Genomic DNA, 57136 nt, shown 5'->3' on the forward strand with positions numbered 1-57136 from the left:
GCTGATCTCCACCGTCAGCGTCTCCGCGCCCTGCCCGGTGCGCACGCCGGTGACGGGCATGGCATCGCGGTAATCGAGACCCATCGCCATGCGCACATAGCGGTCGTCGGGGCAATTGTTGTTGGCCGCGTCGAAGCCCACCCAGCCGAGCCCGTCGACGTGCGCCTCGGCCCAGGCGTGGCTCGCGCTCTGCTGCGCGCGGTCATCCATCAGCAGATAGCCCGAGATGTAGCGCGCCGGCACGCCGATGCGCCGCGCCGCCGCGATAAAGGCGTGGGCGTGGTCCTGGCATACGCCTTCGCCGTCGCGCAGGGTGCTCTCGGCGTCGGTTCCCACACCGGTGCTGCCGGGTTTATAGGCGATCAGGCCATGCACTTCATTCATCAGACGGTGCAGCGAATCGAGTTGTCCGCTGCTCGCGCGCACGCTGTCCGCGAGGGCCTGGATGCGCTCGCCTGGCCGCGTGAGCGGAGTCTCTCGCTCGTAGATCCACGCGGGAGCGAGGTCGCTGGTGAAGCCGTAGACGCCGGACATATCCACGGTATCCACCGTCCCCGCTGCGACGATGACGATCTCGTGCCGGTTGCGCTCGTGACGCACGAGGTCGGCGCGATTGCCGAAGCCGTCGGTCCAGCTGACGGCAGGCTCGACGCCGTCGACCGTCACGCGCCATTCGAGCACGTTCTGCCCGGGGCCGGACTGGGGACGCAGCCGCAGGCGCTGCAAGGCATAAGGAACCGGCTGATCGTACCGATAGTGGGACGTGTGGCGAATGGCGATACGCATGGCCGTACTCAATCGAAGTTGTAAGTCTCGGCGATTTCAAAGCCAAGCCGGTTGTTCTGCGCGATAAAGCCGGTGAGAAACTCGTGCAGGCCGCGCGAGAAAATCTGCTTGACCGAATTGTCGCGCAAGGTGGCGAGCGTGGTGTCCGCGGTGTCGTGGCAGTCGCGCGTCACACCGTAATCCTGCGCCAGATAGCGCAGATTTTCGACGATGTTCAGATAGCAGAAATGCAGCGAGCGCGGCATGCGTCCGTTGAGAATCAGGTAGTCGGCAATGTTGACGGGTTTGTACTGCACGTCGTAGACCCAGCGGTAGGAACGGTGCGCGTCGACTGAACGCAGGATCGATTCCCATTGGTAGTTGTCGAGCGTCGTGCCGACATACGACAGCGCCGGCAGCAGCAGATGGTATTTGACGTCGAGAATGCGCGCCGTGTTGTCGGCCCGTTCGATGAAGGTGCCGATGCGCGAGAAATTGAAAATCTCGTTGCGCAGCATGGTGCCGTGAAACGCGCCGCGAATCTGCGCGGACTCGCGCTTGATGCGATCGAGCACCGCCGGCAGGTCGCTCGCCGGCACCGGCGCGGCGAGCACGCGGCGAATCCCCATCCATGCTTCGTTGACGCTCTCCCACGTCTCGCGGGTCAGCGCCGTGCGCACCATGCGTGCATTCGAGCGCGCCGCCTCGAAGCAGGACAGCACGCTCGATGCGTTGTGTGTATCGCGCAGCAGATAGTCGGGGACGGTGTCGGCCGTGCAGATATCGTGCTGCTGTTTGAAGCCCTGCTCCGTGCCGGAGGTCACCACCACCGACGACCACGTCGCCGGGGCATCGGTGCTTCGTGTCAGCGCCATGCGCAGTCCCGCATCGACCACCCGTGCGATGTTTTCCGCGCGCTCGATATAGCGGTGCATCCAGTAGAGCCCGCTTGCTGTGCGTCCAAGAAGCATGTGCTGTCCTAATCCAGTTGCTGTCTGTTGCCCTGTTATTTACGCGCCGCGTGGCCGCGTGGCTGCGTAGCTGCGAAGGCGGCGGCTTGCCTCAGTCGGCCAGCACCCATGTGTCCTTGGTGCCGCCGCCCTGGCTCGAATTGACCACCAGCGAGCCCTCCTTTAGCGCCACCCGCGTCAGGCCACCCGGCGTAATGCGGATCTGGTCCGACACCAGCACGAAGGGCCGCAGGTCGACGTGACGCGGCGCGAGGCCCTGCTCGGTGAGAATCGGCGTGGTCGAAAGCGCCAGCGTGGGCTGGGCGATGTAGTTGCCGGGCCGCGCGCGCAGCTTGAGGGCGAAATCCTCGCGCTCTTTCTTCGAGGCGGCAGGTCCGACCAGCATGCCGTAGCCGCCGGAGCCGTGCACTTCCTTCACCACCAGTTCTTCGAGATGCTCCAGCACGTATTTCAGGCTGCTTGCCTCGGAACAGCGCCATGTGGGCACGTTTTCCAGAATCGACTTGCGGCCGGTGTAGAACTCGACGATCTCGGGCATGTATGAATAGATCGCCTTGTCGTCGGCAATGCCGGTGCCCGGCGCATTGGCAATCGTGATGTTGCCCGCGCGGTAGACGTCCATGATGCCAGGCACGCCCAGCACCGAATCGGGGCGGAACGTCAGCGGGTCGAGGTAGGCGTCGTCCAGACGCCGGTACAGCACGTCGATGGCGCGAAAACCTTCGGTGGTGCGCATCGCCACGTGGCCGTCCACGACCTGCAGGTCGCTGCCTTCGACCAGATGCACGCCCATCTGGTCGGCCAGAAACGCATGCTCGTAGTAAGCGGAATTATGGATGCCGGGCGTCAGCACCGCGATGGTCGGGTTGTCGTGATTGCCGCCCGGCGGGCACACCGCCGCCAGCGACTGGCGCAGCAACTCGGGATACGCCTCGACCGGCCGCACCTTGACCTGCTGGAACAGTTCCGGGAACAGCTTCATCATCGTCTCGCGGTTCTCCAGCATGTAGGAGACCCCGGACGGAGTGCGCGCGTTGTCTTCGAGCACGTAGAACTGGTTTTCTGCAGTCCGTACGATATCGACGCCGATGATGTGCGTATAGACATTGCCCGGCGGCCGGAAGCCGATCATCTCCGGCAGAAAGGCCTCGTTCTGCGCGATCAGTTCCTTCGGGATACGGCCGGCCCGCACGATTTCCTGACGGTGATAGATATCGTCGAGGAAGGCATTGAGCGCCATCACGCGCTGCTCGATGCCTTGCGACAGGCGCGTCCATTCCGGGCCGGAAATGATGCGCGGAATGATGTCGAACGGAATCAGGCGCTCGGCGGCCTCCTGCTCGCCGTACACGGCGAAGGTGATGCCGGTTCTGCGGAACACGCTCTCCGCGTCCTGCGCCTTTTGCGCGAGATTCGCCGGATGCTGGGTATCGAGCCATTGCTTGAGCAGTTCATACGGCGCGCGCACTCCTTTGTCGGAGCTGAGCATCTCATCGAATGGCGTCACTTCGGTTCTCCGTCGTTGTTGCGGTCTTGCCGGTCCTGCTGTGATTGCAGTGGTTGCTTTCATGGTTATTGCAGGCTGCCTGTCGCAGCCGCCCACGTGCCATTAGGATAGTCGAAAGCCCTCGCCCCCCGCACGCCGATCAAAAATACCGGACCTGCAAGATAACCGCCCGGCGGCGCCTGACGAGTATTCCTGACAAGAATTGACATTCGCCGCGACCTCGACCCATTCAGCATGTGCCGCGCGCGTTGCGCGGAGGATGGCGGCTTGGTGTTTACCCTGTTGCCGGCGCGGGCCGAATGGAGGAAATGCCCGAGGCGCCGACAGGGCCACGCTGTATCATTCCGGTGCGCCGAGCGTCGACGCCCGCCAGGCGGGCGACGATGCGCCGGCGCACAAGCAAAGGAAGCCCATGGTAAAGAAAACACGCCGGCGCGTGCTCATGGCCGGCGTACTCGCAGCGTCCGGCCTGGCCGTTTCGAAATTCGCTCAAGCCATACCGAATGGCAAGCTGACGATCGCCCTCGTGCTGAAGTCGCTCGCGGATCCGTTCTCGATCGCGATGTCGAGCGCCGCGCAGAATTATCAGAAGCACTTCGCCTCGCAGTTCGATCTGGATGTGCTCGGCACCGCCAACGAGACCGACGCGGCCGCGCAGATCCGCATGGTCGAAGAGCTGACCGCCGCCCGCATCAGCGCCATCGTGCTGGCGCCGACCGATTCGAAGGCGCTGGTGCCGGCGGTGATCCGCGCGATCAATGCGGGCGTGATCGTGATCGCCATCGACAACCTGCTCGACGAAACCGACCTCGAAGCCGCTCACCTCGCCGTGCCGTTCGTCGGCCCCGACAACCGCAAGGGCGCCGCCATGGTGGCCAATTACCTCGCCACGCGGCTGACACGCGGCGACGAAGTGGGGATCATCGAAGGCCTCACGCGCGACCGCAACGCCCGGCAGCGCACCGAAGGCTTCCGCAGCGCGATGGAGGCGGCGGGCATGAAGGTGGTCGCGCTCGCGCCGGGCGACTGGGTGTACAGCAAAGGCAAGGCCGCTGCCACGATGATGCTGGCGCAGCATCCGCGCATTCGCGCCCTGCTGTGCGGCAACGACAACATGGCCTCGGGCGCGGTGGATGCGGTGCGCAACGCGCATCGCACCGGCAGCGTGTTGATCACCGGCTATAACAACGACCCGGACATCAAGCCCTTGCTCGATACCGGCCGGATTCTCGCCACGGTGGATCAGTTCGCGGCGCGCCAGGCGGTGTTCGGCGTCGACGTGGCGCTGAAGGCGCTGACGGAATCGACCCGCGAGCAGGACCTGTCGCCGTTCATCGAAACGCCTCTGCAACTGGTGACAAGCGGCGTGCGCTGAGGCGGGCGGCGGGCCTGGCCGCATCCCCACATGCGCGGCTTGCCGTTTGATTTTTCATTGAGTGACGACGCCACGACTTCACGTCGTGGCCGCTTGCGCCACGCCCTCGCCCACGCCGCCCGGTTCTTTCACCAGCAGACGGCGCAACTGCGCGGTCTGGTTGACCGCGTCGGCCTCAGCCAGCGACAGATGCCGGCGCGGCAGCGCCACGTAGTTCGCGTCGTGCGGAGTGCCGCGCAAATGCGCGTCGATCTCGCGGCTCACCGCCGCGATCCATTCGATCAACGCATTGTCGGCCCGCGCCTGGTTCGCCGCGAAGCGCATGCGGGTGGCGGTGCCGGCCACGCGCCGCAGCAACGCCAGCGCGGTAACGGCGGCGCGGTCGGCGAGCGAGCTCTCCAGTTTCTCCAGACGCAGGCGGTTGAACGCCTCTTCCGCATTGTTGCTGGCAAGGCCGGCGGCGCGCCGCAACCGCTCCACTTCGATATCCTCGCCACCGGCATGTTCGAGCGCGCCTACGAGGTAGTCGAAATTGGCCTGTACGGCGTCGGCGAGGCGCATCCGAAAATCGATCGGCTCGCGGCTCGGCCACAGCACAAAGGTGGCGAGCAGGGCAATCGAACAGCCCAGCACGTTATTGCCGAGCCGGGCGAGCGCGAAGATCAGTTCGCTCGCGCCGGGCGTGGCGAAGTCGGCCACCAGCACGAAAGTGGGCGTGAGAAACAGCACGAAGAGGCTGTAGCTCACCGGACGCAGCGCCATGGTCGCGCAGACGAGCGGAAACACGATCAGCGAAATGGCGATGGGCGAATGAACCGCGAAGCCGATCGCCGCCGCCAGCAGGCCGCCGGCGATGCTGCCCGCCGCGCGCTCGATGCTGCGCGGCCAGGTGGCCGCAATCGACGGCTGCAGGATCAGCAGGATCGCCATGGTGGCCCAGTAGCCGAACGGCAGATGCAGCGCCCGCACGATCATGAAGCCCGCCGTGACGGCCACGCCGACCCGCGCCGCATGCCGCAAGCCGATGGACTGCAGCGACGCGTTGGCCTTGAGCGTCACCGAGGCGCGCGCCAGGTTGTCGGCGGCGGCCCGCAGCCAGCCGGCCTCGCGGCGCGGCGTTGGTTCGAAGGCGAGCCCGCCCGCAGCACGCAGCCTTAACGCGAGCGGTTCGCCAAGCGCCGCTTCCAGCGAGCCGGCCAGCTTTTGCAAACGGCGTTGCAGCGCGGCCAGCGCGGTCCAGCGGTCTTCGACGACGGGCTTGTCGTTCGGCTCGCTGACCACGCGACCGATCCGCAGCATCACCTCGGCCAGCGCGGACAACAGGCGCGCCGCCCGCCGCGGTTCATGCAGCGTGTGATGACCGCGCTCGCAGGCATCCGTCACGGCGATCAGGTAGGCGAACAGCCGCTCGGTATCCGCCAACGCCAGCACGAGGTATTCATAGGTTTCACGCTGACCGGCGCGTGAATTCGGCACCTTGGCCAGCGCCTTGCGCGCCGTTTCGAGGGCGGCGCGCGCCTGCCCTCGATAAGTCGCGGCGTGGCGGGCCCACTGGCCGAAGTCGGCGGTGTCACGGCGCAGCAGACGGGCGCTGTCGAGCGCGATATCCGCGAGCCGGCCATAGACCGCGCGCAAGGCGTCGCGGCTCGGCCCGAACGGATGAATGCGCCACACGGTCAGGCTCAGGACCACCGCGAACAGGCAACCCGAAAGATAGATGGCGAGGAACGGCAAGCCTTCGGTGAGACTGTGCATCGGCTTGTCGACCATCACCACGCAGGCGGTGGCGGCCAGAATCCCCACCTGCGAGGCGGCCGAGCCCCAGACCCGCGCCAACGCGCCCGCAGTGGCAAACAGCAGGATCGCAGCGGTCGCGGCCAGCGTGCCCGCGCCGGAAACCAGGGCGGTGAGGCCGCCGCAAAGCGTCGACAGCAGCGCGAAGCTCACCATGGAGGCGAAGCGCATGCGGTTGGAGCCGGCCGCATCGGCAAGACAAGTCCAGAACGCGCCGATCGACGCCCATGCGAACAGTGGGTCGTGCAGCAGATAGCCCAGCAGCAGCATCGACGTGGCCGCGCAAGCGGCGCGCAGCCCTTCCGACAGATTGGTCTCGTCCATCGCGAACGACACCATCCACACCGGCCGCCGGCGCGAGACGAAATCGGCCAGCGCGTGCAAGGTGTTCAGGCGGCGATTGGCGGCGTGCTTTGCCCTGCGTTGGAAATGACCAAACATTGAGCCTTGGGAATGGGAGGGGCCTAAACCCGCGCTAAACCGAACCCTTCCGGCCGGTTTCGCGCGTCACCTTGACAAGAATCAACATGATACGGGTAAACCCTCCCATGCCAATATGAGTTCGCTGCATGACGAGGATGCCTTTTTCCCATTGGCGAGGCAAATGCGCATGCCGGGCAAGACGCGTCAACGCCGCCCGGACTCGTCAGGAGCGAATGGGTGACGCTATGGGTCGCGCTATTGGCGGCGTTATGGGTGGCGCGGGCGGCGTTATGCGCGGCGCCATTGCGCGAGCAAGGCGGGCAATTGCTGCATGTCTTCGAACACCGCCGCGACGCCCACCGCGCGCAGGCCATCCGGTGTGCCGTGGCCGAGCCCGGACGGACTGTAGCCAAACACGGTAGCGCCGGCCGCCACACCGGCGGTTGCGCCGGTCACCGTGTCTTCCACCACGGCGCAACGTTTCGGGTCCACGCCCAACGCCGCTGCGGCAGTGAGGTACACATCGGGATGCGGCTTGTTGCGCGGCAATTCGTGGCCGCTAAAGATACGGCCCGCGAAATATTCGAGCACGCCGGTTTTCTTCAGTTGCATCTCGATCTTGTAGCGATCCGCGCCCGAGGCGACGGCAATGCGGCCATCGAGCGCATCGTGGAGCGTGCGCACTACCGCCGCCGCACCGTCGATGCCGGCCAGCTCGCTTTCGAGCGCCATGTTGCGGCGCTCGCGGAATTGCGTGAGCCATTCATCCGTGATGGCGACACCCGTATTCGCCTCGATGAGCGCCGCTTCGTCCCGCACCATTTTGCCGACGAATAGCCGCGTGCATTCTTCGGCGCCGATCTTCCAGCCTAGCTCGCCCAGCATCTGCGCGAGCACGCGGTTGGTGATGAATTCGGAGTCGACGAGCACGCCGTCGCAATCGAAAAGTACGGCGTCGAAGGGGAAGGAAGGCATTCTGGCGATAGGCTGGAGGGTCTCGAAGGGCTAAAGGATACTGTAGGTTCGGCCTGCGTGGGTGCCGGCGCGGCGGCCAGTGCATGTATCGACGCCTTCGCTCAACGATCCCCCTCGCGCACCGAGGACGCATGCCGGCACAACGCCCGCACTTCCAGCTTCATATACGGAAACAGCGGCAATTGGCTCAACACCTCGTGCAGATGCGCCGGGCTTTCGACGTCGAAGATGCTGATATTCGCGTAGTGTCCCGCGATACGCCAGAGATGCCGCCATACCCCCTCTTCCTGCAGCTTCTGCGAGAGCGCCTTCTCGTCGGCCTTGAGCCGCGCGGCGTGCTCGGCGTCCATCTCGGGCGGCAGATTGACCGTCATTTCGACGTGAAACAGCATGCTTGCCTCCTGGTTGTGTTCGAAGCCCCGGCGACGCCGCAAAGCGTGCAACTAAGGCTGTGGCGGATATTGATTAGCAGTACGTGGTTTATGCCTCGGCGCGCACGCGGTCCACTTCCGCGCCCGGCAGATTGTCGCGATCCCTGAACAGCGTGAAGTCGAAGTCGATCAGCGCGAAATTCCCGTCCACGCCATACGGTTTGCCCTGCGCGCCCTCGGCCTGCTTGACCACCGGTACGAGGCCCTCGCGCGTAGCGAACGCGAAGTCATCCCACAGGTACGGATCGCCGTCGATGTTGATTTGCGTGGTCAGCTTGCGAAAACCCGGCGCCGAAATAAAGAAGTGAATATGCGCCGGACGATGCCCATGACGGCCAAGCTGATCGAGCAGGCGTTGCGTCTGCCCTTGCGGCGGCACGCTGTAACCCACCGGCACCACGCTGCGGAAACTGTAATGGCCATCGGCGCCGGTGCGAATCGAGCGGCGCAGATTGAAGGCCGCTTGCGACGGGTCGAAGTACGAATAGTTGCCCAGATGATTCGCGTGCCACACTTCGACCAGCGCGTTCGCAAGCGGCTTGCCGTCCTCGCCGAGCACACGGCCGCGCATCACCAAGGTCTCGCCGGGGTCCGAGCCGTCGTCGAGTCGCGCGTGGCCTTCGGCGAGCGGCGCGCCCGCTACATACAGCGGTCCTTCGATGGTGCGCGGCGTACCGCCTTCGATACCGGCTCGCGCCTCCGCTTCATCCAGACGCAGATCGAGGAAATGTTCGAAGCCAAGACCCGCGGCCAACAAACCGAGCTCGCCGCTCTTGCCCGCTTCGCCGAGATAATTCAGCGCGGTCCAGAATTCGTCCGGTTGCACGTCGAGTTCTTCGATCGTGTAAAACAGATCGCGCACGATGCGGTTGACGATTTACTTGGTGCGCGGGTTACCTTCGTGGGTGGCGCTGGCGTTGATCTTCTGTAGCAGCGCGTCGATGGCTTGCCTGTTCATGAGGGTATCTCCCTCAGTCAATCTTATGGATAGCTAATGATCTAAAGCCTTAGCTCGTGATGATGCTTGCACCTTGGGTCGAATCGCGCCGAAGGCGCTCGATCTTGTTCCAGTCCAGCGTGATGCCCAGACCTGGCCCCTGCGGCAGTTGCAAGGAAAACTGCTCGTAGCGCAGCGGTTCGGTGAGAATCTCTTCGGTCAGCAGCAGCGGACCGAAGAGTTCGGTGCCCCACTTCAGCGCACTAAAGGTGCTAAAGAGTTGCGCCGAGGCGATCGTGCCCACCGCGCCTTCGAGCATCGTGCCGCCATACAGGTCGATATTTGCCGCAGCGGCGATGGCCGCCACCTGCGCGGCGCCGCTCAGTCCGCCCGACTGGGCGATCTTCACCGCGAACACGTCGGCGGCCTGTGCGCCGGCAAGCGCAAAGGCGTCGGCCGGACCGTGCAGCGCTTCGTCGGCCATGATCGGCACCTGCGCCAGTTTCGTCAGGCGCTCGAGCCCCGCATGATTTTCGGCGGCAATCGGCTGCTCGATCAGCGTGACGCCGGCCTCGGCGAGGCGCCGCGCCGCCCAGATCGCTTCGGATTCGCTCCACGCCTGATTCACGTCCACCCGCACTTCGCCGCGCCCTTCAAGGGCTTTTCCAATCGCGGCCACATGCGCCACATCGGCGGCGACGGAACGTGCGCCGATCTTCAGCTTGAATACGCGGTGACGCTTCGCTTCAAAGACGCGCTCGGCCTCGTCGATATCGCGCTGCGTGTCGCCGCTCGCGAGAGTCCACGCTATCGCGCACGCGGCCGCCTAACAATTCGGATAGCGGCACGCCGAGACGCTGCGCCTGAGCATCGAACAAGGCCGTTTCAAGGGCGGATTTGGCAAAACGATTGCCCTGAAACAGCCCACGCAGCTTCGCCATGGCAGCGCCCGGACGGGCTGCGTTCATTCCCACCAGCATGGGGGCAAAGTAAGTGTCGATATTGACCTTGATGCTTTCCGGACTTTCCTCGCCATACGCCAGGCCACCGATGGTGGTGCCCTCGCCCACGCCGACGATACCGTCGGCGCAGCGAATCCGCACCAGCACGAGAGTCTGGCAGTTCATGGTGGCGACCGAGAGCCGATGTGGGCGAATCGTCGGGACGTCGACCAGGATCGTCTCCACGCGCTCGATCTTCACGGGTGTTGCTATCATGCCAGGACTCCTCGACTGCTTTGCTGTGGACACCATCTTAGGAACAAAGCCGCGCCGCAGTCCAACACCGATTCCGACTACTTTCATACCTTAGGGGTATGCATGGAAATTCGCCAACTTCGCTACTTCATTGCCGTGGCGGAAGAAATGAACATCACGCGTGCTGCCGATCGCCTGAATATGACGCAGCCGCCGCTTAGCCGGCAGATCCAGCAGATCGAGGAAAACGTGGGGCTCGCCCTGTTCGCGCGCGGCTCGCGGCCATTGCGTCTGACCGAGGCGGGCCGCATCTTCTATACGCAGGCAAAACGGCTGGTCGGCGAGGCCGACGAACTCGCTCCGCTCACGCGGCGTCTCGCGCAACTGGCCGAGCGAATCGTGATCGGCTTCGTACCGTCGACGTTATATGGCGCCCTGCCCGCCGTGATCCGCGCGTTCCGCGAGGCGGCGCCGCAGATCGAACTGTCGCTCATCGAGATGTTCACTATCGAGCAACTGGGCGCCCTCAAAGGTGGACGCATCGACGTGGGTTTTGGGCGTTTGCGTTTCGACGATGTGCAACTGGCGCGCGAGGTACTCGTCGAAGAACGGATGATTGCCGCGCTACCGCAAGGGCATCGGCTGGCACGGCAAAAGAAGGCATTGACACTGGCCGCGCTGGCGCAGGAAACCTTGATCGTTTATCCGAGCACGCCGCGGCCGAGCTATGCGGACCAGCAGCTATCGGCCATGCACGATCATGCGCTGGAACCGAAAGCGATTCATGAAGTGAGGGAATTGCAGACCGCATTGGGTCTGGTGGCGGCGCAGGTGGGCGTATGTCTCGTGCCGGAGAGCGTGGAAGGCTTGCGCGCGCACGGCGTGGTGTACCGGCCAATTCCGGCGGCACATGCGGTGTCGCCGATCATCATGAGCCGGCGCCTGCAGGACGAATCGCCGGCGACCACGTTACTGTGTTCGCTGGCGCGTAAGCTGTTCCGCGACGGTTAATGCAAGGCACCGCATACGGCCGCGCCGACATCTCTTCGGTGTAAGCGAGTCCGTGTTTGCAGACGAAATCGAGTTGGCCGTAGGCGTATTCTGAAACCAGAATACCGCTTAACCCACGAACTGTTGCAACTGTCCGATGCTGTCCTTCAATTCACTCTCCAGTTGAGCGAACAACTCGGCGGCAGGCAAATGCCTGGCAAGCGCCGCGGCCTGGCCCGCCCACTGCGCGCCGTAACCAAACTCGCCTTTGGTTTTGCCGGCGGCGTGAAGCGCTTTGCCCGCATCATAGGCAATCGGATAAACCGGCGCTTGCGGCGCACCTGCCTTTTCGCCCAACTCCGTGAAGCGGTTCACCATGCTGCGGGCGACGCGGCCGGAAATGGCCCGCGTCAATGTGGTCCGACGTGCCGCCTCGCCCAGTAATGCGCGCCGGTAGCCTTCGTCGATCGAAGTTTCCGGGCATGCAACAAAGGCCGTTCCCAATAGCGCGGCCTGAGCGCCGAGCGCCAGCGCCGCGGCAATTCCCGCGCCATCCATAATGCCGCCCGCGGCAATCACCGGCAGATCGAATTGCCTGACCAATAGACGCGTCAGGGCAAACGTGCCCAGATGATCGTCGGCTGCATCCGACTCGAAGATACCGCGATGGCCGCCTGCCTCGATACCCTGCGCAACGATTGCATCGACACCCGCCGCCGCGACCTGCTGCGCTTCATGCAGATTCGTTGCGGACGCAAGCAGTTTGATGCCGGCCTTCTTCAACTCCGCGATGACTTCAGCGGGCGGCAAGCCAAAATGGAAACTCACCACCGCCGGCTTCTCTTCGACGAAAACCGCCAGCATGGCCGGGTCTTCCACGAAGCTCGTATAGATCTCCGACAACGTGGCCGGCGGCGCGGCGCCAAACTGCTCGAACTGCGGCGCGAGCCACGTCAGCCATTGGCGCTCCACGGCGGCATCCGCAGCAGCCGGGCGGTGACAGAAGACGTTGACGTTGAACGGCTTCGAGGTCAGCGCCTGCGTTTCCTTGATGACCTTGCGGGCGCCGGCGGCGTTCATCGCCCCGACACCCAGCGCTCCAAGGCCGCCAGCGTTCGATACGGCCGCCGCCAACGCTGGCGTGCTCACACCGGCCATGGGCGCCTGGAAGATCGGCTTCTCGACGTTCAGCAGACGCAGCAGTGCCCGATGGTCTGTCTGGTGAGTCATGTCTATTCCTTTATCAAGTTGGGTTGCTCGCCCATGTCCTGACATATTGAACCAGTTCCTCGTAAGCGCCACTACGATACGCCGCACGCGCAACCAGAAACGTGTCGATCATCGCGATGGGCCGCGTCACGACATCGAGCGGAGCGCGCTGCAAATCCAGTACGGATTTCGGACACAGCGCGAAACAGGACCCCGCCGCCACGCTCGCGAGAATGGCATGGTACGAGGCCAGCTCGAGCGTATTCCAGCCGCGATGCTGCGAATCCGCGTGGCCGAGCCAGCCTTCGAGCACGCCGCGATACGCACAGCCGCCGGGAAACACCGCCGCCGTCGTCAGTGTGATATCGCGCGGCCGTTTGACCGGCGCGTGATTGGGCGGCAGGACCAGCAGCATTTCTTCGGTGTACGCACGAGTTGCCTGCAAGCCACGCGCCGCGAATGGATTGATGGATTCGACGGCGCCCTGAAAGACAGCCTCGGCGACAAACGCGCAGTCGAGGCGATCGCCCAGCACGTCCTCCATCAGCGAACGCGACGTGCCGATCGAAATATCCATGGCGATTTGCGGCCATCTGCTGTGATACGCCGAAAGCAGCCCGGGCAGACGGGCCGCCGCCGTGCTTTCCATCGCGCCGATGCGCAGCCGGTCGGCGGCCTGATCGGGCTTCATGGCCTGGCGCGCTTCCTCTGCCAACGACAGCAGGCGCTGCGCATACCCAAGCATCTGCTGCCCTTTCGGCGTGAGCGTCATACGCCGGCCGCTACGCGAAAACAGCTGGACGTCCAGTTCCTCTTCGAGATGCCTGACCCGCGTGGTGACGTTCGACTGCACCCGCGCCAGATGCCGGGCCGCCCGCGTAACGCTCTTCTGCGTCGCTACGGCGTGGAATATTTCCAGCGTTGAAAACTCCATTGCGGCCTCGTTCAGATTCTCGCCAGGGGATTGACCTTGCACTCATACTCACCTTGGGAGAACGAACGGTCAATCGACTGCCAGGCAAAAGATTCTTTACCCGATGGAAAGGCAAATTCGCCTATTTCGCCTGTTTCTTCGGGTCACAATTGTTGGTCCGCGCAGGGTATTCGAACTTGTCGCCATTGAGCTGGATTACGCAGTTAGCGAAGCCACGCGCGAGGTCATACGTGAGCGACAGCGCGGCCCAGTCGGCATAAATCCCACGACCGGGCATCATCCCTAGCCGATGCCCGGTCGATCAACTACGATCAAGGAGCGCATCATGCCCATCGTCACCATTCAGGTAACCCGCGAAGGCACCCGACCCGGCGCCGACTCGGTCACCGCGCAAGAGAAAGCGCAGCTCATCAAGGGCGTGAGTCATCTGCTGCTCGACGTGCTGAACAAGCCGCTGGAGGCGACATTCGTGATCATTCAGGAAGTGGAAACGGAAAACTGGGGCTGGGGTGGTCTGCCCACCGACGAGTATCGCAAGCAAAAAGGCTGGAAATAGGGGCGTTCGCGGACACAGGTTCTGCGGCGCCATGGTTGAGTGATAAACGGAGAAAACCACAATGGACGGCAAACCTCTTACGCGCGGTATCGACCATCTCGGTCTCGCGGTTCGCGACCTGAACGTCACACGGGACTTTTTTATCCAGTGCCTTGGCTGGAATCTGGTGGGCGAACGTCCCGCCTACCCTGCGGCTTTTGTGTCGGACGGCCATATCATGCTGACACTGTGGCAGGTGACGAATCAGGATCGGCTCGTGGAATTCGACCGCAAGTCCAACGTCGGCCTGCATCATCTCGCGTTGCGTGTAGGCAGCGAAGCAGCGCTCAAGGAGATTTTTGCGCGCGTCACGGCATGGCCGGGCGTCACGGTCGACTTCGCGCCCGAGAACCTGGGCGAAGGACCGAAACAGCACGCGATGGTGTTCGAGCCCGGCGGCATCCGGCTCGAGTTCGATTTCGACCCGCGCATTTAAGCGTCAATCGTCACGAGCACCATCAGCACCAGCCGCATCATCAGCACCGCCCGCGATAAATCGTGCGCGCCATGCCTGTCGTGGCGCGCGACCCCTGAGTTATCGCCTGCGGTGATACCCCTATCGTCACAAACCGTGCGTCTTTGCGCGCCAACGTTGCTAAAGTGACTGGCAACGCGGCGCGATTCTGACTGCGCGGTTTGGGTCAGCCCTATCCCCAATCAAGCGCCGAGAGTCTCCTACCCTGCACCCTGTTTTTCCAGCGAGATCGATGATGGACCAGCTTTACATGTTGCGGGCCTTCGTTGCGGCAACCCAGCATAAGAGTTTCAGCAAGGCAGCCACGTCGCTTGGCGTGACGACGGGGTCCATCTCCAAGGCCATTGCCAAACTCGAAGCGGCGATCCAGACACGGGTACTGCATCGGACCACCCGCTCGGTCACGCTTACCGAAGAGGCGCAAGCCTACTATCTGAGCTGCTGCCGGCTGCTTGCAGAGCTTGACGAGGCCAACCGGCGCATTACCGAGGAACGCGAAGTCGATAGCGGCAGGCTGCGTCTGGTGGTTCATCCGATGCTGGTGAGCGATACGTTTTCGCAGTTGGTGTCGAGCTACAATGCGATTGCGCCGAATGTGAACCTGACGGTGTCGGTGCAGGAAAACGTGGTGAATCTCTATGACGGCCACTATGACATTGCGATCGTGCCGCCGCATCTGGTCGAACAGTCGGCGGTGATTCGCCGGACCTTGTCGAAGTCGTCGAAAGTGCTGGCGGCTTCGCCCGCCTATCTCGCCCGATACGGTGTTCCCGTGCACGCAGCAGACCTGTCCGCACATTTTCTGCTGGTCGATCCACGCCTGCGTCAGCAGGACAGCAATTTTATCGATCTGTTCGAGGATGGCCTGCCGGTGAGAGTCTTGCCGATGGCGTCGATGGATGGCAATGAGGCCCTGTTGCGCGCCGCCGCGCTGACCGGCACCGGCATTGCGGCGCTGCCCGAGGCGATGATCCATCGGGACCTGGCAAACGGCCAACTGGTGCACGTCTTGCAGGGCTGTTCGACCTCGGAGAGCGATGTCGAAGTCTGTCTGTTTTATTCGCACCGCGAACTGTTGCCGGCGCGGTTTCGGACCTTCGTCGACTTTTGCACGACGTTTTTCCGCGGCGAACGTCTTGAGCGGCAAGCGGTTGCGAAACCGGCTGCCAATGCCGAACGGCTTGAGCGGCGCGCTTAAGCCGCCACCATCAACGGGTCCTGCTCGGAACGCGCGATTTCGATAAACGCCTGCATCGCACTCGATACATACGCATCGTGCCGACGCACAAACAGTGTTTCGACATGCGCCTTTTCCGGTGCAAGCGCGTGAATCGCCACGACGTCCTGCTGCGCCGCGTTCGCCACCACGCCACGCGGCAGCAGCGTCACACCAATGCCCGCCGCCACGCACGCGATAATTGCATCCAGCGACCCGAATTCCAGCGGCGTGGCCGTGACAATGCCCATTTCGGCAAGCAGGGTTTCGAGCCGCTGACGATACGAGCAGCCCAACCGGAACACGATGGTCTTGAGATTAGGAATGGTGTTGAGGGCTTCGAGCGAGCGCATCGTGCGCGGCGTCACCAGCACCAGCTCTTCGCTAAAGATGGTCTCGGTGTGCAGGTCCGGATGATCTACCGGGCCGGCCACGAACGCGCCGTCCAGACGGCACTCCGCCACGTCCGCGGTGAGACTGGCGCTGGTGCCCGTGGAGAGCGACAAACGCACCTGCGGATAGGTCCGCGCGAAATGGCTCAGGATGGGCGACAGGCGCAGCGCCGCCGTGGTTTCGAGCGTGCCGAGTATCAATGCGCCGTTAGGCGGACCGTCGTCCTGCGCCGCGAGTTTGGCGTCGGACACCAGTTTTGCAATGCGCGCCGCGTAAGGCAGCATGCGCTGCCCGGCCGGCGTCAGGCTGACGCCGCGCACATGGCGGTGAAACAGCGCAACGCCAACCTCTCTTTCCAGCGCGCGAATCCGCGCCGTGACATTCGACTGCACCGTATGCAATTCGGCGGCCGCCTTGTTCATGCTGCCATGGCGGGCGACAGCTTCGAGTACCTTTAGATCGGCGACGTCCATGCTTTGCACCTATCGAAATGATCCGCACTTTCACGACGGCCAGTCTACCGCGGCGTCGTTATTCCCGCTCTTGCACGGCCTTGATCAGGTTGTTGCGCAGCGTGGCGATCGACTTCTGCACCTTGCTGAACTCCTGGCGGGTCAGCCCGCACGCATCCACGAGGTCCATATTGAGGCCCTTTTCGCGCAAACGGCGGCCGGCTTTGGTAAGGCTCACCAGCACCTGGCGTTCGTCCGAAGGATCGCGCTGCCGGTACAGATAGCCCATTGCCTCGAGTTTCTTGAGGATGGGCGTGAGCGTGTTCGACTCGAGAAACAGCTTTTCGCCGAGGCTGCCGACCGTCTGGTTGTCTTCCTCCCACAACGCAATGATCGTAATGTATTGCGTGTAAGTGAGCCCCAGTTCGTCGAGGATGGGCTTGTAGGCCTTGCCGAAGGCAAGATTCGCGGAATAAACCGCGAAGCAGAGAAAGTCGGCCAGCTTCGGGGCGGCGGTGTCGGGCTTTTCGATCGTGCTCATCTGCGTCCTTTTCTTCAGCCAGGCTGCTGCGTCATGGAGCCACGATTATATATCGGATGCGATTAACTCGCAAAAGCTGTATTTTTCGCAAAGCCCGGCTAATGGAGCATGGTTGCGTCGGCTGCGGAATCTGGGGCATGTAAGCTCAGGCAAAGGGACGCATCTCAACGCCCGGCGTCCCTCACCCAGCGGTCGTATGCAGCGCAGGCCAGCAACAACGCGCCGGTGACGAAAAACACGTAACGCATGCCGAAATGCACGCCGATCGCGCCACCGATAAGCGGCCCCGTTACCTGTCCCGCGTATTGAGCGGACTGCAGATAGCCCAGCATCTTGCCGGACTCGTGCTCACGCACCGCCTGGCGCACGAGTTTGGCAATCGCCGGCAGCAGGCCGGCGAGAGTCATGCCCATCAGTCCGCGTAGCGCGGCCAGTTGCCACCACTCGGTCACGAAGGCCTGTGGGATCATGACAATGCCAGTCGCCACCAGGCAACCGATGATAACGTTCCAGCCGCCGATGCGATCCGCCAACGCCCCGAGCCGGGCCGCCATTACCATGCTGCCGAACGCGGAACATGCCATCACGATGCCGGCCACGGTGGCGAGGCGGTTGTGCGCCACGCCCAACTGGCCGATATACACCGTGATGATCGGCTCGATCGACATGTTGGACAGCAGCACCATCATGGCGGTAACCAGCAACGCGCCGAGGACCGCGTAATTGCGCTTGCCATGCTGCACGCCGGCGCCAGGCTGCTTCGATTTATTCTGCGGTCGATATGTAAAGTCTTCGCGTACCAACGTAACGGTCAACAACGCCGCCACAGCGATCATCCCGCCTGCGGCAAAAAATGCGCCACGAATGCCGATCAGATTCGGCAGCAAGCCACCAATCAGCGGGCCGATCAGATTACCGGCGAGCACACCCGTCGACAGCACGCCCAAGGCCCAGCCGGCACGTTCAGGCGGCGCCTGGGTCCCGATCATCACAATCGATGCGGACGCGTAGCCGCCAATCAGGCCGGCGGCGAAACGCAACGCCACCAGCTCGTAGACGTTGTGTGCCAGACCGATGGTGGACATCACCACCGCCATGCCGACCGCGGCACGAATCAGCATGGGCTTGCGTCCATAGCGATCGGCGAGCTGTCCCCAGATGGGCGCCGTGACGGCCGTGCCCAGAAACGTCACGCCGAACGCGACGCCCGACCACTGCACGATGGCCGAGGTCGAACTCACGCCAAGCTGCTGCACGTAGAGCGGAAGAAACGGCAACAGCATGCTCAAACTCACCAGCGTGGTGAACGAGCCGAACACGCAGATAATCAGGTTCCTGCGCCAATACGGTTCGTTGCGGGCCGAGTAGGTAATTTTCTCCGCGCCAGGCGCCGGTTGCGCGAGTCCGTCAGTAGTGTTTGTCATTGCAGTGACTGAATCCCAGGATGGTTGGCCGGATAGCGTGCTTGCGGACTCACCCTCGCCAGCAATTGCATTAACTCCGCAATCGGATGTTGCTCCAGGGTCGACACGAGTTCGATGATCTCGCCGCGCAGCGCCTCGTCTGCATAGGGCTCGCTTAGCCAGTGGAATTTCTCGACCGTGCGCTCCCACGTGAACGGGTTATCGAGGCCGCCTTCGAAGCCGACGTGCTCTTTCGAAACACTCCGGCCGTTCTTGCAGCGGATCGTCACGCGAGTGTTCAGGGCCTGCGGATACTGCGCGCTGAATACCGGGTCCGGCCGCACAGTGACGCGCTTGAGAAGCGCCTGCGTGTCGGCCGCCTGGACGCGCGCCGCTTCTAGCTGAGCCGGCCCTACCATGTCGTCGAGCAACGCCGCTGCAATCAGATACTTCAGGTTGTAGTCGGCCTGTTCCTTGGTTTGTGGATCGTCTTTCGCACCGAAAGCGCCGCCGCCCGCGATGTCGTAGCCCGTCTGGAAGATATCGCACACGACCTCTTCGACATCTCCGGCCTGGATGCCGTTGCGGCGCTTCAGATCGAGCGTAGCCTCAAGCACCGGCTGGCCGTGAATCAACGCGCAGTGCTTCTTCATGACCGTCTCATGGATCACTTCCAGCCGGTGATCGTCCCAATCTACTTCGAGCGGCTGATCGAACATGCGTACCAACCCGTTAGGCCCTTCGAACAGACGCAGTGGTCCCGTGAAACCGCGTTTTGCCAGCGACGCCGCATAGACCGCCCGCATGCCGGTGATGCCCGGCGAAAAGCCTTTCCATTGCGATACCGGCTCCGAGTGGACACAGGTCAACGAAATGTTGTCGGCCGCTGCAATTGCCAGCGCATGAGCAATCTGTTCGGAATCCAAATCAAATAATTTACCGGACGCCGCTGCCGATGAAATCGCCAGTTGAATGGCGTGATTAAAGCCCTTCGCCATCACCGGAACGATTGCGGTGATGCGGCAGCCGATCTCATACGCCACCGCAAGCGCAAGCATGAAGGCTTCGCCGCTTGCCGCCGCGTGCTCGGCGGCGGCGAGGACGGTGCCGAAGTTGTCGCTGGGATGACACAGGCCGCCTGGCGACATATAGCTGTCGAGCAGATCGACATAACGAACAAGGCTGGTGTTGTACAGCGCGGCCTGATCCGGCGACGAGGTGCCGCCGCCAATCAGCGTGCATGAACCTGACCGGCCGTATTCGTCGAACTGCTCGCGCAGCAGTTCGAACGGCTTGCCCGGCAACGCGCCGATTGCGCAGCCGAGGCTATCGAGAATGTTGCGTTTGAACACCCTCCGCGACTGCGGCGTGAGATGACTGGCATGCGCATCAAAGGCAAACTGGCCGATGCGTTGTGCAGTGGTGGGCGAGTTCATGGGCGAGAGTCTCTCGGTAAGAAGACAATGATGCAAACTCGCATCCTTCCGCCGTGTTATCAAGCGACGCAAAAGCATAGGGGTATCTGGCTTAAAGATACCCCGCGTCCCGCCTCGTTGAGCGCGCGTCGCCCTCCTCGCCCGTCAACACACTTTTTACCCGCAGACAACAATGAATGTGTCCGCCATTCGCGATTCCAGCTCGCAGATGGGGCCGCCGGCAAGCGTCAGCCGTTCGGCTTAGCCTCGATGGCGAGATCATCCGCGCTGGGCGCGCCATCGGCCCGATGATTGGCCGCTGCCGTAAAGCATTGTTTCCTCGCCGGAAAAAATTATGCGAAAAAGCAGTTAGCGGTAAAAGATCGCGACCGCTCGGGGCGCGGAAAACGTTTGCTTCGTCGCACGTGACGTAAAAAAAAGCGCGGCCCGCAGGCCGCGCAATAACAAAGATGAAAAGCCGCCAAGCAAAGCGGCGATAAGCAGTCTAAGGCCAAATATCGCGCTCGTTTCAGTGCGGATTGACAATTGAGTCTTGCCCGATTCAAAGAGAATCTTGTTCTCGCCGGCTCAACGCAGTTCGCCTGCCCATCAAGCCGCCGCGACTTCGCCTGGCCTCATCCTCAATCCGCCGATTCCGTTGACTTGTTCCCGGTACGCAAGACTGTTTGTCCTTCGCGGGTATTCGTACTCTGCGGCAAAGCGCCTAGATTGATCACCTGTCGGAATCAAGATCCGATCAGCAACACAACTCATTCAATGGAATTGTTTAGGAGGTTTAAGTGAACACATCGCAGAAGGTTGTCGTTGTAACCGGCGCATCGCAAGGCATTGGCGCAGAAGTCGCAAAAGCGTTCCGCAAGCTGGACTATCGCGTGGTTGCCACTGCGCGCAGCATCAAGCCGTCGGAGGATCCCAACTTCGTGACCGTGGCTGGTGACATTGCCGACCCGGAAACCGCCCGGCGGGTAATCAAGGAAGCCGTGACGCGCTTTGGCCGCGTCGATACGCTCGTCAACAACGCCGGCGTGTTCGTCGCCAAGCCCTTTACCGCCTATACCGCGGAAGACTATGCCTCGGTCATGGGCGTCAACGTCCATGGTTTCTTCTACATTACGCAGCTCGCCGTTGCGGAAATGGAAAAGCAGTCTGGCGGCCACATCGTCAGTGTGAGTACCACGCTGACCGACCATGCCATCGATGGCGTGCCGTCAGTGCTCGCTTCGCTCACGAAGGGCGGTCTGAACTCGGCGACGAAATCACTCGCAATCGAATACGCAAAACGCGGCATTCGCGCCAATGCGGTGTCACCTGGCATCATCAAGTCGCCGATGCATGCTGTGGAAACTCATGCCGCGCTTGGCGGGCTTCATCCGATGGGCCACATGGGCGAGATGGCCGATATCGTCAATGCAATTCTGTATCTGGATTCCGCGCCGTTCGTGACCGGCGAGATTCTGCATGTCGATGGTGGTCAGAGCGCAGGACACTAAGCATTCCCAGGTAATTTTCTGGAACGAGGGACGCCGCGCGGCGGCGTCCCTTTCGTGCTTGCTACACACGACAATCACGATGACAGGTGTCGAGAAACTTACTCCACGCCCTCGACGATACGGAAGTCCCGCTCCACTGCGTCGCCCAACACGTCGAGCGCCGCCTTATATGCCGCGCTGTCGAATGCGGCAACGGCTTGCGCGAGACTGTCGAATTCGACGAGAACCGTCCGTTCCGCGACACCGCCGCCGTGCGTGGTCGTAGCGATCCCGCGAACCAGCACGCGGCCGCCGCCCTCACGTATCGCCACTGTGGCGAGCTTCGAATATTCGGCGACCTGCTCCGGTTTAAATATCTTGCGATACGCTGAGACCCAATAGCCTTTTGCCATCATCCTCTCCTTTTACGTTGGCATGACATGCCCCCTAAACCTCCTAACCACACGGAGCCGTCAAACTGACCGGCTAACCGTGTCGCTTAAGGCGGGGCATGACAGGAATCATACGGCATGAGGCGCCGTGCCTCTCGTCACCTGAATGACTTGCCGAAGATTCAACGGCGACGCGATCCGTCCATGAGGACGGTCCGCCCGCGGTTTGACCACTGCCAAGACAACGATATCGTGGCATGTCAATGCCCGCGTGGTACGAACCACGTCATCGCGCGCTCGGAGTTCTACGACGAATGATCCGTTTTCATAGGGCCAACGGCAGCGTGCATGCGGGCGGCCTCCAGCACTGTCACTCACCCTGCAGTTCGGCTATCCTGCGCGCGAGCGCCGGTTTTTTCCGCATCCTCGCGGCTCTAACGGGTGCGGCAGAGCAGGCCTATGCTTCGCATTCCGAATGAATGAGAATGTGGATTCATGACGCTGGAACAAGCTTGAACGACCCGCAACAAATCGAAGCACGCGCGGGGAATCCGCGCTGTGGCGCATCTGCGTCGCGGACGAAGAAAACAGCGCCTGCGTTGTATTGCAGGCATAAAAAAACCCGCACAGCCTAGCGACTGTGCGGGTTGTATCTTTGGTCGGGGCGAGAGGATTTGAACCTCCGACCACCTGCACCCCATGCAGGTACGCTACCAGGCTGCGCTACGCCCCGAACAGCTAAAAATTATAACAGACACTTCAATCGATTAGAACCGCCCGTTACCAACAAAACCTGAAAAGACCGCTTACGCCCGCACTGGTCGATCACGTCAGCAGTGCCGGAACGCTACCGGCTCAGCAGATCAATCACATGCAGCAATTCCTTGCGCAACTGATCGACATCCACTGCGGCCGCGCTTTTGGCCGCCGCCTCGACCACGTCACCTTCCTCGACAATCTCATCCGCCGCCGGTGCCCCATGCACTGCGCCATGCGAATCGAGCCGGTTGCGCGCGCCGTTGATCGTGAAGCCCTGCTCGTACAGCAACTCGCGAATCCGCCGGATCAACAGCACTTCATGATGCTGGTAATAGCGACGGTTGCCGCGCCGCTTCACCGGCCTCAACTGCGTGAACTCCTGCTCCCAATACCGCAACACATGCGGTTTAACGCCGCACAGTTCGCTCACTTCACCAATGGTGAAGTAGCGCTTCGCCGGAATCGGAGGCAAGACGACTTTTTCGATCGTCGCTGTCATCGTCAGTTAGCCGTCGTGGTGGGTTGCGCAGGAACGCGCTGTCGATCAGCGCGCGAAGCTCGCCTCGGCGCCGGTCTCGACCAGCGCCTTCAGCTTTTGACTTGCATGGAACGTCACAACGCGGCGAGCGGCAATCGGAATGGCCTCGCCGGTCTTCGGATTACGGCCAGGACGCTGAGGCTTGTCGCGCAACTGGAAGTTACCGAAGCCCGACAGCTTCACGCTATCGCCGCTCTCCAGCGCGTCGCGAATCACCTCGAAGAACGCCTCGACCATGTCCTTGGCTTCCCGCTTGTTGAGTCCGACATTGTCGAACAGCAACTCGGCAAGCTCGGCCTTGGTAAGCGTGGGCGTTTCCGCTGACGCGTTTGCGGGTGATGTCGGAATATCGCGAATCATGGCGCTACGCTGCGCCGTAAGAAGGGCTTCGAAATCACTCGAGTTCATTTCATTCATATCTATCAAATGGCGCGCCAACCAGGAACCGGAGAATGCGAAAACTACCGCTTAATGAGTATTCGCGGGTTATCCGCGCAACCGTGCGCCATATACTCGAGCCAGACGATCCACCAGGGTTTGAATGGCCAGATCGACCGTCTCGTCCTGAAGGGTCCCGCCAGTATCTTGCAAGGTCACACGGAACGCAAGGCTTTTCTCGTGAGCTGCCAACCCACCGGAAGTGTTTGATTTTGGACGGAATTCGTCGAAAAGCGCAACCCTTCTGATGGTCTTGCAGGCGTCTTCGGAAAGCGCCTTTTGCATCTCGTCGAGCAGTGCCTGAACCTCGATTTTCTGGTCCACGACCACCGCGATATCACGCCGCACCGGCGGAAACTTCGACACTTCCGAAGGCACCGGCAATGTACGCTGAATTAATGCATCCGCTTCGATTTCAAACAGAATCGGCGCATGCGGCAAATCATATTTCTGCATCCAGCGCGGATGCAATTCACCAATCCAGCCCACTGCGCGGCCATTCAACTCAATACGCGCACTGCGTCCCGGATGCAGAGCCGGATGTTCCGCTTTCACGAAGCGCGCCACCGCGGGCGCGAGCAACGCTTCCAGATCGCCCTTGACGTCGAAGAAGTCCACGGCGCGCGTGGCCGCGCTCCATTGCTCTTCCTGCGCCGGACCATAGGCGAGCGCGCCGAACATCTTCGGCTGCGAGAAGCCTTCGACCTGCAGCTCACCGGCCTTGATCGCCGGGTCGTGCAGGAACACACGACCCACTTCGAACACGCGCACGCGATCCGCCGCGCGACGGCTCAGATTCGTGCGCAGCACTTCGATCAGGCTGCCAAACAGCGTGGTGCGCATCACCGAAAGCTGACTGGCGATCGGGTTCAGGAGACGCACCGGCTTGTCGTTGCCGGCGAAATCCTGCTCCCATTGCGCGTCGACGAAACTGAAATTGACCGTTTCCGCGTAGTCGCGCGCGGCAAGCGCGTGACGGATATCGTGCTGGGTGCGCCGCGTCTCGTTGGTCGCGCGCATTTCGCTCGTGGCCACGGGCGGACGCGCCGGAATCTTTTCGAAGCCGTAGATGCGCGCGACTTCTTCGATCAGGTCTTCCTCGATTTCGATGTCGAAGCGATACGACGGCGGTGTCACGGAGAACACGTCATCGCCTTCGCGCTCGAATGTGAGGCCAAGGCGCGTGAAGATCTGCGCGATCTCATCCGCACCGATTGCCACGCCGATGATCCGGTTCGCCCGTGCGACGCGCATTTTCACCGGCGCGCGCTGCGGCAGGTTGACAACCTGATCGTCGACCGGACCCGCCTCACCGCCGCAGATGTCGAGGATCAGCTGCGTGATGCGCTCGATATGTTCGACGGTGGTCGCATAGTCGACGCCGCGCTCGAAGCGATGGCCCGCGTCGGTCGAGAAGTTGTACTTGCGCGAGCGGCCACGAATGCTGTCCGGCCACCAGAAGGCAGCTTCCAGATAGATGTTGGCGGTATCCAGCGTCACGGCCGTGCTGTCGCCGCCCATGATGCCCGCGAGACTTTCGATATGCCGCTCGTCCGCGATCACGCCGACTGTCTCATCCAGTTCAACGGTGTTGCCGTTGAGCAGCTTGAGCGTCTCGCCCTTGCGGCCCCAGCGCACATCCATGCCGCCGTGGATCTTGTCGAGATCGAACACGTGCGAGGGGCGGCCGAGTTCAAGCATCACGTAGTTCGAGATGTCGACCAGCGCCGAGATGCTGCGCTGTCCCGAGCGTTCCAGACGCTCGACCATCCACTGCGGCGACTTCGCGCGCGCGTTCACGCCGCGAATCACGCGGCCCGAGAAACGGCCGCACAGATCCGGCGCCGAGATCTTGACCGGCAGCGTTTCATTCAGGGTGACCGCAGCCGGCTTGATGTCGAGCGCGCGCAGCGGTGCGCCCGTAATCGCCGAGGTTTCGCGCGCCACGCCGAACACCGAGAGGCAGTCGGCCTTGTTCGGCGTCAGCTTGATTTCAAAGACGGTGTCGTCGAGATTGAGCGTCTCGCGGATGTCCTGGCCGATCGGCGTATCTTCCGGCAGGATCAGCAGGCCGCTATGATCTTCCGAGAGCTTCAGTTCGCGAGCCGAGCACAGCATGCCCTGGCTTTCCACGCCGCGCAGCTTCGAGAGCTTGATGGCGAACGGCGCGCCGCCCTCTTCAGCCGGCGGCAGCTCGGCGCCCACCAGCGCGACCGGCACCTTGATGCCCGGCGCCACATTCGGCGCGCCACACACGATGTTGAGCGTTGCGCCCGTGCCGGCGTCCACCTGACACACGTTGAGCTTATCCGCGTCCGGATGCTTGACGACTTCGAGCACCCGGCCGACAACGATCTTCTTGGTGGGCGGCGCAGCAGGCTGCAGGCCTTCGACCTCGAGACCCGCCATCGTCAGCGCGTGCGACAGCTCGTCCGTCGTCATCTGCGGGTCGACAAAGCTTCTTAGCCAGGATTCCGGGAATTGCATGGTTCTGTGTACGTTCTGATCAGGTTAGTCCACGTCCGGCTGGGGCCTTGTGTTCCGTTATCCTCGCCGGGATAACGGGCGCCCTGCCGGTGGCACTGCTCGCGGCGCGCACCTGCCTGCGTCTGTGCAGATATTCTCCGCATCTGGCAGGCGTGCGCGGCTCGATGCGTTAAGCGAATTGCCGCAGGAAGCGCAGGTCGTTCTCGAAAAACAGGCGCAGGTCCTGCACCCCGTAGCGCAACATCGTCAGCCGTTCGAGGCCGCTACCAAAGGCAAAGCCGATGTAACGCTCCGGGTCGAGGCCCATGTTGCGGATCACCGTGGGGTGAACCTGGCCGGAACCCGAAATTTCGAGCCACTTGCCGGCGTTCTTGCCCGTTTCGAACAGCATGTCGATCTCGGCCGACGGTTCGGTGAACGGAAAGTACGACGGACGGAAGCGCACGAGGATGTCGTCGCGCTCGAAGAATTTCTTGAGGAAGTCGGTGTAGACGCCCTTCAGGTCGGCGAAGCTGATGTTCTCGTCGATCCACAGGCCTTCGACCTGATTGAACATGGGCGAGTGCGTCGCGTCGCTGTCCACGCGGTAGGTGCGGCCCGGCACGATCACCTTGATGGGCGGCGTGTTGGTGCGCGCGTAACGCACCTGCATCGGGCTCGTGTGCGTGCGCAGCAGCAGTTGACGGCCGTCGGCATCCTTGCCGTCAACGTAGAAGGTGTCCTGCATGGAACGCGCCGGATGATTTTCCGGGCTGTTCAAGGCAGTGAAGTTGTACCAGTCGGTTTCGATTTCGGGGCCGTCGGCCACGTCGAAGCCGATACTGCCGAAAATCTTTTCGACGCGTTCCCACGTGCGCATGACCGGATGCAGGCTGCCTGCACCCAGGCCGCGGCCGGGCAAGGTGACGTCAATGGCTTCAGCGGCGAGGCGCTGGTTCAGAAGCGCGTCGGCAAGCGCCTGACGGCGGGCCGTCAAGGCGGCTTCCACCTGCTGCTTGACGACGTTGATCCGCGCGCCTTCCGTCTTGCGCGTTTCGGGATCGAGTTTGCCAAGGCCCTTCAACAGCTCGGTCAGCGCACCCGATTTGCCGAGAAAGCGGGCTTTCTCGTTCTCGAGGGTGGTGACGTCGTTGGCTTGCCCGAAGGCTTTTTGCGCGTCAGCGACAATCTGGTCCAGATCCATTGATCCCATCATTTCAACGTCAGTGTTCAATCGATGCAAAACTGGTTCGACCAACAAAAAAGGGGCTCGGTGAGGAGCCCCGTTTTTGTTGCAGCGTCACCGAGACTACCGGATCTTCGCTGCAACGAACCACGCAGTTTAATTGCCCAAAGCGCAATCAGGCTGCAACGGCGGCTTTCACCTGCTGAACGATCGCAGCAAAAGCAGCCTTGTCGAACACAGCCATGTCGGCCAGCACCTTGCGGTCCAGTTCGATCGAAGCCTTCTTCAGGCCGTTGATGAACACGCTGTACGTCATGTCGTGCTGACGCACCGCCGCGTTGATACGCGTGATCCACAATGCACGGAACACACGCTTCTTGTTGCGGCGATCGCGGTAGGCGTATTGGCCTGCGCGCATGACCGCCTGCTTGGCGATGCGATAGACGTTATTGCGACGGCCGCGGTAACCCTTGGCCAGCTTGATGATCTTCTTGTGACGGGCCCGTGCGGTAACCCCACGTTTGACTCTAGGCATAGTTAGCTCCTGTGAGTTTTAGTTAAGGGTTAAGCGAACGGCAGCATTGCGCGCACGGAGTTCATATCTGACTCATGAACCGACGTGGAGCCGCGCAGATGGCGTTTGTTCTTGGTGGTCTTCTTGGTAAGAATGTGGCGCTTGAAGGCTTGACCGCGCTTGACGGTACCGCCCGGACGCACCACGAAGCGCTTTGCAGCACTCTTCTTGGTCTTCATCTTCGGCATGACAACTCCATTATTTGATGGACATGGGTGTGCGGTCGGCCTGATGGCCATTACCCGCCCTTCGAAACCCATTCCACTTGGTATGCAGCCGGCCGGTACTGATGGCCGCCGCTTTTCAGAAACCGCACCCGTTTACATGGACGCGGTTCCGAAACCTGCTGTCTTCGCCATGCGCTCATCAACACACGCATCGCGAAGTACATCTCAATCTTTTCGGGCCTTTTCTGGCCGCCAGCGCGCACCTCACGGCGCGCGGCCTGACGATCGGCCTCAACAACCCAACCTGCCCTTGCAACCAGGCGATCGGCTTACTTCTTTTTCTTCGGAGCGAGCACCATGATCATCTGGCGCCCTTCCATCTTCGGCATTTGCTCGACCTGACCGACTTCGTCGAGGTCGGTGCGCAGGCGTTCCAGCATGCGCATACCAATTTCCTGGTGGGCCATTTCGCGGCCACGGAAACGCAACGTGATTTTCGTCTTGTCACCGTCGTCGAGGAAGCGGATGAGGTTGCGCAGCTTGACGTTGTAATCGCCGTCGTCAGTGCCCGGGCGGAATTTGACTTCCTTGACCTGGACAATCTTCTGCTTGAGCTTCGCCTCGTGCTGCTTCTTCGCTTCCGAGTACTTGAACTTGCCGTAATCCATCAAGCGGCAAACCGGCGGCACCGCCTGTGGAGCAATTTCGACCAGATCCACATCTTGCTGTTCCGACATGCGGAAAGCATCGGCAAGTTTCACGATGCCGAGGGGTTCATTCTCGACTCCGACCAGACGCACCTCGGGTGCAGTGATTTCACCGTTGATGCGGTGCGCAGACTTATCAGTAGCGATGTTACGTTTCCTCTAAAAATTAAAAAAACGAGCCGCGCTGCCAGGTGGTTTACCTGAACGACTGCACGTCCTGGCGCAGACGCTCAATGAAGGCGCTGAGGGGCATTACACCCAGATCAACACCGCCACGGGCACGCACGGCTACCGTTTGGGCATCACGCTCTTTATCGCCGACCACAAGGAGGTACGGCACCTTTTCCAGCGTGTGCTCGCGTATTTTATAGCTAATCTTCTCGTTGCGCAAATCGGCCTCTACTCTAACCCCTTGTTTTTGCAACGATTGGGCCAGAGACTGGGCATATTCGGCCTGACTTTCCGCGATATTCATCACAACCGCCTGCATCGGCGCCAGCCAGGAAGGCATTGCACCAGCATGGTGCTCGATCAGAATACCCAGGAACCGCTCCATTGATCCGACGATTGCCCGGTGCAACATAATCGGACGGCGGCGGCTGTTGTCTTCCGCGACGTATTCCGCGCCGAGGCGCTCCGGCAGCACCATATCGAGCTGCAGGGTGCCGCATTGCCACGACCGGCCCAGCGCGTCCTTGATGTGGTACTCGACCTTCGGGCCGTAAAAGGCGCCCTCGCCCGGCAACTCCTCCCACGTCACGCCGCAGGCCGTCAGCGCGTCGCGCAGGCCCTGCTCGGCACGATCCCACGTCTCGTCGGTGCCGGCACGCGCGTCCGGGCGTAGCGACAGCTTGATCTCGACGTTATCGAAGCCGAAGTCCTTGTAGACGCTCATCGCCAGCGTGTTGAAGGCGATCGATTCGCTGATGAACTGGTCTTCGGTACAGAAAATGTGCGCGTCGTCTTGCACGAAACCGCGCACGCGCATCAAACCGTGCAAGGCACCCGACGACTCATTGCGGTGGCACGAGCCGAACTCCGCATAGCGCAGCGGCAGATCGCGATACGACCGCAGGCCATGATTGAAGACCTGCACGTGACCCGGGCAGTTCATCGGCTTGATGGCGTAATCGCGCTTTTCCGATTCCGTCGTGAACATGTTTTCACGATAGTTCTGCCAGTGGCCCGACGCTTCCCACAGCGAGCGGTCCATGATCATCGGCGTCTTGATCTCGAGATAGCCGGCATCGTTCACGCGGCGGCGCAGGTACTGCTCGACCTGCTGCCACAGCGTCCAGCCACGCGGATGCCAGAACACCATGCCCGGCGATTCGTCCTGCATGTGAAACAGGTCGAGCTGCTTGCCGAGCTTGCGGTGATCACGCTTTTCCGCCTCTTCGAGCATGTGCAGATACGCTTCCTGATCTTCCTTCTTCGTCCAGGCCGTACCGTAAATGCGCTGCAACTGTTCGTTCTTCGAATCGCCGCGCCAGTAAGCGCCGGCCACCTTCATCAGCTTGAAAACCTTCAGCTTGCCAGTGGACGGCACGTGCGGGCCGCGGCACAGATCCGTGAAGCCGCCATGCGAGTACAGCTTGATTTCGTCGGTAGACGGAATCGACTCGATGATCTCGGCCTTGTACTTTTCGCCGATGCTCTTGAAGTAGTCCACCGCTTCGTCGCGCGACACCACGCGACGCGACACCGGCTCATCTTTCTTCGCGAGGTCCTGCATGCGCTTTTCGATCTTCTCGAGATCTTCCGGCGTGAAGGGACGGTTGTAGGCGAAGTCGTAGTAGAAACCGTTCTCGATCACCGGGCCGATCGTGACCTGCGCTTCCGGATACAGGTCTTTCACGGCGTAGGCGAGCAGGTGCGCCGCGGAGTGGCGAATGATGTCGAGGCCGTCGGCGTCTTTTTCCGTGACGATCGCGAGCGACACGTCGTGATCGATCAACGCGGACGTATCGACCAGCTCACCGTCGATCTTGCCGCCAAGCGCGGCTTTCGCGAGACCAGGGCCGATCGACGCGGCCACTTCGGCAACCGTGACCGGGTGCTCGTACTGTCGAACCGAACCATCAGGCAAACGTATCGAAACCATTGCGTTCTCCGTGGTGCCGACCGGCGGTGGCACATACAACCATCAAAGCCAAAAAAAATGCGGCCCCGCTTTCGAGGGGCCGCATTCACATTTCCTGCAAACTACACTGGCGAAAGTGGTCCTCGACTAGCGTCGCTCCGAAGTTGTTTCGGTCAACGTTCGCGGTGTCATAACCGTATTCGCCTTTCGCGCCAAGGCGCTTACTGCAGCTTGCGAAACCCCGGCAAAGCGGAATTTCTCTTTCGTTGGTAGGCTCGATTGGACTCGAACCAACGACCCCCACCATGTCAAGGTGGTGCTCTAACCAGCTGAGCTACGAGCCTGAAGAAACGAGATTATATGGAGCCCCACATCGCTTGGCAAGTACTTTTGTACACCGACGCTGAAAATCCCCGCCGCCCTTTATCGACATGCGACTGCGGGCCGACGTCACACCTGAATTCAGATTTTGCGCCCCGCCCGTAATACGCCCGTGACTTCACCGAGCAACGCGCAGGCACGCTGAATCTGCGCGGCGCTCGACACTTCGACGGTGAACTGCATGAACGCGGCGTTACGGCGCGTCTGCGTCTTCACACCGATCACATTCATCTTCTCGCGCGCGAACACTTCGGAGATATCGCGCAGCAAGCCCTGGCGATCGGTGGCGTCGATCGTCAGGTCAACCGGGTACACCGAGCGTCCATGGCCGCTCATCACGTCGGCGGACCATGCGGTTTCCAGCACGCGCTCAGGCGCGCGCTCGGCCATACGCAAAAAGGTCGGGCAATCGCTGCGGTGAATCGACATGCCCTTGCCGCGCGTGACGAATCCGCTGATGGCATCGGGCGGCGCCGGCCGGCAACAGCGCGCGAGCTGCGTGAGCAGCGCGTCGACCCCGACCACCAGCACGCCCGTCGACGCGCCATGCGCGACACTCGAGCCGCTGCTGCGCTTCTCGAACTGCTCCGGCGCTTCCACCACCGGCTCGGGCGGCGGCGCATCCTGCAACGCCTGCTCGACCTGACGCAAGCTGAACTCTTCCTTGCCGACTACCGAGAACAGATCGTCAGTGGTCTTGAAGCCGAGCTTCGCCGCGAGCTGGTCCAGATTCACCGAGGTCTTGCCTTCGCGCTGCAAGGTCTTTTCGACCATCGCCCGGCCCGTGGCGATGTTCTCCTGCAACTCGACCGCGTTGAACCACGCGCGCACCTTTTGCCGTGCGCGCGGACTATGCAGATAGCCAAGCTGCGGATTGAGCCAGTCACGCGAAGGGCCGCCTTCCTTCACCGAGACGATCTCGACTGTCTGGCCGTTCTGCAACTGCGTGTTGAGCGGCACCATCGCGCCATCCACGCGCGCGCCGCGACAACGATGCCCCAGCTCGCTATGCAGGTGATACGCGAAGTCAACCGGGGTCGCGCCTTGCGGCAACGGGATCACACGCGCCTGCGGCGTCAGCACGTAAATGTGGTCGTCGTCGAAGGTGGCCTGGCGCAGTTGCTCCCAGGGTTGCGCGGCGCGCTTTTCGCCGTGCTCGCCTTCGGACACGTCGTCCTTCCATGCGAGCAACTGACGCAACCAGGCAATCTTCTCGTCGTACTTCTCGCTCGCGGTGACCTGGCCGCCATAACCGCGCGTGCCGGCCTCCTTGTAGCGCCAGTGGGCCGCCACGCCATACTCCGCGAACTGATGCATCTCCTGGGTGCGGATCTGCACTTCGAAGGCGCGGCCATCGTCGCCGATCACCACCGTATGCAGCGATTTATAGCCGTTCGGCTTGGGCCGCGAGATGTAGTCGTCGAACTCCTTCGGCACCGGCTGCCACAGGTTGTGCACGATGCCGAGCACTGTGTAGCAATCCTTGATATCCGGCACGATCACGCGAAATGCGCGCACGTCGTACAGTTCGGCGAAGTCCAGTTCCTTGCCGCGCATCTTGCGCCAGATGCTGTAGATATGCTTTGGCCGCCCGCTGACTTCCGCGCGAATATTCGCCGCGGACAGTTCCTGCTGCAGCCGCGCGATAGCCCCCGCGACATAGGTCTCGCGCTCGACGCGCTTCTCGTCGAGCAGCTTGGCGATGCGCTTGTAGGTGGCCGGTTCTTCGAAGCGCAACGCGAGATCTTCGAGCTCCCACTTCAGTTGCCAGATACCGAGACGGTTCGCGAGCGGCGCGTAGATATCGAGCGTCTCGCGCGCCACGTCCGGCGAAGGCGTGACTTTCGCCGCCGCGTAATAACGCATGGATTGCAGCCGCGAGGCGAGCCGGATCAGCACGACGCGGATGTCCTGCGCGAATGCCAGCAACATCTTGCGCAGCGCTTCGACCTGCGCGCGGCGCGCCGCCTGGGCGTCGCGCCCGGCTTCGGGAATCGCATTCTGCGCAGCCCGCAAACTCACGGTGCCAAGCCGCAGCAATTTGCGCACGTCGCTGACGAGCTGTGCGACCTCTTCGCCGAAATTATCCGCAATCACCTGCTCGGGGTCTTGCAGATGCGGTGTCAGCGCAAACAAGGCCGCCGCCAGCACCGCCGCCGGGTCGACATTGAGCGTGCGCATGATCGCCGCCGTCCCCGCTGCGTGATCCGCCAGCAACTCGCCCGAGGACAGACGCACCTCGCCCGCGTGCTCCCGCACGAACGCCATTGCCTCTTCGAAAGAAGGCAGCGGGACGGGCGTAGTCGTAACGGTATCGGTATTCATGGTGCGGCGGGCCGCCGGGCCAGACGGATCAACTGGGATTCAGCAACGGGGTGGGACGCGGACTTAGCTACGCTGCGCAGCCACGACCACGATTTCGACGAGGCACTTCGGGTTCGCGAGCTTCGCTTCGACCGTCGCGCGCGGCGGCGTAGCGCCCTGCGCAACCCATTCGTCCCACACGGCATTCATGCCGGGGAAATGGATCATGTCGGCGATGTAGATTTGCACCGACAACAGCAGCGACTTGTCGCTGTCCACTTCCGCCAGCAGGCGGTCGATATGGCCGAGCACTTCACGCGTCTGACCGGTGATGTCCTGATCCGCGTCCTCGGCAATCTGACCGGCGAGATACACGGTGCCGTTATGCACGGCGATTTCGGAGAGCCGCTTGCCGACGTGGTGACGAATGACTGCCATGACGATTCCTGATGATGGTGAAAGTTGATCGAAAATCCATTGCGCATCGCGCCCCGATCCGATGAAAGGGATGCGCCGCACAGCCTCACATTATGACGCCTCGCCGGCCGCGCCGATGAAGAAGCGGCGTGCAATCCCGATCTGCTCGTCGCTCACAAACGCAGGCGCATGACCCACGCCGGGAATTTCCACACTCGACACCGCGTTGCCCAGCGCCACCATCTTTTCAACCGTCTCGCGCGACAGCAAGTCGGATTGCGCGCCGCGCACCACCAGCACCGGCGATTGCATCGCCTTCAGTGCGCCCCACAGCGCGACCTCACCGGCGGCGGCCTGTTCTTCCGTCGTCGCGGCAAACGGCACGGCAATGCGCGGGTCATAACGGAAATACCAGGCTCCGTCGCGCTCATGCAGAAGCGGCGTGTTGATCTCGCGCCATTCCTCCGATGTCAGCGGGCCGAACGATTGCGCCAGCATGGCGGCGTAATCGACACCCTGCTGCAAAGTTTCGAACTGCACCGGCTTGCCGAGATATTCGCCGATCCGACTCACGGCGACGAGTTCGAGATGCGGCCCGATATCGTTCAGCAGCATCTTCCGGATCGGCGAATCCGGCAGGCCGCCAAGCCCTAGTCCGATCAGACCGCCCATCGACGTGCCGAACCAGTCCACCTTTTCCACGTCGAGCCGCGCGATCAGCGTGACCATATCCGCCACATACTGCGGCACCGTATAGAAGTTGGGGACGTTCAACCAGGATGAAAGACCGCGGCCGGCCACATCCGGGCAGATCACCCGGTAGGTGTCCGCAAAATTCGCCGCCAGTCGGTCGAAATCGCGCCCCGAACGCGTCAGGCCATGCACGCACAACAGCACGCGCGGATTGGCCGGATCGCCCCATTCGGTGTAGGCAATGCGATGCAGACCGCCCGGGCTCGCACACTGCACGAAACGTTGACGTGGCGTGGCCGTGCCGGCGGCAGGACGCAAAGCGGGAGACGTGACGGTCATCGGATTTTCCTTGGCATGCGCGAAAGAGTGATGACGATTGTAAACCGCTTTACCGCGCTGCAAAGATTGGCCAGATGGCATAGGCCAATGCACCGATAGACAAAACCCGCCGCAAAAAAACAAAGCGGGCGAAGACCCGATCAGTCCCGCCCGCTTCGTCATCTACGCCTTCAGCCATTCAGCGCCAAATATCGGACCGCGCCGCCTCGCTCAAATGCGCATCACAGCACCACCGTCCAATCAGTTCACCGCGCTCACATCCAGCGGCGCGCCGGTCTTGGCCTTGATCTCATCCACCGTGACGCCCGGCGCCAGTTCGGTCAGTTTCAGGCCATCCGCCGTCACTTCGATCACACCGAGATCCGTGATGATCTGATCCACCACGCCCACGCCCGTCAGCGGCAAGGTGCATTCTCCGAGAATCTTGTGCTGGTCGCCCTTTGCGACGTGCTCCATCAGCACCACGACGCGCTTGACGCCCGCCACCAGATCCATCGCGCCGCCCATGCCCTTGATCATCTTGCCGGGGATCATCCAGTTGGCCAGATCGCCGTTCTTGCTGATCTGCATTGCGCCGAGGATGGCCAGGTTGATATGGCCGCCGCGAATCATCGCGAACGAGTCGGCCGAGGAGAAAATCGACGAACCCGGCAACGTGGTCACCGTCTGCTTGCCGGCGTTGATGAGATCCGCGTCGACTTCCTCTTCGGTCGGCGACGGGCCGATGCCGAGCAGGCCGTTTTCCGACTGCAGCCACACTTCGACACCCGCCGGCACATGGTTCGCCACCAGCGTCGGCAAGCCGATGCCGAGGTTCACGTAGAAGCCGTCCTGCAATTCCTTCGCCGCGCGCGCGGCCATTTCGTCACGAGTCCATGCCATGATTACGCTCCTTTCGCGCGGACAATGCGTTGTTCGATGCGTTTCTCCGGATGCGCATTGAGCACGATGCGCTGCACGAAGATGCCCGGCGTATGGATGGCGTCCGGATCGAGCTCGCCCACTTCCACGATTTCCTCGACTTCCGCCACGGTGATCTTGCCCGCCATCGCGCACATCGGATTGAAGTTGCGCGCGGTGCGGCGATAGATCAGGTTGCCCGACTTGTCGGCCTTCCACGCCTTGACGAGCGCCACATCCGCCGTCAGCGAATGTTCCAGCACGTAATGGTTCTCGCCGAACTGGCGGGTTTCCTTGCCCTCGGCGATCAGCGTGCCGTAGCCGGTGTTGGTGAAGAACGCGGGGATGCCCGAGCCGCCCGCGCGCAGCTTCTCGGCGAGCGTGCCTTGCGGCGTGAATTCGAGCTCGAGTTCGCCGGCCAGATACTGGCGCTCGAACTCCTTGTTTTCGCCCACATACGACGAGATCATCTTCTTGACCTGGCGTGTTTCGAGCAGCAGGCCGAGGCCGAAACCGTCGACGCCCGCGTTGTTGCTGATGCAGGTGATGCCTTTGACGCCCGAATCGCGCAGCGCCGCGATCAGCGCCTCGGGGATGCCGCACAGGCCAAAGCCGCCGACGGCGAACGTCTGGCCGTCCTTGACGATGTCCTTGAGCGCGGTAGCCGCGTCTGGATAGACCTTGTTCATCAGTGTGTCCCTTCCTTTATGGAAATCCGCAATCCGGTACGCCGGCCGCCGGATCGGTGCGATACGGTGCAATATGGGGCGACGCGCGGCAGCGCCCGACGCGGCCTGAACCCAGTACCTCATTCTAGCGATGCGCGGCCGGCCGTGTGTCGAGATCGGACCGTATGTTCGTGCTGCCGTCGCCCGCGGCCTCGCAATCCTGCGATTTGCCCGAAAGGGTACGATGCCCGCGCCATACGGCACAATACGCAAAAATACATAAGTGATTGTCCGCTTTCGCACCTTCCATGCCCGCACTGGACTACCAAACCGCCTTCCATCTCGCGCCCATCGGCCTCGTGCTGTCGCGCGAACGCTTTATCGAGGACTGCAACGACCAGTTGGCGTCGATCTTCGGCTGTCCGCGCGAGTCGCTGCTCGGACAGTCGTTTCAGGTGCTGTATCCGTCGGCGGACGAATTCGAGCGGATCGGCGAGCGCATTCCTCCCATCATGACCGCGCAAGGCAGCTACGCCGACGACCGCATCATGCGGCGCGCCAACGGGGAGCTGTTCTGGTGCCACGTGACGGGCCGCTCGCTCGAACGCGCGGCGCCGCATGCCGCGGGCGTCTGGACTTTCGAGGACCTGAGCGCAACGCGCCGGGTCGCCATCGAACTGACGCCGCGCGAGCGGGAAATTGCCGCGCAACTCGTGACGGGCAAAACCAGCAAGCAGATCGGCCGGATTCTGGCCATCAGTTCGCGCACGGTGGACGTCTACCGCGCGCGGCTGATGCGCAAGTACGACACAGGCAATGCGACCGAGCTGCTGCAGCGGCTGCTCGGGCATTGACGGATGGTTTTTCTGGACGGGGACGGCGAGCGCCGCCCTGCATGAAACCGGAGCAACCGCAGAGGTCCAACTCCGGCCAACCGCTTCAGGCGGCCCTGACAAGCACCGCGTTTTCGATGGTCGAGCGCAGCAGATCTGGAATCGGCACCGACTTGCCGGCTGCGTAATCGATCCACACGCAACGGGCCGACCCGCGCGCATAGAGGCTCGAAGGATCGTCGGCGCGCGTCAGTTCGAAAGCAGTGTCGAAGCTGCTGCGGCCCGGCGCGCCGACCGACATCCGGCCGATCACATCGCCCGGATAATGGAGCTGCTTGAGAAAATCCATCGACGCATTGACGATCACAGGTCCCTGCCCTTGGGCATTGCCGCCGGCAATGCCGAGCTGCTCGAACCAGGAAATCCGCACCTGTTCCATGTATCGAAAATAGACCGTGTTGTTCACATGGCCGAATGCATCCATGTCGCCCCAACGGATCGCCATGGACATCTCAAAAACGGGGTGATATTCGCTCATCGTACTTCTTCAACAGGTTGAAACAGGAATGGCCGTGGGCCTGAATTCTTGAACTCAGGACAGCCCGAAGCCGTCGTCGGCGGCGATGATCGCGCCGTTGATGAACTGCGATTCGTCGGCGGCGAGCAGCAGCAGCAAGCCGTCCAGATCTTCCGGCTGGCCGACGCGATGGCGCGGCAGCATGGAAACCAGCTTTTGCCCCTGGTCCGTCGACCAGTGATGGTGATTGATCTCAGTGTCGATGTAGCCTGGGCAGATCGCGTTCACATTGATGCCGTGGCGCCCCCATTCCTGCGCCATCGCTTTCGTCATATGAACCACGGCGGCCTTGCTCATCGAGTAAAGCCCGATCTGCGGCAGCACGCGCAAGCCGGCCACGGAGGCAATATTGATGATCCGGTACGACGGCTTTTGACCGCCGTTGCCGCGCATGATCATGCGTTTGGCGACTTCCTGCGCCACAAAAAAGGCGCCGCGAGTGTTGGTGTCGAAGACGTATTCGAAGTCGGCCGGCGTGACTTCCGAGAGCTTTTGCGTGGTCGATACGCCCGAGTTATTCACGAGAATATCGATCGTGCCGGCTTCCGTCTCGGCATGCGCCACCGCCGATTTGATGCTCTGGTAATCCGTGACGTCCAGAGAAACGACGTGTGCCGCGCCGCCGGATGCCTCGATTTCGGCCCGCAATTCCTTCAGGCGTTCGGTGCGGCGGCTAGCCAGCACAACCTTCGCGCCGGCCTGCGACAGCACCTGAGCGAAGCGCTTGCCGAGCCCGCTCGAGGCGCCCGTGATCAGCGCGACCTTGCCTTCCAGATTGATCGAACGGCCCATTGTCGTTACCTTGTTCGGTTGGGTTAGAGGCGCGGCGAGGCCGCGAAGGCTCAGGGATCCCCGAGTTTTACCCGGGCGATACCGTAGCATATAAATAGAACGATCGTGCTAATCTTTGTACATTGGGTTGCGGCGCCGGAGTCGTTCGCCCACAATACGAACCCGAAAAAAGCATTCTAACGGTAAGAGGAGCATCAATGACCCCCGCAAGTCTCATTGAGCAGTACGGCCCGCGCGAGTCGATGGAATACGACGTGGTGGTGGTCGGCGGCGGCCCCGCCGGCCTGTCCGCGGCGATCCGCCTGAAGCAGCTGGCAGCGGAACAAGGCGTCGAAATCGGCGTCTGCGTACTGGAAAAGGGCTCGGAGATCGGGGCGCACATCCTCTCCGGCGCGGTCATGGACCCCCGCGCGCTTAACGAACTGATCCCGGACTGGAAGGAAAAAGGCGCGCCGCTGACCGTGGACGTGACCGAAGACCGCTTCCTGTTCCTCTCGGAAACGGGCGCGAAGAGCGTGCCGAACTGGGCGCTGCCGGATAACTTCAAGAATCACGGCAATTACGTGGTCAGCCTCGCCAACGTGACGCGCTGGCTCGGCCAGCAGGCCGAGGCGCTCGGCGTGGAAATTTTCCCGGGCTTCCCGGCCGCCGAAATCCTCTATAACGACGACGGCTCGGTGAAGGGCGTCGCCACCGGCAATCTGGGCATCGGCAAGGACGGCCAGCCTACCGAGAATTTCCAGCTCGGCATGGAACTGCACGCCAAATACACGCTGTTCTGCGAAGGCGCGCGCGGACATCTCGGCCGCCAGCTCAACGACAAATTCAAGCTGCGCGACGGCGTCGACCCGCAGGTCTACGGCATCGGCATCAAGGAACTGTGGGAGATCGATCCCGCGAAGCACAAGCCGGGTCTGGTGATCCACACGGCCGGCTGGCCGCTGGAGAACGACACCTACGGCGGCTCGTTCCTCTACCACATGGACAACAACCAGGTGATGGTCGGCTTCGTGGTGGGCCTCGGCTATACCAATCCGTACCTGTCGCCGTTCGAGGAATTCCAGCGCTACAAGACGCATCCGTCGATCCGCGCCTTCCTCGAAGGCGGCAAGCGCGTGTCGTATGGCGCACGTGCGATTACCGCCGGCGGCCTGATGTCGCTGCCGAAGCTGGTGTTCCCGGGCGGCGCGCTGGTCGGCGACGACGCGGGCTTCCTGAACGCGTCGCGCATCAAGGGCTCGCACGCGGCAATCAAGACCGGCATGCTGGCCGCCGACGCCGCCTTCGCCGCCGTGCAGGCAGGACGCCAGGCCGACGAACTCACGGCGTATCCCGAAGCCTTCAAGACCTCGTGGCTGCATGCCGAGTTGTATCGCGCGCGCAACTTCAAGCAGTGGATGAGCAAGGGCCTGTACCTCGGCACGCTGATGGTGGGCCTCGAACAGAAGCTGCTAGGCGGCAACGTGCCGTGGACGCTGCATCACCAGCATTCGGATCACGAGATGTTGAAGCCGGCCTCGCAGTGCAAGCCGATCGTGTATCCGAAGCCGGACGGCAAGCTGACCTTCGACCGGTTGTCTTCCGTGTTCATCTCGAACACCAATCACGAAGAAAACCAGCCGGCTCACCTGACGTTAAAGGACGCAAGCGTGCCGGTGGACGTCAACCTGCACACCTACGCCGGCCCGGAAGCGCGCTACTGCCCGGCGGCCGTGTACGAGTTCGTGAAGAACGACGACGGCAACGAACGTCTGGTCATCAACGCGCAGAACTGCGTGCACTGCAAGACCTGCGATATCAAGGATCCGACGCAGAATATCGTGTGGGTCACGCCTGAGGGCGGCGGCGGCCCGAACTATCCGAATATGTGACGCGGCGTAAAGCGCATGGCGGGCCGTGCGCTCAGCGCCTGCTCAGTGCCGGACTCATAGCTTGATTAACGCCCGGCCAGCGTCACCAGTCTCTCGCGCACGCCCGCCAGCACCGGCGCCCACTCGCCGAGCGAAGGCTGGCGAAACAGTTCGACCGAGTCGTACCAGGGCGTGCGTTCCATCTCGCTTCCCCAAAACCACGCCGATACATGGTCGATCATCAGACAGGTCGGCACGCCGAGCGCACCGGCCAGATGCGCCGGGCCGCTGTCGATCGTCACCACCAGATCGAGGTTCACCAGCAACGCCGCCACATCCTCGAAGCCGGCCGCGAAATGCGGGGTGGGATCCACAATCGCGACGCCGTGCGCACGCCATTGCTCGACGCTGGCCGAGCGCCCCGGCGATAGCGCGAAATAGGTGACGCCCGGCACGGTCAGGAGCGGTTCAAGCTGGTCGACCGGCACCGAACGACGCATATCCCGAATGTGCTGCGGATTGCCGTTCCACACCAGGCCGACTTTCGGCCCGCTGCCGGCCGGCGCCATCTGCGCGACTCGCGCGCGCCACGCATCGGCGCGCGCCGGATCGGCCGTCAGATACTCGTGGCCCCAGCCTGCCGTGTCGAAAACGCCGAGTCGCAAGGGCAGGCTCAACAGGCCGCAATGAAAATCAGGCCGTGTTTCGAGACCGGTTTCGAGCGCCACATCGGTCGGGAGCATCCGCTCGAACAATTGCCGCAACGGTCCGTCGTGACCGAAGATCACGCGGCCGCCCTCGCGCCGCGCCCGCTCGGCAAGCAGCGGCAGAAAGCGCACCGCCCACAGGCAATCGCCGTTACCTTGCTCGCCGTAGACCACCAGCGTCTTGCCCGCCAGCGACTCGCCCTGCCAGTAGCGGCTGATCGCCGCGAGCGCAAGATGTGCCTCGTTCAGATCGTTGCCGAACGCGGTGCGTGATTCGTAATTCGCCCAGCCGTCCGCGAAGCGCCCAGAACGGATTTCCAGTTCCGACAGATCGAACATGACAAGGGCGTTGTTCGGCGAGAGTTCGAGCACGCGCCGCAGCAGTGTTTCGGCTTCGGCAAAGCGCGCCTGTTCCTTGACGCACAGCGCGAGCTTGTGCAGCGCGACCGGGTTGCCGGGCACCACCCGCACGGCTTCGCGCAAAAGGCGCTCGGCTGTGTCGAAGTCGTTGCCCTGCTGGACAGCCGCAGCGCGCCAGACGAGTGCGTTGGCGTCGCCGGTGTTGCGCTCCAGCAGCAAAGCGGTGGCCGAATCGACCAGCGGCCAGTCGCGCAGGGCGAACGCGGTCTGAGCGATCGCATGCAGCAGCCCCGGATCGCAGGATGGGTCGAGCCGATATGCCTGCACCAACGCGCCAAGTGCTTCACGCTGCTGATCGCGGTTACGCCCGGCTGCCTGCTGCAGCAAGGTCTGGCCGAACGCGAGCCAGTCGGCGGCGCTGGCCTGCGGCGTGGCGACTCGCGCGCGCAACTGCGCGAGCGTCTCGGCGGCGAGGGTATTCGGGTCGCTCATGACGGTCGTTTTAACTGATTTCGACTAACGCCAAACATGCAAAAACCCGCGCAGGATGCGGCTTAAGGCGCGCTCGCCGCGATCTTCGGCGTGCTGACGGCCACATCGCCGCATTGCGCGCGATGGCGCAGCGCGTGGTCGATCAGCACCAGCGCCAGCATCGACTCGGCGATCGGTGTCGCGCGGATGCCCACGCACGGATCGTGACGCCCGAAGGTTTCGACGATGGCCGGCTGGCCCGCCTTGTCGATGGAGCGGCGCGGCGTGCGAATACTCGAGGTGGGTTTGATGGCGATCGACACCGTGATGTCCTGCCCCGTCGAAATGCCGCCGAGCACACCGCCCGCGTGATTGCCGACAAAACCTTGCGGCGTCAGCTCGTCGCCATGCACCGAGCCGCGTTGTGCGACGCTCGCGAAGCCCGCGCCGATTTCGATGCCCTTCACCGCATTGATGCCCATCATGGCGTGCGCGATGTCTGCGTCCAGCCGGTCGAACAGCGGCTCGCCGAGGCCAACCGGCACGCCCGAAGCCACTACGTTGATACGTGCGCCGATCGAATCGCCGTCCTTGCGCAGCGCGTCCATATAGGTTTCGAGCTGCGGCACAACCTCGGCATTGGGCGCGAAGAACGGGTTTTCACGCACGTGCGACCAGTCGACGAACGGCACCTCGATCTCGCCGAGCGCCGCCATATAGCCGCGAATCTCCGTGCCGAAGTGCTCACGCAGCCACTTCTTGGCCACCGCGCCCGCCGCCACGGTGGGCGCCGTCAGACGCGCCGACGAACGGCCGCCGCCGCGATAGTCGCGAATACCGTATTTCTGCCAGTAGGTGTAGTCGGCGTGGCCGGGGCGGAAGGTTTCGGCGATGTTGCCGTAGTCCTTGCTGCGCTGGTCCGTATTACGGATCAGCAGCGCAATCGGCGCACCGGTCGTCACGCCTTCGAACACGCCCGAGAGAATCTCCACCTTGTCTTCTTCCTGACGCTGCGTGACGTGGCGCGAAGTACCCGGCTTGCGGCGATCCAGTTCGAACTGGATATCGGCTTCGACCAGCGCCATGCCCGGCGGGCAGCCGTCGATCACGCAGCCGATCGCGGGACCATGCGACTCGCCGAAGGTCGTGACAGTGAAAAGCGTACCAAGCGTATTGCCGGACATGAGCGTCGTCCAAAGAGATGCGGGGAAGACGCTATTATGCCAGCCCGCCTGGCGGCGAGGGCCGCGCCACGCGGACGTTGGCCGAACGGACAAGGCGCGGCGGCCCGCCCGAACCGCCCCGGCCGCAAAAGCGCCCACCCGACGCCCGTGTGCCGTCACGCCCGCCTGGCGGCGGCTATTTGCGCGCCCCGCGCAGTTCCGTCACGATCTGCTGCAGCCCTTCCGGCGTCACCTGAGCCGGGTCGAGCGGCTCGCCGACGGCCAGCGTCAGCCGGCTCATCACGCCCTTTTGCACCGGCCGCGGCCAGCGGGCGTCGGCCGCGCGCGAAAACACGCTGCCCCACAGCCCGCGCAAGGCCATCGGCACCACGGGCGCCGGCGTGCGGCGAATGATCTCGGTCACGCCATGGCGGAACGGGTTCAGTTCACCGGTTTTGGTCAGCTTGCCTTCGGGGAAAATACACACCAGATCGCCCTCGGCGAGCGCCCGCGCGCAGGTCTCGTAAGCGCGCGTCAGCATTTGCGGGTCTTCGTGGGACGACGCAATCGGAATCGCCTTGGCGTGACGGAACACCCAGCCGGCAAACGGCGTCCTGAAAATATGGTGATCCATCACGAAGCGGATCGGCCGCGGACTCTCGGCCATGATCACGATGGCGTCCACGTAGCTCACGTGGTTGCACACCAGCACCGCCGCGCCCGCTTCGGGAATGCGTTCGGCGTGCACCAGCCGGATCCGGTAGAAGGTATGCACCAGCACCCACGCGATAAAGCGCAGCAGGAACTCCGGCACCAGCGAGTAGATGTAGGTGGCGACCACAATATTGAGCAACGCGGTGACGAGGAACAGGCCCGGAATGCTGACGCCCGCCGAAGTCAGCGCCATGGCCATCAGCGCCGAGACGATCATGAACAGCGAATTGAGGATGTTGTTCGCGGCGATGACGCGCGCCCGATGGCTCGGCTGGCTGCGGCTCTGGATCAATGCATAGAGCGGCACGCTGTAGAAACCGCCGAACATGGCGAGCAGAAACAGATCGGCCAGCACGCGCCAATTGGCCGGTATCGCGATAAATTCGCCGACCCTCAGCAGATGCCCCGCCGATGGCATCGCGTGGCTCGCGAAGAACAGGTCGATACCGAACACGCTCATGCCGATCGAACCCAGCGGCACAAGGCCGATCTCGATGCGCCGCTTCGACAGCCGCTCGCACAGCATCGAACCGAGCCCGATGCCGATCGAAAACGTGCCGAGCAGCACGGTCACGACGTCGGGACTGGCGGACAGCACGTCCTTGGAAAAATTGAAAAACGACGACAGAAAGGTCGCACCGACAAACCACAGCCACGAGATGCCCAGAAGACTCAGAAACACCGTGCGGTTTTCGCGGGCAATCTTCAGATTGCGCCACGTTTCGCTAAACGGGTTCCAGTTGATCTTGAGATCGGCCTGCGGGGCGGGCGTCGTGGGCACCCACGCGGACACCGCACGTCCCACCAGCGCGATTGCCACGCACGCGCACGCCAGCACCACCGCGCCATGTTCGACAAACCCGGCCGCTTCCCCGCCGATAATGGTCCCCACCAGAATGGCGACGAACGTGCCCATTTCGACCATGCCGTTGCCGCCCACCAGCTCGGTTTTGGCGAGGTGCTGCGGCAGGTACGAGTACTTCACCGGACCGAACAGGGTGGAATGCACACCCATCAGAAACGTGCACAGATACAGCAGCGGCGCGCTATGCAGCCAGAAGCCCGCGCCGCCGATCAGCATCACGCCGATTTCGAACGTCTTGACGAAGCGCGTCAGCATCGCCTTGTCGTATTTGTCCGCAATCTGGCCCGAGGTCGCGGAAAACAGCACGAATGGCAGGATAAAAATCGCGGAGATCAGAAACGCCGCCGTCTTCGCGTCGACGCCCGAAAAAAGCGCGGTCTGATACGTGACAAGCGACGTGAAGCCGATCTTGAAGACGTTGTCGTTCATCGCGCCGAGAAACTGGGTCCAGAAAAACGGCGCAAAACGCCGCTCGCCCAGCAGACGAAACTGGGATTCGTGGGCTTCGGCACTGCGGGCGGCACGACGGGCGGCAGGTAACGGACGATCGCTCATGGAGGTCGAAGAAGAATGCGGATACAAAAAAGGCGCACGCTCTCGCGTACGCCCCTGGATCAATACCTCAGGCTTGTGGCAACTTGATGGCCGGAGCCGCTAACGCTGGCCGGCACCGGACGATTCCAGCCAGCGGCATCGTGGAAAGCCACGTCACGCCCCGCCCGTTGGCCGAGCCGCTTTTGCGGCCAGCCCGGACGGGCCGACTAGCGCGCCTGTTGCGGTTCCTGCTCTTCCGGCCAATCGCGGATATAGGCCTTGAGCATGCGGTTTTCGAAACCCTGCTCTTCGACCACTGCCTTGGCGACGTCGTAAAACGAGATCACACCCATCAGGGTGCGGCTTTCCATGACCGGCAGATAGCGCACGTGATGCTCGAGCATCATGCGACGCACCTCGTTCACGTCCGTTTCCGGCGTGCAGGTAAGCGGGTGATCGTCCATGACTTTGCGGATCGTGGCCGTGCCCACGCTGCCGTGGTGTTTGCTGAGCGTGAGAATGATTTCACGGAACGTCAGCATGCCGACCAGATCGCCGTACTCCATGACCACCAGCGAGCCGATATCATGCTCTGCCATGGCATTGACTGCGTCGAGCAGCGGCGTATCCGGCGTGACGGTAAAAAGGGTGTTGCCCTTGACCTTGAGAATGTCGCTGACTCGCATGATTGTCTCCTTTGTCGACCAGAGTGAGCGCCGGGCGCCAACTCCAGACCCATGCACGATAGTTGCAAAAGCCGTTAATACATGACTGATTTTCGATCCTAGCGGAAAGGCCCGTAAAAGGAAAGCGGGCCGCCCACCGACGCAATACAGACGCGGCAGGCCGCCGCATGGGGAAAACCGGGCTTGAAACCAGCCGCCCCGGTGATACGATGCCCCCACTTTCACCCTTCGCGGAGCCGCCCGTGGCCCCGCCGTCCAGGATGTCCGCCAACCGTTTCGATACGCTTGCGCTGCATGCAGGCGCAGCCCCCGATCCCGCCACCGGCGCACGCGCCACGCCGATCTACCAGACCACCTCGTTCTCGTTTCGCGACACCGATCACGCAGCCGCCCTGTTCAACATGGAACGCGCCGGTCACGTGTATTCGCGCACCTCGAACCCGACCGTCGCCGTCTTCGAGGAGCGTGTCGCCGCGCTGGAAAACGGCGCGGGCGCAATCGGCACGGCCAGCGGCCAGGCCGCGCTGCATCTGGCGATCGCCACGCTGATGGGCGCCAATTCTCACATCGTCGCCTCGGGCGCTCTGTATGGCGGCTCGCACAATCTGCTGAACTACACACTGCGCCGCTTCGGCATCGAAACCACCTTCGTCAGGCCCGGCGATCTGGACGGCTGGCGCGCTGCGCTGCGCCCGAACACCCGGCTCCTGTTCGGCGAGACACTCGGCAATCCGGGCCTCGACGTGCTGGATATCGCCGCCGTCGCCGGGATCGCGCATGGCCACCGCGTGCCGCTGCTGGTCGATTCCACTTTCACCACGCCCTATCTGCTCAAGCCCTTTGAGCACGGCGCCGACTTCGTGTACCACTCGGCGACCAAGTTCCTCGGCGGTCACGGCACGACCATCGGCGGCGTGCTGGTCGACGGCGGCACCTTCGACTTTGAGGCCTCAGGGCGCTTTCCCGAATTCACCGAACCTTACGAGGGTTTCCACGGTATGGTGTTCGCCGAAGAAAGCACGGTCGCGCCGTTCCTGCTGCGCGCCCGCCGCGAAGGCCTGCGCGATTTCGGCGCGTGCCTGCATCCGCAAGCCGCCTGGCAACTGCTGCAGGGCATCGAGACGCTGCCGCTGCGCATGGACCGCCACGTCTCGAACACGCGCAAAGTGGTCGAATTTCTCGCGGCCCATGCGGCGGTCGAATCCGTCGCCTATCCGGAACTGCCCTCGCACCCGGATCACGCGCTGGCGAAACGCCTGCTGCCGCGCGGCGCCGGCGCCGTGTTCAGCTTCAATCTGCGCGGCGACCGCGCCGCCGGACGGCGCTTCATCGAGGCGCTCGCACTGTTCTCGCATCTGGCGAACGTCGGCGACGCCCGTTCGCTCGTGATCCACCCCGCCTCCACCACGCACTTCCGCATGGATGCCGCCGCGCTCGCCGCCGCCGGCATCGCGGAAGGCACGATCCGCCTGTCCATCGGCCTCGAAGACCCGGACGATCTGATCGACGACCTCAAGCGCGCGCTGAAGGCCGCGCAAAAGACCACGGGCGGCGGCAGCGCCCCTAAACCCAAGGCCGAGGCCGGCAATTCCAGCCAGGGCGGCACGCCCGGGGAGCCGGCATGATCCTGAGCCTCCAGAACAAGCCCACCTACGTCTACACCGGCGGCAAGCCGTTCGATGCCGGCCTGCCGACCGCTGTCTTCATCCACGGCGCGGAGCACGACCATAGCGTCTGGGCGCTGCAAACCCGCTACTTCGCGCATCACGGTTTCGGCGTGCTGGCGGTCGACCTGCCCGGCCACCATCGCAGCGCCGGCCCGGCACTCGACCGGATCGGCGCCATGGCCGACTGGCTGGCCGACCTGCTGGACGCCACCGGCGTGGCGCAGGCCTGCGTGATCGGCCATAGCATGGGCTCACTCGTCGCGCTCGATTTCGCCGCGCGCTACCCACAGCGCGCAAGTGCGCTGGCGCTGCTCGCCACCGCCGTACCCATGGCCGTCTCCGACGCCCTGCTGGACGCCGCGCTTAACCGCGAGCCGCAAGCCATTGCGATGGTCAACCAGTGGTCGCATTCGACGCTGGCCGCCAAGCCTTCCTGCCCAGGGCCGGGCTTCTGGCTGCACGGCATGAACCAGCGGCTGATGGAGCGCGTTTCCACCACCGGCGAACCCGGCCTGTTCCACACCGACTTCGCAGCCTGCAACGCTTACGCAGACGGCCTCGTGCGCGCCGCCGAGATCCGCTGCCCGGTGCGGCTGATCGTCGGAAAGCGCGACGCCATGACGCCGCCGCGCGCCGCGCAAGCGCTTGCCCAGGCACTCGCGCAGGCCAGCCCACACGTGGACACGATCACGCTCGATTCCGGCCATGCGCTGATGACAGAGCAGCCGGACGCGACGCTCGACGCGCTATTCGGCTTCGCCTCGGGCGTGGTGCAATCTGCGCGATCCGCCTCGCCTGCGTCACTTCCCTAGCCGCAACGATAACGGCGTTTGCGAGCGCGCGCCATTGGCCGAATGGCCAGGTTGCGCGCATCGGACGATGGCCGCACAATGGCTCAAGCCTGCCCGGTTCCAGGCGCACATTGCGTTGCCGGGCCGTTGTGCCGTCTGACCGGGCATGGCGGGGGAAAGGCTTAAAGAAAGCAGCGAAACGGAGGCCGTGATGGCTCAAACCGCTCATACCGATCACTTCGCGAGCTTCGCGGAGTTCTATCCCTTCTACCTCGCGGAGCATCGCAATGTGGTCTCACGGCGGCTGCATTTTGTCGGCTCGCTCGGCGTGATCGGCTGTCTGGCCATGGCGCTCGCCACCGGCGACTGGCTCTGGCTGCCAGCCGCGCTTGTCAGCGGTTATGGGTGCGCGTGGATCGGGCATTTCTTCTTCGAGAAGAACCGCCCCGCCACCTTCCGGCATCCCATCTATAGCCTGATGGGCGACTGGGTAATGTTCAAGGACATCTGCACGGGAAAGATTTCGCTGTAGCGGATCGGCCGGCGGTCATTCAAGCCGTCTGATGCGGCATCGCCGAATTGCGCTCTTCGGCTTGCGCCGCCCGCGCGGCACGCGCCGAAGCGCGCGCGGCGAGCAGCGTGGCCAGCGAGACGTTCAGCTTGTCGTTCTGGAGCGCCGCCAGCAAGCTCGCGCCGTCGACCCGGGTCGATTCCAGATTGAGCTGATATTCGAGTTCCGCGCGATCGATCACAAACAGATCAAAGAGCCGTGCCACCGTCACCTGGGCCGGATTCGCCAGCAGCAGAAAATGCGGACGTTTGCCGTCCTCGTTCAGGCGCGCAATCCACTCGATCTCCTCCAGTTTCTCCAGCAGGTAGGTGGTCGTATCCATGTCGCGGCGAAGCATGCGCGCGAGATCCTGCAGCGTATAGCCGCGCTTGCCCGCGTCGCGCGCTTCGGAGAGCCGCGCGAGCATTTCGAGTGAATCGAACAGGTCGCTGCCCGCAAACTGCGGCCGGTGAAACTGGCCAATGCGGATTGCCGGCAGCGCCGAGGCCACCATCGCGCCGGCCAGCGCGATGAACCAGCTCAGGTACATCCATAGCAGGAACATCGGCACGGTGGCGAAGGCGCCATACACGGCCGTATAGGTCGGCACCCGCCGGATGTAATAGCCGAAGCCGCGCTTGGCGAGTTCGAACGCAATGGCGGCGCCCAAACCGCCCACCACCGCGTCGCGCCACTCCACCCGGCAGTTGGGCAGATAGACGTAAAGCATCGTGAAGGCGAGCGCCGTGAGCGGCAGTACCGCGCCCGTCAGCGCCCAATCGATGACGGGCGTAATGTGCTGCGCGGCGCTAAACGCCATCGAACGCGTGAACAGATAGGAGGACAGCGACAGGCTGACGCCAATCAAAATAGGTCCGAGCGTGATGATTGCCCAGTAGACCAGCACGCGCTGCGCCAGCGGACGCGGCTTGCGCACGCGCCAGATCACGTTGAAGGCGGATTCGATCGTCATCATGGTCATCACCGAGGTGACGAACAGCACGATCATGCCCATCGTCGTCAGGCCCTTGGCCTTCGAGGCGAACTGGTTCAGGTACTTGAAGATCTGGTCGTTGATCTGCGCGGGCATCAGATGGTCGGCGAGAAAACCCTGCAACGACATCTGAAACGAACCGAAGATCGGGAATGCGGTGAACAGCGCGAACGCCACCGTCGCCAGCGGCACGAGCGACAGCATGGTGGTGAACGTCAGACTGCCGGCCACCTGCGGAATGCGATCTTCGCTGCTGCGCTTCGCGGCGAATTGCGCGAGGCGTTTGAGCGTATCGAGGTCGAAACGCATTCTGGACAACAAACCCCACCTCCTTCGCCTGCATGAACCATCCACGGCAGGCGCCGGAATGCCGGAGAGCCGCCTGTGCCGTGGACCCAGCCCCTATAATACCCGTTCATCCGATGAGGCCTATGAAAGACATTCTCGTGCTCTATTACAGCCGCTACGGCGCCACGCGGGAACTCGCGCTGGCGATCGCGCACGGCGTCGACAGTGTTCCTGGCATGCAGGCGCGCCTGCGCACCGTGCCGGCCGTCTCCACGGTCTGCGAGGCCACCCAGCCCGACATTCCTTCGGAAGGGCCGCCATACGTCGAGTTGCGCGATCTGGAAGAATGCGCCGGCCTGGCGCTCGGCTCCCCGACCCGCTTCGGCAATATGGCCGCCGCACTCAAATACTTTCTCGACGGCACCACACCGCAATGGCTTTCCGGCGCGCTGGCGGGCAAGCCGGCCTGCGTGTTCACGTCCACCGGCAGCCTGCACGGCGGCCAGGAATCGACGCTGTTGTCGATGATGCTGCCGCTTTTGCATCACGGCATGCTGATCGTGGGCATCCCCTACACCGAAAGCACGCTGACCACCACGCTGACCGGCGGCACGCCGTATGGAGCGTCGCATTTTGCGCGGGCCGGCTCGGCGGAGCATGGCATTTCCGCTGATGAGAAAACGCTCGCCGTCGCGCTCGGCGCGCGCGTCGCGCGCACGGCCGCGGCCATGAGCGAACGGCCGTGAGCGTGCCAGAGGACGATCCGCGGCAGAGCACGGCGGAAGAGGCCGCGCCTACAGCGTCTCCAGCGCCGGTCACGCGCCGTCCCGGCGCCGCGCTCGGCGCGGCGGCCTCGCTCATCGCGCTGATCGTGCTCACGGTCGCCTGGGAATGGTGGCTCGCGCCGCTGCGGCCCGGCGGCACGGCGCTCGTCCTCAAAGCCGTGCCTTTGCTGCTCGCCCTGCCCGGCGTGCTGCGTCGGCGGCTCTATACGCTGCAATGGGCGTCGATGCTGATCCTTTTATATTTCGCCGAAGGCATCGTGCGCGGCATGAGCGACCGTGGCTTGTCCGCGCAACTCGGCTGGCTCGAGACCGCGCTCGCGCTGGCGTTCTTCGTCTGCGCGCTGGCTTATGTCGCTCCGTTCAAGCGGGCGGCGCGGCGCGCGAAACGGGCCGCGTAAAGGCATGAGCGGCCGCGATGCGCTCACAATTGAATGAATGCCGCATCGCTGCCGCACTGCGCCAGAACAGCAACACGCTGTAACCCCAGGCGGCCGCCCGCGTCTCATGCCTCATGCCTCATGCCTCACTTCATTGACCGACCATCATGACCGATCACGCTTCCCAACCGGCACGTCAAACCGCTTCGGCAGAAGCCGTCACCGTCTTCATCGGCGCCTGCCGCAAGGCGATCGGCGCGCCGCACGTCCTCACCGGTCCGCACGACACCGCCCCCTATCTCACCGACTGGCGCCGCCGCTACGCCGGCGCTGCTTGCGCCGTGCTGTGTCCGGCGACGCCCGCCGAGGTCGCCGCGCTGGTCAAGCTGGCGGTCGAACATCGCATCGCGCTGGTGCCGCAAGGCGGCAACACCGGGCTCGCCGGCGGCGCCACGCCGGACACGACCGGCTCGCAAGCCGTCCTGAGCCTGCGGCGCCTGAACCGCATCCGCGACATCGACCCACACAACAACACCATCACCGTCGAGGCCGGCGTGATCCTCGCCGAGGTCCAGGCGCACGCCGAACAGGCCGGCCGCCTGTTCCCGCTGAGTCTCGCCGCGGAAGGCAGTTGCACGATCGGCGGCAATCTCGCCACCAACGCGGGCGGCACCGGCGTCTTGCGCTACGGCAACACACGCGAATTGTGCCTTGGCCTCGAAGTGGTCACCGCGCAAGGCGAGTTGTGGGATGGCCTGCGCGGCTTGCGCAAGGACAACACCGGCTACGACCTGCGCGATCTGTTCATTGGCGCCGAGGGCACGCTCGGCATCATCACCGCCGCCGTGTTGAAGCTCCATCCGCAGCCGGCGGCGCACGTCACCGCGCTTGCCGCTCTCGCCTCGCCGCATGCCGCGCTCGATTTTCTCGCGCTCGCGCAACGTTTCGCCGGGCCGCTCCTGACCGGCTTCGAACTGATGTCGGATTTCTGTCTGCGCCTCGTCGGACGCCATTTTCCGCAGATGCGCTACCCGTTTGCCGAACCGCACGGACAAGTCGTGCTGCTGGAACTGTCGGATAGCGAAAGCGAACAGCATGGCCGCGCCCTGTTCGAACGCTTGATGGAAACCGCCCTCGAGAATGGTCTCGTGGAAGACGCGGTGGTCGCGGAAAATCTCACGCAGTCGCAGGCATTCTGGAGTCTGCGCGAGCACATTCCGCTTGCCCAGGCCCAGGAGGGCCTCAATATCAAGCACGATATCGCCGTGCCGATCTCGCGCATCGGCCACTTCATCGAAGCCACCGACGCCGCTATCAGTGAAGCCGTTCCCGGCGCGCGGATGGTTACCTTTGGCCACCTCGGCGACGGCAATCTGCACTACAACGTGCAGGCCCCCGAAGGCATCGAAGCGAAAGCGTTTCTCGCGGAATTCCAGAGCCCGATCAACAAGATCGTCTACGACAGCGTGCACCAGCATCGCGGCAGCATCAGCGCGGAACACGGCCTCGGCCAGTTGAAGATCGACGAAGCGATGCACTACAAATCCGACGTCGAAGTGCAGTTGATGCGCGCCCTCAAACACGCGCTCGATCCGCTGAATCTGATGAATCCCGGCAAGGTGCTACGCTAAAGGCATCCGCCCACCGCAGAGGTATCGTTCGTGAAAATTCGTGTGTTGTCCGACCTGCATCTGGAATCCGACGAGCCGGACGTGGTGCCGCACGCGCACGCGGATCTGATCGTGCTGGCCGGCGATATCCACAATCACGCAGCCGGCCCGCGCTGGGCCGCGGAAACCTTCGACGGCGCCACGCCGGTCGTCTACGTGCCGGGCAATCACGAATACTACGAGGGCGAGTTCGGCGCGCTGGAAGCGGCCATGCACGACGCGGCGGCGTCGGTGGACAACGTGCATGTGTTGAACAATAAGGCGCTGGTCGACCCGGCCGGCAAGTGGCGCGTGCTCGGCACCACCTTGTGGACCGACTTCACGCTGTACGGCGCGGACGACGAAGCGGTGACGGCATCGATTGCCGCTGCCCAGCGCTCCATGGCGGATTTTCGCGGTCTGATCCAGGTAACATGGCCACATGGCGCCTTCGGCAACACCCACGCCTCCGCAGCCCGCGATTTCACCCCGGCCGATACGTTGGCCCTGCACGCAAAAGCCCGCGCATGGCTCGAGAGCGAATTGGCCAAACCGTTCGGGGGTAAAACGATCGTCGTCACGCATCACGCGCCGCATCGGCTGAGTCTCGCCGGGCGTTACGCAGACGACCGCGCCTCAGCAGGCTTCGTCAACCATCTGCCGACGCTGGTGCGCCAGCCCGTCGCGCTATGGATTCACGGCCATACCCACAGCGCCTTCGACTACACGGTGGACGGCACCCGCGTGGTGTGCAATCCGCGCGGCCACTTCGACCGGCGCACGGGGCAACGTGAAAATCCGCAGTTCGCCTGGGACAAGATCGTCGAGATCTAGCTGCCGTGAGGCCTACGTGCAACCGCGCGAATCTCAGCGGCGGCGCGTATAGCCCGCTGCGTCGCGGCGCTCGGCGCGAATCGGGATCAGTTGCGGTTGTGCTCGCAGGTTGCGCAGGAGATCGCGCGACGCGGCAATTCCGATCAGTCCCAGCATAACCACCACGCCGATCAACAGATGCGTATCCATGAGTGCCTCTTGATTCCAGTTAAGTCAGTTCCTGCCGGCTGCCACACTGCTTGTGCCTTGCGTCTGCCGGCGCGTTGACCCAACGTTACCAAATCAAATCGGCGTGAGAAGTAAGGAAATGTTGCGGTGCCGCGCTTGTGTAACAGCATGTCATGCGCGCGCCGTCACGGCTGTCAACCAAAGCACGCGGCATTTCACGCAGCCTCAGGTGCGCGCAAACTTGCGCAACTCCGCCTGATTCGCGGCCAGCGTCGCCGGCAATTCGTCGCGCAGGAATTCGACCCAGGTGCGGATCTTCGCGTCGAGATACTGGCGCGACGGATACAGCGCATACAGATTCATCTCCTGCGACGTGTATTCCGGCATCACCCATACCAGTTCGCCGCTACGCAGGCCGTTCATGGCCGAATAGACCGGCAGAAGCCCGAGCCCCATTCCCTCACGCACGCCCACCGCCAGCGCTTCGGCCACGTTCACCTGGAAGGTCGCCGCGCCGAGCAGATGGGTTTCCTGGCCGTTAGGGCCGTCGAACGTCCATTCGTCGGTCGGGAACACCGGCGTCACCATCTGCAGGCAGGTATAGCGGCTCAGGTCCGACGGCGCCTGCGGCACGCCGTTACGTTCGAGGTACGCCGGCGACGCGCAGACAATGCTGAAGGTGCTGCCGAGACGCTGCGACACCAGCCCCGAATCCGGCAGATCCTGCGCCATCACGAGCGCCACGTCGTAGCCCTCGTCCAGCAGGTCGGGTACGCGCTGCGCCAGCGTCAATTCAATATGCACCTCCGGATAGCGCTGCTGATAACGCCTGACGGCCGGCACCACGTAGTGCTGACCAAAACTCGTCATGGCGTGGACCTTGAGCTTGCCGGAGGGTCGGGCGTGAGCGTCGCTCGCCTCGGCTTCCGCCTGATCCACGTAAGCGAGAATCTGCTCGCAGCGCTGCAGATAGCGCTCGCCGGCCTCGGTGAGGGCGATGCGGCGCGTGGTGCGATTCAGCAGGCGCGTCCGCAGATGCGCTTCGAGATCCGAAACCGCGCGCGAGGCATACGCGGTGGTGGTGTTCAGGTGCTGCGCGGCACCGGTGAAACTGCCTGCTTCGACGACTCGGACAAATACGCGCATGTTTTGAAGCGTATCCATACATATCCTTATTGGGACAGGGGCGATTGTTACACGTTTCGTAAGAGCGATTGTCTCAGCATCCGTAAAAATGCCTTGCATCTTTACGGGTTATTCGGGAATCGATCGAAAAATATAATAACGCACAGGATTCTTTAGTCAATTAAGGGGGAAATCGTGCAGTCTCCGGTACAAAAAGGGGTCGCCGCACTCGCGGTTCTTACGATCTCACTAACAATCGCCGGATGCTCCAGTACCGGAGGCCTCGCCCCGCAAGACCGTCAAACCACGCCCTCGACGCTGGACGCCGGCGCCGCCATCCGTGCCGCCGACACCGAGGCGCAATGGCCCGCCGCCGACTGGTGGCGCGCCTATCACGATCCGCAACTCAACGCATGGATCGAGTTGGCCGAAGCCGGTAATCCGACGCTCGCGGTGGCGCAGGCGCGGGTGCGCGAAGCACAGTCGATGGCCGGGGTCGCGCGCGCGGCGTTGGCGCCGCAGGTCAACGGCAGTCTGTCGCTCGAGCGCCAGCACTGGCCGGATAACGTCTACTACGGCCCGGGCCCGCTGTCCGACGCCAACACCTGGGACAACACCGGCGCGATCGGCCTGTCCTATCACCTCGACCTGTGGGGCAAAGACAAGAACGCTGCCGAACGCGCGCTCGACGCCGCCCACGCCAGCGCCGCCGACGCCCGCGCCGCGCAACTCGAACTCGAAGCGAACGTGGTGCGCGCGTATATCGGCCTGTCGTTGAATTACGCGCTGCTCGATATCGCCCATGCCACGCTCGCCCAGCAACAGCAGATCGTCGATCTCGCCACCCGCCGTCTGAAAGGCGGCCTCGGCACGCAACTCGAAGTGAGCCAGGCTGAAACGCCGGTACCCGAATACGAACGCCAGATCGACGCGCTCGAAGAGCAGATTGCGCTCGGCCGCAACCAGTTGGCGGCGCTGGCCGGCAAGGGACCGGGCGCGGGCGACCCGATCACCCGGCCGACGCTGGCGCTGAACGCGCCTGCCGGCCTGCCTTCGGCGTTGCCCGCGGAACTGCTTGGCCACCGGCCCGACATCGTCGCGGCACGCTGGACCGTGGCGGCGCAGGCACGTGGCATCGACGTCGCCAAGGCCAACTTCTATCCGGACATCAACCTGCTGGCGTCACTAGGCGGCGAGGCCGCGGCGGGCCCGTTGTTCCAGTTCCTGCGTGCGGCGAACGGCGCGTGGACGGCCGGGCCGGCCATGTCCCTGCCGATTTTCGACGGCGGACGGCTGCGCTCGGAACTGGGCGTCGCGGATGCGGGCTACGACGTAGCGGTCGAACAGTACAACCAGGCCATCGTCAGCGCGCTGAAGGACGTGGCCGACCAGGTAGTGCGAATCCGCTCGCTTCAGACCCAGGAAAACGACGCCGAGCGCTCGGTGGCGGCGGCGCGCAAGAACTACGATCTTTCGAAGGAAGGCTACCGGCGCGGTCTGACGGATTACCTGAACGTGCTGGTCGCTCAGAACCAGCTGCTGCGCGCGCAGGAAGGCGTGGCACGCGTCGAGGCGCAGCAGCTGGGCGCCCACGCCTCGCTGATGACGGCGCTCGGCGGCGGCCTCGCCGAGCCGGCGGATAGCCCGCAGCCGGATGCGACACTACCCGCGCACGGCAAGGTCAAGGGCAACAGCAAGGACAAGGACAAGGACAAGGACAAGGACAAGGGCGACGGCACCGGCAGCGCAGCGGCGCTTGCGGCGACGGGCGGCGGCGCTTCCGCCTCACCGGCTGCAGTGCGATAAACCCGGAACCGCTCATGTCCGCCAATCCCTCCTCCGCTCCACGCGAACCGC

General features: G+C 63.1%; 52 protein-coding genes, 2 tRNA genes and 2 pseudogenes (2 of these 56 cut by a window edge). 17 read left to right on the top strand and 39 right to left on the bottom strand.

Features of this window, described 5'->3' with window-relative positions:
- The 3 genes from FQ755_RS20600 to FQ755_RS20610 form a co-directional block, all read right to left on the bottom strand.
- Positions 1–786, bottom strand: the 5' portion of a protein-coding gene (locus tag FQ755_RS20600; protein ID WP_144156636.1) for a transglutaminase domain-containing protein. Its footprint begins 51 nt before the window's first position; 786 of the gene's 837 nt are visible here — the first part of the coding sequence; its start codon is at positions 784–786; the stop codon falls past the left edge of the window.
- Positions 787–794: 8 nt separating this feature from the next.
- Positions 795–1736 (bottom strand): alpha-E domain-containing protein, encoded by a 942-nt coding sequence (locus tag FQ755_RS20605; RefSeq protein ID WP_144156637.1) that lies wholly within the window; start codon positions 1734–1736, stop codon positions 795–797.
- Between the two features lie 91 nt (positions 1737–1827).
- Positions 1828–3225 carry a circularly permuted type 2 ATP-grasp protein gene (locus tag FQ755_RS20610; protein WP_409937534.1) on the bottom strand — a complete coding sequence of 466 codons (1398 nt, stop codon included), beginning with the start codon at positions 3223–3225 and terminating at the stop codon, positions 1828–1830.
- A 430-nt stretch (positions 3226–3655) separates the two neighbouring features.
- Here FQ755_RS20610 and FQ755_RS20615 point away from each other — a divergent pair, with 430 nt between their 5' ends.
- Positions 3656–4618 carry a substrate-binding domain-containing protein gene (locus FQ755_RS20615; protein ID WP_144156639.1) on the top strand — a complete coding sequence of 321 codons (963 nt, stop codon included), beginning with the start codon at positions 3656–3658 and terminating at the stop codon, positions 4616–4618.
- Between the two features lie 78 nt (positions 4619–4696).
- Here FQ755_RS20615 and FQ755_RS20620 read toward each other — a convergent pair whose 3' ends face one another.
- The 5 genes and pseudogenes from FQ755_RS20620 to FQ755_RS20640 all read right to left on the bottom strand — a co-directional run bounded on the left by FQ755_RS20620 (position 4697) and on the right by FQ755_RS20640 (position 10395).
- The gene (locus FQ755_RS20620; RefSeq protein WP_144156640.1) at positions 4697–6853 is read right to left on the bottom strand and encodes an FUSC family protein; all 2157 of its coding nucleotides are present in this window, start codon (positions 6851–6853) and stop codon (positions 4697–4699) included.
- A gap of 270 nt (positions 6854–7123) precedes the next feature.
- The gene (locus FQ755_RS20625) at positions 7124–7810 is read right to left on the bottom strand and encodes an HAD family hydrolase (RefSeq protein WP_144156641.1); all 687 of its coding nucleotides are present in this window, start codon (positions 7808–7810) and stop codon (positions 7124–7126) included.
- A gap of 101 nt (positions 7811–7911) precedes the next feature.
- Positions 7912–8202 (bottom strand): muconolactone Delta-isomerase, encoded by a 291-nt coding sequence (gene catC, locus FQ755_RS20630; RefSeq protein ID WP_144156642.1) that lies wholly within the window; start codon positions 8200–8202, stop codon positions 7912–7914.
- 88 nt (positions 8203–8290) lie between these two features.
- A pseudogene (gene catA / locus FQ755_RS20635) lies at positions 8291–9199 on the bottom strand (catechol 1,2-dioxygenase).
- A gap of 49 nt (positions 9200–9248) precedes the next feature.
- A pseudogene (locus tag FQ755_RS20640) lies at positions 9249–10395 on the bottom strand (muconate/chloromuconate family cycloisomerase).
- Positions 10396–10497: 102 nt separating this feature from the next.
- Between FQ755_RS20640 and FQ755_RS20645 the strand changes: the two are divergent.
- Positions 10498–11385, top strand: a complete 888-nt coding sequence (locus FQ755_RS20645; RefSeq protein ID WP_144156643.1) for a LysR family transcriptional regulator — start codon at positions 10498–10500, stop codon at positions 11383–11385.
- 108 nt (positions 11386–11493) lie between these two features.
- Here the strand turns inward: FQ755_RS20645 and FQ755_RS20650 are convergent, their stop codons facing one another.
- Complete coding sequence (locus tag FQ755_RS20650) at positions 11494–12594, bottom strand: NAD(P)H-dependent flavin oxidoreductase (RefSeq protein ID WP_144156644.1); 1101 nt, start codon at positions 12592–12594, stop codon at positions 11494–11496.
- 13 nt (positions 12595–12607) lie between these two features.
- Positions 12608–13507 carry a LysR substrate-binding domain-containing protein gene (locus FQ755_RS20655; protein WP_144156645.1) on the bottom strand — a complete coding sequence of 300 codons (900 nt, stop codon included), beginning with the start codon at positions 13505–13507 and terminating at the stop codon, positions 12608–12610.
- Positions 13508–13832: 325 nt separating this feature from the next.
- Here FQ755_RS20655 and FQ755_RS20660 point away from each other — a divergent pair, with 325 nt between their 5' ends.
- The 3 genes from FQ755_RS20660 (at position 13833) to FQ755_RS20670 (ending at position 15775) form a co-directional block, all read left to right on the top strand.
- On the top strand, positions 13833–14063 hold the full coding sequence (locus FQ755_RS20660; protein ID WP_144156646.1) for a tautomerase family protein: 231 nt from the start codon (positions 13833–13835) through the stop codon (positions 14061–14063).
- Positions 14064–14124: 61 nt separating this feature from the next.
- Positions 14125–14538, top strand: a complete 414-nt coding sequence (locus tag FQ755_RS20665) for a VOC family protein (RefSeq protein WP_144156647.1) — start codon at positions 14125–14127, stop codon at positions 14536–14538.
- A gap of 271 nt (positions 14539–14809) precedes the next feature.
- Positions 14810–15775 (top strand): LysR family transcriptional regulator, encoded by a 966-nt coding sequence (locus FQ755_RS20670; RefSeq protein WP_260858733.1) that lies wholly within the window; start codon positions 14810–14812, stop codon positions 15773–15775.
- On the opposite strand, the gene FQ755_RS20675 is transcribed toward FQ755_RS20670, so the two are convergent.
- From FQ755_RS20675 to FQ755_RS20690, 4 genes are all read right to left on the bottom strand, one after another.
- Positions 15772–16659, bottom strand: coding sequence for a LysR family transcriptional regulator (locus tag FQ755_RS20675; protein WP_144156648.1), 888 nt, complete (start codon positions 16657–16659; stop codon positions 15772–15774). The two genes, FQ755_RS20670 and FQ755_RS20675, sit on opposite strands and share 4 nt — an antisense overlap.
- Before the next feature lie 58 nt (positions 16660–16717).
- Positions 16718–17179 (bottom strand): MarR family winged helix-turn-helix transcriptional regulator, encoded by a 462-nt coding sequence (locus tag FQ755_RS20680; protein WP_144156649.1) that lies wholly within the window; start codon positions 17177–17179, stop codon positions 16718–16720.
- 164 nt (positions 17180–17343) lie between these two features.
- A complete protein-coding gene (locus FQ755_RS20685) occupies positions 17344–18603 on the bottom strand; it encodes an MFS transporter (protein WP_144156650.1) in 1260 nt (419 codons plus the stop codon).
- Entirely contained in the window at positions 18600–20018 is a 1419-nt protein-coding gene (locus tag FQ755_RS20690) for an MmgE/PrpD family protein (RefSeq protein WP_144156651.1), read from the bottom strand. The genes FQ755_RS20685 and FQ755_RS20690 overlap by 4 nt, the downstream gene beginning before the upstream one ends.
- A 779-nt stretch (positions 20019–20797) precedes the next feature.
- Between FQ755_RS20690 and FQ755_RS20695 the strand changes: the two genes are divergently transcribed.
- Positions 20798–21508: an SDR family NAD(P)-dependent oxidoreductase gene (locus FQ755_RS20695; RefSeq protein ID WP_144156652.1), complete on the top strand. Its 711-nt coding sequence runs from the start codon at positions 20798–20800 to the stop codon at positions 21506–21508.
- Positions 21509–21606: 98 nt separating this feature from the next.
- Here the strand turns inward: FQ755_RS20695 and FQ755_RS20700 are convergent, their stop codons facing one another.
- From FQ755_RS20700 to FQ755_RS20785, 16 genes are all read right to left on the bottom strand, one after another.
- Entirely contained in the window at positions 21607–21900 is a 294-nt protein-coding gene (locus tag FQ755_RS20700) for a DUF1330 domain-containing protein (protein WP_144156653.1), read from the bottom strand.
- Positions 21901–22535: 635 nt separating this feature from the next.
- A tRNA-Pro gene (locus FQ755_RS20710) sits at positions 22536–22612 on the bottom strand.
- A 114-nt stretch (positions 22613–22726) separates the two neighbouring features.
- Positions 22727–23137, bottom strand: a complete 411-nt coding sequence (locus tag FQ755_RS20715) for a MerR family transcriptional regulator (RefSeq protein WP_144156654.1) — start codon at positions 23135–23137, stop codon at positions 22727–22729.
- Between the two features lie 45 nt (positions 23138–23182).
- Entirely contained in the window at positions 23183–23593 is a 411-nt protein-coding gene (locus FQ755_RS20720) for an integration host factor subunit alpha (RefSeq protein ID WP_074300147.1), read from the bottom strand.
- A 69-nt stretch (positions 23594–23662) separates the two neighbouring features.
- Positions 23663–26101 carry a phenylalanine--tRNA ligase subunit beta gene (pheT, locus tag FQ755_RS20725; protein WP_144156655.1) on the bottom strand — a complete coding sequence of 813 codons (2439 nt, stop codon included), beginning with the start codon at positions 26099–26101 and terminating at the stop codon, positions 23663–23665.
- 169 nt (positions 26102–26270) lie between these two features.
- Positions 26271–27284 carry a phenylalanine--tRNA ligase subunit alpha gene (pheS, locus tag FQ755_RS20730; protein WP_186308611.1) on the bottom strand — a complete coding sequence of 338 codons (1014 nt, stop codon included), beginning with the start codon at positions 27282–27284 and terminating at the stop codon, positions 26271–26273.
- Between the two features lie 157 nt (positions 27285–27441).
- Positions 27442–27801: a 50S ribosomal protein L20 gene (gene rplT / locus FQ755_RS20735; RefSeq protein ID WP_006052502.1), complete on the bottom strand. Its 360-nt coding sequence runs from the start codon at positions 27799–27801 to the stop codon at positions 27442–27444.
- 29 nt (positions 27802–27830) lie between these two features.
- Entirely contained in the window at positions 27831–28028 is a 198-nt protein-coding gene (rpmI, locus tag FQ755_RS20740) for a 50S ribosomal protein L35 (RefSeq protein ID WP_074282768.1), read from the bottom strand.
- A 308-nt stretch (positions 28029–28336) separates the two neighbouring features.
- Complete coding sequence (gene infC, locus FQ755_RS20745; RefSeq protein ID WP_074263967.1) at positions 28337–28861, bottom strand: translation initiation factor IF-3; 525 nt, start codon at positions 28859–28861, stop codon at positions 28337–28339.
- Positions 28862–28910: 49 nt separating this feature from the next.
- Complete coding sequence (gene thrS, locus FQ755_RS20750) at positions 28911–30818, bottom strand: threonine--tRNA ligase (RefSeq protein WP_144156656.1); 1908 nt, start codon at positions 30816–30818, stop codon at positions 28911–28913.
- 246 nt (positions 30819–31064) lie between these two features.
- Positions 31065–31141 (bottom strand) — tRNA-Val (locus tag FQ755_RS20760).
- 118 nt (positions 31142–31259) lie between these two features.
- Positions 31260–33503 (bottom strand): RelA/SpoT family protein, encoded by a 2244-nt coding sequence (locus FQ755_RS20765; RefSeq protein WP_144156657.1) that lies wholly within the window; start codon positions 33501–33503, stop codon positions 31260–31262.
- A gap of 63 nt (positions 33504–33566) precedes the next feature.
- Entirely contained in the window at positions 33567–33920 is a 354-nt protein-coding gene (locus tag FQ755_RS20770; RefSeq protein WP_144156658.1) for a RidA family protein, read from the bottom strand.
- 90 nt (positions 33921–34010) lie between these two features.
- Entirely contained in the window at positions 34011–34931 is a 921-nt protein-coding gene (locus tag FQ755_RS20775) for an alpha/beta fold hydrolase (protein ID WP_144156659.1), read from the bottom strand.
- Between the two features lie 240 nt (positions 34932–35171).
- Positions 35172–35813, bottom strand: a complete 642-nt coding sequence (locus FQ755_RS20780; RefSeq protein ID WP_144156660.1) for a CoA transferase subunit B — start codon at positions 35811–35813, stop codon at positions 35172–35174.
- Positions 35814–35815: 2 nt separating this feature from the next.
- The gene (locus FQ755_RS20785) at positions 35816–36520 is read right to left on the bottom strand and encodes a CoA transferase subunit A (RefSeq protein ID WP_144156661.1); all 705 of its coding nucleotides are present in this window, start codon (positions 36518–36520) and stop codon (positions 35816–35818) included.
- Between the two features lie 287 nt (positions 36521–36807).
- Between FQ755_RS20785 and FQ755_RS20790 the strand changes: the two genes are divergently transcribed.
- Positions 36808–37353, top strand: a complete 546-nt coding sequence (locus FQ755_RS20790) for a PAS and helix-turn-helix domain-containing protein (RefSeq protein ID WP_144156662.1) — start codon at positions 36808–36810, stop codon at positions 37351–37353.
- Between the two features lie 85 nt (positions 37354–37438).
- Here FQ755_RS20790 and FQ755_RS20795 read toward each other — a convergent pair whose 3' ends face one another.
- Both FQ755_RS20795 and FQ755_RS20800 read right to left on the bottom strand, forming a co-directional pair.
- Positions 37439–37870, bottom strand: a complete 432-nt coding sequence (locus FQ755_RS20795; RefSeq protein WP_144156663.1) for an acyl-CoA thioesterase — start codon at positions 37868–37870, stop codon at positions 37439–37441.
- Between the two features lie 54 nt (positions 37871–37924).
- Positions 37925–38701, bottom strand: a complete 777-nt coding sequence (locus tag FQ755_RS20800; RefSeq protein ID WP_144156664.1) for an SDR family oxidoreductase — start codon at positions 38699–38701, stop codon at positions 37925–37927.
- Positions 38702–38898: 197 nt separating this feature from the next.
- Between FQ755_RS20800 and FQ755_RS20805 the strand changes: the two genes are divergently transcribed.
- Positions 38899–40572: an electron transfer flavoprotein-ubiquinone oxidoreductase gene (locus FQ755_RS20805; RefSeq protein ID WP_144156665.1), complete on the top strand. Its 1674-nt coding sequence runs from the start codon at positions 38899–38901 to the stop codon at positions 40570–40572.
- 65 nt (positions 40573–40637) lie between these two features.
- On the opposite strand, the gene FQ755_RS20810 is transcribed toward FQ755_RS20805, so the two are convergent.
- The 4 genes from FQ755_RS20810 to FQ755_RS20825 form a co-directional block, all read right to left on the bottom strand.
- Positions 40638–42110 (bottom strand): tetratricopeptide repeat protein, encoded by a 1473-nt coding sequence (locus FQ755_RS20810; protein WP_144156666.1) that lies wholly within the window; start codon positions 42108–42110, stop codon positions 40638–40640.
- Between the two features lie 62 nt (positions 42111–42172).
- Entirely contained in the window at positions 42173–43273 is a 1101-nt protein-coding gene (aroC, locus tag FQ755_RS20815) for a chorismate synthase (RefSeq protein ID WP_144156667.1), read from the bottom strand.
- Between the two features lie 175 nt (positions 43274–43448).
- Positions 43449–45386 carry an MFS transporter gene (locus tag FQ755_RS20820; protein ID WP_144156668.1) on the bottom strand — a complete coding sequence of 646 codons (1938 nt, stop codon included), beginning with the start codon at positions 45384–45386 and terminating at the stop codon, positions 43449–43451.
- Positions 45387–45592: 206 nt separating this feature from the next.
- Positions 45593–46051, bottom strand: a complete 459-nt coding sequence (locus FQ755_RS20825; protein WP_074300161.1) for a CBS domain-containing protein — start codon at positions 46049–46051, stop codon at positions 45593–45595.
- A 260-nt stretch (positions 46052–46311) separates the two neighbouring features.
- Between FQ755_RS20825 and FQ755_RS20830 the strand changes: the two genes are divergently transcribed.
- The 3 genes from FQ755_RS20830 to FQ755_RS20840 all read left to right on the top strand — a co-directional run bounded on the left by FQ755_RS20830 (position 46312) and on the right by FQ755_RS20840 (position 49041).
- Positions 46312–47676: an O-acetylhomoserine aminocarboxypropyltransferase gene (locus FQ755_RS20830; RefSeq protein WP_144156669.1), complete on the top strand. Its 1365-nt coding sequence runs from the start codon at positions 46312–46314 to the stop codon at positions 47674–47676.
- The gene (locus FQ755_RS20835; RefSeq protein WP_144156670.1) at positions 47673–48530 is read left to right on the top strand and encodes an alpha/beta fold hydrolase; all 858 of its coding nucleotides are present in this window, start codon (positions 47673–47675) and stop codon (positions 48528–48530) included. Before FQ755_RS20830 ends, FQ755_RS20835 begins: the two co-directional genes overlap by 4 nt.
- Positions 48531–48720: 190 nt before the next feature.
- Positions 48721–49041 (top strand): Mpo1-like protein, encoded by a 321-nt coding sequence (locus FQ755_RS20840; RefSeq protein WP_144156671.1) that lies wholly within the window; start codon positions 48721–48723, stop codon positions 49039–49041.
- 19 nt (positions 49042–49060) lie between these two features.
- On the opposite strand, the gene FQ755_RS20845 is transcribed toward FQ755_RS20840, so the two are convergent.
- Positions 49061–50362, bottom strand: coding sequence for a YihY family inner membrane protein (locus FQ755_RS20845; protein WP_186308619.1), 1302 nt, complete (start codon positions 50360–50362; stop codon positions 49061–49063).
- 122 nt (positions 50363–50484) lie between these two features.
- Between FQ755_RS20845 and wrbA the strand changes: the two genes are divergently transcribed.
- The 4 genes from wrbA to FQ755_RS20865 all read left to right on the top strand — a co-directional run bounded on the left by wrbA (position 50485) and on the right by FQ755_RS20865 (position 53986).
- A complete protein-coding gene (gene wrbA / locus FQ755_RS20850) occupies positions 50485–51087 on the top strand; it encodes an NAD(P)H:quinone oxidoreductase (RefSeq protein ID WP_144156672.1) in 603 nt (200 codons plus the stop codon).
- A 2-nt stretch (positions 51088–51089) separates the two neighbouring features.
- Positions 51090–51524 (top strand): DUF2069 domain-containing protein, encoded by a 435-nt coding sequence (locus tag FQ755_RS20855; protein ID WP_144157087.1) that lies wholly within the window; start codon positions 51090–51092, stop codon positions 51522–51524.
- A 146-nt stretch (positions 51525–51670) separates the two neighbouring features.
- Positions 51671–53134: an FAD-binding oxidoreductase gene (locus tag FQ755_RS20860; protein WP_144156673.1), complete on the top strand. Its 1464-nt coding sequence runs from the start codon at positions 51671–51673 to the stop codon at positions 53132–53134.
- 30 nt (positions 53135–53164) lie between these two features.
- Entirely contained in the window at positions 53165–53986 is an 822-nt protein-coding gene (locus tag FQ755_RS20865) for a metallophosphoesterase (RefSeq protein WP_144156674.1), read from the top strand.
- Positions 53987–54019: 33 nt separating this feature from the next.
- Here FQ755_RS20865 and FQ755_RS37545 read toward each other — a convergent pair whose 3' ends face one another.
- Positions 54020–54175, bottom strand: a complete 156-nt coding sequence (locus tag FQ755_RS37545; protein WP_186308613.1) for a hypothetical protein — start codon at positions 54173–54175, stop codon at positions 54020–54022.
- Positions 54176–54379: 204 nt separating this feature from the next.
- On the bottom strand, positions 54380–55318 hold the full coding sequence (locus tag FQ755_RS20870; protein WP_144156675.1) for a LysR family transcriptional regulator: 939 nt from the start codon (positions 55316–55318) through the stop codon (positions 54380–54382).
- Between the two features lie 156 nt (positions 55319–55474).
- Here FQ755_RS20870 and FQ755_RS20875 point away from each other — a divergent pair, with 156 nt between their 5' ends.
- Positions 55475–57085 (top strand): efflux transporter outer membrane subunit, encoded by a 1611-nt coding sequence (locus FQ755_RS20875; protein ID WP_144156676.1) that lies wholly within the window; start codon positions 55475–55477, stop codon positions 57083–57085.
- Positions 57086–57099: 14 nt separating this feature from the next.
- Positions 57100–57136: the start of an FUSC family protein gene (locus FQ755_RS20880; protein WP_144156677.1), read on the top strand. The gene runs 2183 nt beyond the window's last position; only the first 37 of its 2220 coding nucleotides appear in the window; it begins with the start codon at positions 57100–57102; its stop codon lies beyond the right edge, outside the window.

Source organism: Paraburkholderia sp. BCC1885, assembly GCF_900996235.1.
Classification (GTDB): Bacteria; Pseudomonadota; Gammaproteobacteria; order Burkholderiales; family Burkholderiaceae; genus Paraburkholderia.

Bases quoted from the DNA above. Each gene is read 5' to 3' on its own strand.
- FQ755_RS37545 (WP_186308613.1), bottom strand. From the start codon at position 54,175: ATGGATACGCATCTGTTGATCGGCGTGGTGGTTATGCTGGGACTGATC.
- FQ755_RS20670 (WP_260858733.1), top strand. From the start codon at position 14,810: ATGATGGACCAGCTTTACATGTTGCGGGCCTTCGTTGCGGCAACCCAG.
- thrS (WP_144156656.1), bottom strand. From the start codon at position 30,818: ATGGTTTCGATACGTTTGCCTGATGGTTCGGTTCGACAGTACGAGCAC.
- wrbA (WP_144156672.1), top strand. From the start codon at position 50,485: ATGAAAGACATTCTCGTGCTCTATTACAGCCGCTACGGCGCCACGCGG.
- FQ755_RS20790 (WP_144156662.1), top strand. From the start codon at position 36,808: ATGCCCGCACTGGACTACCAAACCGCCTTCCATCTCGCGCCCATCGGC.
- pheT (WP_144156655.1), bottom strand. From the start codon at position 26,101: ATGCAATTCCCGGAATCCTGGCTAAGAAGCTTTGTCGACCCGCAGATG.
- FQ755_RS20605 (WP_144156637.1), bottom strand. From the start codon at position 1,736: ATGCTTCTTGGACGCACAGCAAGCGGGCTCTACTGGATGCACCGCTAT.
- FQ755_RS20660 (WP_144156646.1), top strand. From the start codon at position 13,833: ATGCCCATCGTCACCATTCAGGTAACCCGCGAAGGCACCCGACCCGGC.
- FQ755_RS20775 (WP_144156659.1), bottom strand. From the start codon at position 34,931: ATGACCGTCACGTCTCCCGCTTTGCGTCCTGCCGCCGGCACGGCCACG.
- FQ755_RS20780 (WP_144156660.1), bottom strand. From the start codon at position 35,813: ATGGCATGGACTCGTGACGAAATGGCCGCGCGCGCGGCGAAGGAATTG.
- FQ755_RS20800 (WP_144156664.1), bottom strand. From the start codon at position 38,701: ATGGGCCGTTCGATCAATCTGGAAGGCAAGGTCGCGCTGATCACGGGC.
- FQ755_RS20805 (WP_144156665.1), top strand. From the start codon at position 38,899: ATGACCCCCGCAAGTCTCATTGAGCAGTACGGCCCGCGCGAGTCGATG.
- FQ755_RS20685 (WP_144156650.1), bottom strand. From the start codon at position 18,603: ATGACAAACACTACTGACGGACTCGCGCAACCGGCGCCTGGCGCGGAG.
- pheS (WP_186308611.1), bottom strand. From the start codon at position 27,284: ATGGATCTGGACCAGATTGTCGCTGACGCGCAAAAAGCCTTCGGGCAA.
- FQ755_RS20620 (WP_144156640.1), bottom strand. From the start codon at position 6,853: ATGTTTGGTCATTTCCAACGCAGGGCAAAGCACGCCGCCAATCGCCGC.
- FQ755_RS20680 (WP_144156649.1), bottom strand. From the start codon at position 17,179: ATGAGCACGATCGAAAAGCCCGACACCGCCGCCCCGAAGCTGGCCGAC.
- FQ755_RS20770 (WP_144156658.1), bottom strand. From the start codon at position 33,920: ATGGCAGTCATTCGTCACCACGTCGGCAAGCGGCTCTCCGAAATCGCC.
- FQ755_RS20645 (WP_144156643.1), top strand. From the start codon at position 10,498: ATGGAAATTCGCCAACTTCGCTACTTCATTGCCGTGGCGGAAGAAATG.
- FQ755_RS20835 (WP_144156670.1), top strand. From the start codon at position 47,673: ATGATCCTGAGCCTCCAGAACAAGCCCACCTACGTCTACACCGGCGGC.
- FQ755_RS20700 (WP_144156653.1), bottom strand. From the start codon at position 21,900: ATGGCAAAAGGCTATTGGGTCTCAGCGTATCGCAAGATATTTAAACCG.
- FQ755_RS20690 (WP_144156651.1), bottom strand. From the start codon at position 20,018: ATGAACTCGCCCACCACTGCACAACGCATCGGCCAGTTTGCCTTTGAT.
- FQ755_RS20845 (WP_186308619.1), bottom strand. From the start codon at position 50,362: ATGCGTTTCGACCTCGATACGCTCAAACGCCTCGCGCAATTCGCCGCG.
- FQ755_RS20840 (WP_144156671.1), top strand. From the start codon at position 48,721: ATGGCTCAAACCGCTCATACCGATCACTTCGCGAGCTTCGCGGAGTTC.
- FQ755_RS20610 (WP_409937534.1), bottom strand. From the start codon at position 3,225: ATGCTCAGCTCCGACAAAGGAGTGCGCGCGCCGTATGAACTGCTCAAG.
- FQ755_RS20655 (WP_144156645.1), bottom strand. From the start codon at position 13,507: ATGGAGTTTTCAACGCTGGAAATATTCCACGCCGTAGCGACGCAGAAG.
- FQ755_RS20830 (WP_144156669.1), top strand. From the start codon at position 46,312: ATGTCCGCCAACCGTTTCGATACGCTTGCGCTGCATGCAGGCGCAGCC.
- FQ755_RS20870 (WP_144156675.1), bottom strand. From the start codon at position 55,318: ATGGATACGCTTCAAAACATGCGCGTATTTGTCCGAGTCGTCGAAGCA.
- FQ755_RS20765 (WP_144156657.1), bottom strand. From the start codon at position 33,503: ATGAATACCGATACCGTTACGACTACGCCCGTCCCGCTGCCTTCTTTC.
- FQ755_RS20820 (WP_144156668.1), bottom strand. From the start codon at position 45,386: ATGAGCGATCGTCCGTTACCTGCCGCCCGTCGTGCCGCCCGCAGTGCC.
- FQ755_RS20860 (WP_144156673.1), top strand. From the start codon at position 51,671: ATGACCGATCACGCTTCCCAACCGGCACGTCAAACCGCTTCGGCAGAA.
- FQ755_RS20810 (WP_144156666.1), bottom strand. From the start codon at position 42,110: ATGAGCGACCCGAATACCCTCGCCGCCGAGACGCTCGCGCAGTTGCGC.
- catC (WP_144156642.1), bottom strand. From the start codon at position 8,202: ATGCTGTTTCACGTCGAAATGACGGTCAATCTGCCGCCCGAGATGGAC.
- FQ755_RS20715 (WP_144156654.1), bottom strand. From the start codon at position 23,137: ATGACAGCGACGATCGAAAAAGTCGTCTTGCCTCCGATTCCGGCGAAG.
- rplT (WP_006052502.1), bottom strand. From the start codon at position 27,801: ATGCCTAGAGTCAAACGTGGGGTTACCGCACGGGCCCGTCACAAGAAG.
- FQ755_RS20785 (WP_144156661.1), bottom strand. From the start codon at position 36,520: ATGAACAAGGTCTATCCAGACGCGGCTACCGCGCTCAAGGACATCGTC.
- FQ755_RS20795 (WP_144156663.1), bottom strand. From the start codon at position 37,870: ATGAGCGAATATCACCCCGTTTTTGAGATGTCCATGGCGATCCGTTGG.
- FQ755_RS20720 (WP_074300147.1), bottom strand. From the start codon at position 23,593: ATGAATGAAATGAACTCGAGTGATTTCGAAGCCCTTCTTACGGCGCAG.
- rpmI (WP_074282768.1), bottom strand. From the start codon at position 28,028: ATGCCGAAGATGAAGACCAAGAAGAGTGCTGCAAAGCGCTTCGTGGTG.
- FQ755_RS20650 (WP_144156644.1), bottom strand. From the start codon at position 12,594: ATGACTCACCAGACAGACCATCGGGCACTGCTGCGTCTGCTGAACGTC.
- FQ755_RS20665 (WP_144156647.1), top strand. From the start codon at position 14,125: ATGGACGGCAAACCTCTTACGCGCGGTATCGACCATCTCGGTCTCGCG.
- FQ755_RS20825 (WP_074300161.1), bottom strand. From the start codon at position 46,051: ATGCGAGTCAGCGACATTCTCAAGGTCAAGGGCAACACCCTTTTTACC.
- FQ755_RS20615 (WP_144156639.1), top strand. From the start codon at position 3,656: ATGGTAAAGAAAACACGCCGGCGCGTGCTCATGGCCGGCGTACTCGCA.
- aroC (WP_144156667.1), bottom strand. From the start codon at position 43,273: ATGTCCGGCAATACGCTTGGTACGCTTTTCACTGTCACGACCTTCGGC.
- FQ755_RS20675 (WP_144156648.1), bottom strand. From the start codon at position 16,659: ATGGACGTCGCCGATCTAAAGGTACTCGAAGCTGTCGCCCGCCATGGC.
- FQ755_RS20625 (WP_144156641.1), bottom strand. From the start codon at position 7,810: ATGCCTTCCTTCCCCTTCGACGCCGTACTTTTCGATTGCGACGGCGTG.